Source organism: Yoonia sp. GPGPB17, assembly GCF_037892195.1.
GTDB lineage: Bacteria > Pseudomonadota > Alphaproteobacteria > Rhodobacterales > Rhodobacteraceae > Yoonia.
Genome location: NZ_JATACI010000001.1, coordinates 1 through 57,671, shown reverse-complemented (window position 1 = coordinate 57,671; position 57,671 = coordinate 1). Strand labels below are relative to the sequence as shown.

Here is a 57,671-nt window from a genome sequence, read left to right as displayed (position 1 = left end):
GGCGGTGCTGCGCGACGGCTCGCCCCTGTTAGCCAAGAGCGGCATTCGGGCGGAGGGAAAAGACCACGCCACCGGCTTAGATGCGGCGCGGGCAGGTGTTGCAGCGCTGATGGTGCTGTTTAGGGACGACCGGGATCCGAGTTGTGCCGAAGTTTTAACGGTCGTAGCCGAGCACCGGTTGTTCCCGATCCCCGACCAACTGCGTCCCTGTTTGCCTGACGACAGTCCCGCGGTCGAGGATATGGCCGATATTCTGACAGATCTTGGTTCATTCTCGGACGGGCTGGACCCGACCGGGCCAAAGGCTACACCACCCATCGATACCACTATCACCGAGGCTTGGACGCAGGCGCTTGGGGCCCCGTTTTCTCAGGTGGCACGCTACCTCGCCTATGTCGAAGACCGCAGCCCCTATGGTACCCACCAAGGGGTCAAGGGGCTTGAATTCCCTCGGGTTATGGTGATCGCTGATGATGCCCACACCCGCTTCAAAGGCCTTGCCTCGTACGACACGCTGTTTGAAGTGAAAAAATTGAGCGCTGCATCCCAGAAAATGGCAGATAAGGGCGAAGAAACCACGATCGAGCGCACCCGCCGCTTGCTGTACGTCACCTGCACTCGCGCAGAAGATAGCCTCGCGCTTGTGCTATATTCCGAGGCCCCCGACACGATCCGCCACTTTTTGGTTTCCAAGGGATGGGTGTCCGAGGACGAGGTCGTGATGGCTGGCCCTGCAGGGACCTAGAGGACGGTTGGATGCCTGTTTCCGCGGCAGAGCGAAATCTGGGTCGTCAGAACGGCACTACCTGAGACGCGAATTTGATCATAAAGCTTTTCTCTGAAGACTCAAGAAATTCAGCCAGATCAATATGGTAGAAGAGTTGGCTGCGCGATAGTGTATTTTTCGGAGTTACATTACTCTCATTGATTGCAACCGGAATTAATTCAAATATCATGAACATCGATTTCAAGGCCATAAGAACCATAGACGGGAAAGCCTCGACCGGATTCGAGGAACTTGTGTGCCAACTCGCAGCTTTGGAGCCAGTTCCGGGCGGCGCGCGATTTCATCGAAAGGGTACAGGAAAAGACGGTGGCCTTGAGTGTTTCACACGCTTTTCCGACGGAACAGAATGCGGTTGGCAGGCCAAATACTCTTGGCGGTTCGATCACAATTTGGAGCGTAGCTTGCACAGTTCAGTCAAGAGCGCTCTCAAAAAGCACCCTAATCTAACCAAGATCTTTGTTTGCCTCCCCTTTGACCGGTCGGATCCCTTTTCCACCAATGAGACGCAGCTGGAGGCGTTCGAGAGGTGGCGGAATAAAGAAGTCGCGGAAGCAGCCAAGCAGGACCGACAACTCGAAATCGATCTCTGGGACGCTTCCGCGCTTAAGACGAAGTTGACCAATCCAAGTGGCCATCATGCTGGCCGCATCCGTTACTGGTTCGAGAGTCAATTCCTCTCGCCTGGTTGGTTTCAGGATCAGTTCGAGCGTAGCAAAGCTGCTCTTGGCCATCGTTATACGCACGAAACCAGCGTGAAAATTCCCATCCGCCGCGCGCTCCTTGGAGCCACTCGGAACCCCGAGCTATTAACCTCGTTGCGCAATCATCGCAACGACCTGCGAGATGCCTGCAACGAGTTTCAGACTGCTTTCGTGCTTTCAGACGAAGACGCCGATACGATGTCTGCGCTCGGCGAATTATTGGATGATGTTGATGAACTTCCTCATCAAGCCTGGCCGGTTGACCACTGGCGCAATGTGCTGGATCAAGGGTTAGATATAGTTGAGCGCAAATATCACGATGAGATCCGTGAAACATATTCCACAAACAGTGATGAGAAAAAAACTAAGAAGAACCAGGTGTATGACGCACGCCACGCGCTCGAAAAGCTGGAGCGTGTCTCTGCAACGCTGCGGGCGAGAGCTTGGGAAATGGCCGTCATTCCTCATATGCTTATCACTGGCGAAGCTGGCAGTGGAAAGTCCCACCTTCTCGCCGATGCCTGCAGCCATCAGCTGAACAAGAAACGACCCGCTGTGTTGTTGCTTGGCGGCCAGTTGAACGACGCGGAAATCTGGCCCCAAATTTCGAACCAACTTGGTCTTCCCCTTCACTACACGCGAGATCAACTTCTTGGGGCGCTCGACGCCGCTGGCGAAGCTGCTGGCGTCAGAACCATGCTTTGTATCGACGCGATTAACGAGCGCAATGGGGGCGAGGTCTGGCCGAGCCGTTTCGCCGCCTTTCTCAAAGACGCAGAAGCTTATCCCAACGTCGTCGTCGTTCTATCCTGCCGGTCGACTTATCTGTCGCAGATTGTGCCGTCACATTTGGACGATGCTAAGCTGCCGCGTCTCGAGCACTCTGGGTTCTCGATGCGTGATGCGCGCAAATTTCTTTCTCTGCGCAATATCCTGCTGCCGGATCAACCATTTTTACCGAACGAACTCCGCAACCCGCTGTTTTTGAAAGTCTGCTGCGACGCTTTGGATCGCCAAGGAAAGAAGGGCTTTCCCAAGGGAATGCAAGGCGTAACAGAAATTTTTAAGATGTACCGAGTCGCGCTCTGCGACGCAGTGGAAGCTCGCTTAAAACTTGCTCCGCGCCGGAAATACCCTGTCAAAGCGATCGAAATCCTTGCCAAGGAGATCGCTACAACTACTGATCCTCTCATTGAGTATGATCGAGCAGCAGACCTTCTTGCACCCATCTGCGGTAACAATCCCAGCCTCGATAGCGATTTGCTCGAAGCGCTCAGCGACGAAGGCCTTCTCGCCATAGAGCCGATCCGCGAGAATGGCGAAGTTTGGGAATATGTCCGCTTCAGCTTTGAGCGGTTCGGCGACCATGTGGCGGCGCAAGCCATCCTTGACGCGACATTGATCGACGAGACTCTTCCATCGCCGCTTTCGCACGACATCGCACTTTTCAAAGCCTGCTCACGCCAAGGTGCTCCACAGGGCGTCCTCGACGCTCTCGCAATTCAATTGCCGGAACGGACTGGCGTGGAACTTCCGGACGCGGTCAAAGACGCAGACCGCTGGTTGATTTATTGTATCTCCCGCGAAAATATCGCTTTGCGTCGGCGCGAGAGTGTGACAGCGCGAAGTTTCGAATTGCTGGGAGAATGGGTTGACCCAGATGAGATCTGGAACACACGAATCCAGCTCGCGCTTAGGACAGACGGGCCTTTCGGACTGAATACATTCCATCATGACCTATTGCGCTTGCCTATGCCTAAGAGGGATGCGGAATGGTCGAGCTATGCTGGCGAGTCCGCGGACAACGGACGAGAAGGTGAGGAGGAACTCGACACTCCACTACACGACCTTATGGATTGGGCAATGGACGCGAGACCTGGTTCGTTGGATGACGAAGCCGCTACGAACGCTGCGGTCCTCCTTACTTGGTGTCTTTCGACGACATATCGGCGCGCGAGGGACCGCGCCACCAAAGCCCTGGTTGCTCTGTTTATCGCGTCTCCCAAATGTGGTCTGGAACTGCTTTGTCGCTTCGACGAGATCAATGATCCCTACATTGGCGAAAGACTTGCCGCCGCAATCTATGGTCCGGCCTTGCAATCTGCATGGACCGATGCGGAACTGACCAAAATCGCCCAGATGACCGCGAACCGCCACTTTGTGGAGAACAATCCGCCTATAGACCTGCTGTGGCGCGATCATCTCGTCGGACTTCTCGAGTACTCCAGGCATCGTTGCTGCGCACTTGACGTTCCAAAGGATACCCAGCTCCAGGCTCCTTTCGACAGTCCATGGCCTCTTGAATTTGCTCCAGAGATGGAGCGTGGCAAGGATCCCCGCAACTCCGAAACATCGTGGGACATTATCAGCTCGACGGACCTGCACGGTGATTTTGCATGTTACGTAATCAAGTATGCTGTCCAAAACTGGGCAGTAGGCGAAGAGGGCTCCGCCCTTCCAACACCAGAGGATCTTTACCAAACATGGCGAGCCGAGTTCGAAACGTCCTGCACCGAAAAGGAACGTGCTCTTGTCGATGAACTAATCGCGCTCCGATCGTCATCACATGATTGGTGCTACCCTGGGACGGAGCAGGGCATACTCCACAAAGAGATGGAACAAAAACTCCGCAAGCTCCTCGGCGACCAACGGTACGAGGCCTATCGCGTCCGGGCAGGGCATTGGGCAATGGACCGCTCGGATAGCTGGGCAACAGACCGTGCGGCACAGTTCGATCTAGGTTGGGCGCAGCGCTGGATCTGCCGCAGAGCTCATGACTTAGGCTGGAAAGCCAATTTGCATGCTGGCTTTGACCGCACCTGTAGCGGCGATAGAACAAACCACGCGAAGGAACGGATCGGCAAAAAATACCAGTGGATCGCGTTAAGGGAGTTGATGGCGCGAATTTCGGACCATTGCGGAGCCGTTGAAGGGGACCGGCCACAACACTTGCGGGAAACCGTTCGACGCCTGCGCGATATGGATCCGAGTCACCTAATGACGAAGAGTCACGATTGGGGCTGGGCGAAGTTTGATGAGCCCACCTTCTGGATGCCCAAAGCTCCCCTTCTATCACCACGCTCGGTAGAGGAAGCGTGGGAATGGCTTGATAGCGAACGAGACTTTTTGGATGGCGAGGAATTTCTCGATTTCCAAGTCGATGAACAAGGCCTGAAATGGTTGCCGCTTAGAGATTTTCAGAGCTTCAGCGGCATCGGGGCTTTCAGAGAAACAGCGCATATAAGAAAGAAGACATGGCGACGGTCGACGTGCTTTTTAGTTCGGAGAAACGATCTTGCAGGCGCACTCCAGCACCTGGACGGCCAAATGCTGACAGCCGATCATGACCTAGGCTTCACAAACGATGCATCCTCAGAGGACTTTCTTGGCGAGTTAGGATGGCGCACGGACACAGGCGAGCACTGGATAACCGAGTGGGCTCGAAAATGGATTGATAAGCCTACGCCAACTTGGACGATGGCCCCTGTGGAGGGCCTTTGTCCGACGATGGAGTTCTTACAGGAAGCGAGTGGCTACAACTATAGCCTAGAGCAGAATTTGCGCCTTATATTGCCCTGTCCATGGCTGACGCGAAACCTGAATATGTCGCTCAAAGATGGGCGCGATTTGATCTACACTGACACGAATGGCAGCGAGATATTCAAGGATCCTTCCGCTTCAAAGAATGGACCAAGTAACGCTCTCGTCAACAGCGACGCTTTTTTGCGTCTTTTGTCAGACAGGGAATTCGCGCCGATATGGGTCATCGGCGGAGGAAAGGAACTGTACTCCGACAAAAATGATGTATTCGGTCAAAGATGGTTCACCAGCACTTGGACCCTTGAGGACGGTACGTTTCGAAAATGCTCTCTTGAGACCGAGGAAGATCGCCGACGGGAGGGGGAAGGTTCTGGCTGAGTATCAAAAGATCGGCATTCAATCCGTGCGAACAAGGCATTTCTGCGAATGATATGGGTTCGAGCAGCGCAAGAATTCAACGGTGCGGCGAATGACCGGATTGGTGAAGCTGCAGCGCAGCGACTGACGGCGTCGCCTAGGTCCGCTATGGGCCGTCCTCAACGACGGCTATCATACGAGGGAAAGGGCCATCGCTGCGACGCCGCAAGTTGGCTCAGAGCCCAGATCTAAATTAAGGTTGCTTCGCAGCAAAAGTCGGCTTTTGTTGGAGTTATGAAATTTGCGAAACAAATCCAAACAGAGCGATTGTTGTTGCAGCCGTTGCGAAAGCGAAATCTTTGGTTCTTCTGCAGGCTCATTGGGAGCCAAAGCGTCAGGCGCTATCTAGGCGGACCCGTTGTCTGGAGCCAACGGCTTTCACGTTTCAGGCGATATATGTCTGCACCGGACTTCGTCGGGATTTGGGTGGTTAGCCTGACAGAGCGAAATCAGCCCATCGGGCTGGTTGAACTTGGTCCCCATAGAGATGGAAAAGACTACGAAATTTCGTACCAGTTTAGCCCAACCTTTTGGGGTAAGGGATTGGCTAATGAGGCTGTTCAGGCCGTCATCAGCCATGCTCTCGGCGAAACCGATTTAGAGCGGATCATCGCAGAAACACAAAGTGCCAATTCGGCTTCCTGTCGTTTGTTGAGAACACAAGGATTGGTGGAGGTTGAACGAGTAGAGAGATTTGGTGCGGAGCAGATCATCTTCGCTACAAGCTGACAGCGGATATCAGTGCGAGAGCAGCGATATGTCGCTTCGTCCGCAACTTGCACTTTGGCGATCGCGGCTAGTTTGCACTTGCAGCTAAAGTCCGGTTTGACGGGCCGCACCGCAACGACGAAGTGTGTCGGTCAACGGCAGCAATGGGCCGCTTGCGGAGCCATGCTCCCAGCAGACGGCAGGACATCTCGGTTAGCGACTAATATTCAAATTTTGGCTGACAGCATAGAAAGAAGGGTCAGATGGTCTCGTTCAAAGCCGCGTATTCCGTCTGCCAACTTTTCGGTCGCCATTGCATTCTGGTTCAGACCCCAGCGAAACTCGGTTTCAGCGAGGGCTCGATGACATGAAGGCGCTTCGTGCTCTCCACTCAAGGCACGAGCGACTGTACTGTCATCTCGAGCCAGTTCGTCCAAAAGACCGGGCGAAATCGTAAGACGATCACAGCCTGCCAATGCTTTGATTTGATCGGTGTTCCGGAAAGAAGCACCCATGACGATCGTGCGAATGTCGTGTTGCTTATAGTACCGGAATATCTCCTGAACGGACTTCACGCCAGGGTCATCATCCGCAACGTAGTCCGTGACCCCTTCAGCCTTTTTGAACCAGTCAGTGATGCGTCCGACGAAGGGTGAAATCAGGAACGCGCCTAAGCATCTGCACATGCTTTTGCCTGTTCTATGGAAAACAGCAGAGTCAGATTGCAATTAATGCCATCTCTTTCGAGCCTTTCGGCAGCTCTTATGCCTTCCCATGTTGACGCGAGCTTGATCAGGATTTTCTCCCTAGGAACTCCGCGACGGTCGTAGTCTTCAACTATACCCATAGCTTGGCGGTAGGACGCGTCAGAGTCGAACGACAAGCACGCGTCGACTTCGGTGGAAACACGCCCAGCCACCATTGGCGCCAGATTGGCACCTACTGCCACTGTCAGCGTGTCGCAAAGACCAGACGCCTCCATTCCAGCGGTTTTTGCTTTTGCGACTTCCTCATCAAGAAGAGGCGTCAGTGACGGGCTGCGAAGTGCGGCCAGAACAAGCGATGGATTGGTCGTGCAATCCATTGGCTTGTGTTTCTTAATCTCCGCCGGATCACCTGTATCCGCAACGATGACGGTCATTCTTTCAAGCTGCTCTAGCGCGGTGGCCATGTGACTGTACCTCTATTCTAATGGATGAGCTTAGTTGTCCGACCGGCCCAGCATTGCTTTCGCCTGCTTTAAGACGTTTGCAGCCGTAAGCCCGAACACTTCATAGAGTTCCTCGGCGCTAGCAGACGCGCCAAAGCGATCCACTCCGATGAACCGGCCGTCCGCTCCGGTGTATTTCTCCCAACCAAAGGAGCTTGCGGCCTCAAGTGCTAGTCTTGGTGCATGACCAAGTGTATCGGCCCGGTGGTTGTAGGGTTGTTGTTCGAAGAGACGCCAACACGGCATAGAAACGACCGCCGCATTAATGTTACTTTCAGAGAGGTGTTCCGCCGCTTCTAGCGCAATAGAAACCTCAGTCCCGGTCGCGATGAGGGTGATATCTCTCTCGCCCGCTGGTTCCCTGATCACATAAGCGCCCTTGGCCGAGAGGTTCTCTTCGATGCGCTGATCTCGCGCTTGTGGAACAGCCTGACGGGAGAACGCAAACAGGGATGGTCCATCAAATGCTAGGGCCGCTTCATAACACTCGAGCGTTTCGACAAGGTCAGCGGGACGGAACACGTTCAGGTCAGGGATCGACCGCAAGCTTGCCAGGTGTTCCACAGGTTGGTGGGTTGGTCCGTCTTCGCCCAGCCCGATAGAGTCATGCGTCATGACAAAGAGCGTTTTGGACTTCATGAGTGCAGCTAGCCGGATTGCGTTTCTCATATAGTCGGAAAAGACAAGGAACGTCCCGCCATAGGGTATGAAGCCACCGTGTAAGGCGATACCATTCATAGCTGCGCCCATTGCGAATTCCCGAACCCCATAGTTGACGTACCGACCAGACGAAGTTGCCGAGAAGGCGCGATCTGTTGCAGTGGTTTTGGTTAAGTTGGACCCTGTAAGGTCGGCCGAGCCTCCGATCATTTCAGGCAAGAGGTCAGTGAGTACCTCCAACCCCAATTGACTGGCTTTGCGTGTCGCAACCGAACTTGGGTTCTCGGCCCATTTGGCTTTGGCGTCTTGGAGCTTCGCAGCAAACCCTTCAGGGGCTTTCCAGTCCATTCTGCGGGCATAGGCTTCCGCGAAATCTGGCGACAGCTCGTCGCGGCATGTTCGCCATGCGTCGTGCTGAGCTTTTCCTTTGAGACCAACGGTGCTCCATACCTCCAGGATGTCCGGCTCGATCGCAAACGGTTCTGAAGGCAGATCAAGCGCGGCTTTCGCCGCCGCCGCCTCTTCGGTCCCAAGTTTTGAGCCGTGAATGCCAGAGGTACCGGACTTGGTTGGTGCCCCAAAGCCAATCGTTGTTCTAAAAATGATGAGCGTCGGCTTGCGCGTCTCGGCGACTGCGCTGGCCAGCGCATCGTCAATTTCGGAATACGTGTGCCCGCAAGCTTCCAGCACATGCCAGCCCATGGCCTGGAACTTCGCACTCGTATCTTCCGTGAACGACAAGTTTGTATCGCCATCAATGGTGATGCTGTTGCTGTCGTAAAGAACATTGAGATGGCCAAGCCCCAAATGCCCGGCCAAGGATGCCGCCTCTTGGCCGACGCCCTCCATGAGACATCCGTCTCCCGCAAAGACCCATGTGCGATGGTTACAAATATCTGCGGTGAACTCGTCTCTCAAACGCCGCTCGGCCAATGCAAGCCCAACAGCCATGCCGAGCCCCTGTCCGAGCGGACCGGTCGTAACCTCAATACCGGGGGTATGGCCAACCTCCGGGTGTCCAGGTGTGATGGAGCCAGCTTTGCGAAAGCTCTTGATCTGCTCAAGCGTCATCTCTGGAGCGCTAGTGAGATAGAGCAGCGCATAGTGAAGTATTGATGCGTGTCCGTTCGATAGCACGAGCCGGTCGCGGTCATCCCACCGAGGGGCCGAAGCGTCAAACCGCAGATGATTGCAAACCAGTGCGGTGGCAATATCTGCCATGCCCATAGCCGCTCCTGGGTGACCGTGGCCCGCGTTTTCGACGGCATCGATTGCCAAGCCACGGATGGCGTTAGCCATCCGCCGATAGTTCAGTTCTGTCATGTTTTGAAATCCGCCTTTGAGCTCAAAGCGCCTTGGCTATGGTCACGGGTTGCCGTTCAAGTTTGGGATAGTGTTTCGAGAAGCGTTCGTATCGTGTCTGCAGATTAGTCGAACGACGGGGGTTGGGCTTGATAAGGCGGGCAGGGGCATTGGCTGCAGTCCGATGGAACGTGCTGTTCTCCGCCGTCGCCTTGGCAGCCGCACATGCTGCACCCAACAACACCGGCTCTTCGCAAGCGGGTAGGAACAAATCACAACCGGTCGCATCTGCATAGAGCTGCACCAAGAGATCGGATTTAACGTGTCCGCCGCTCAGATCGATGGCTTTGATTGGCAAGCCTGCGGAACGCATCGCATCAATGATCTGGCGGGTACCAAACGCAATTCCGAGAGCCGTTGCCCCATAGAGTTTTGGCAGCATAGTTTCTAGGTTTTCTAGCGATAGTCCTAGTATAGCACCGCGCATCGATGGATCAGCGAAGGGGGAGCGATTTCCAAGAAAGTCAGGTAAGACGCAGATTTCAGAGCCATATTCCGGGTCCGCCTGTAAGCCGTCCAAAAAGGCCTGACCAAGAGTCTGATGTGGCTTGTCGATGGGCGCGCGAAACATTCCAAGAATCTGATCCAGGGCAGCACCCGTCGCACTCTGCCCGCCTTCCAGCGCGTACCAGCCCTCCAACACCGCCCCCGCGTAGGGCCCCCAAACCCCAGCCACTTCCGTGCGCCGCTTTGTCAAGGCGATATGGCAGTTCGACGTGCCAGCAATGAGAGCAAGACGCTGGTCAATACCTGTCTCGTGTAAACCAGATGTGCCAAGTGCCCCTGCGTGGGCGTCGATCAACCCCATGCCGACACTGCAAGAGGTTGTAAGCCCAAGATCGCGTGCGGCAGCCTCTGTCAGGGACCCCACGCCTGCGCCGATCGGCGTGGCATTGGGTGGCAGGGCTGCGCGTTCCAGCAGATCGTCCAGACCGGCAGCCCGTAGAAAGTCCGTATTCCAGCCACCGGCATCGGGATCAAAGGTCCATTTGCAGCCCAGCGTACAGGCGGAGCGCTCAAACGTGCCGGTCGACTTGAAACATAGGAAATCCGCCAGATCTCCAGCATAGCCCAGCTGGTCCCAAATCTCCGGTCGGTTTCGTTTCACCCACATCAACTTGGGGATTTCCATCTCAACTGAAATCGCACCGCCGAGGTTGCGCAGCACGGAGGAGCCCGTCGCATTGACCTCGTCCGTTTCGGCCGTCGCTCGATGGTCCATCCACATGATGATGTTCCAGGGCGTATCGGTTGTCGAAAGCGGCAGTGGGTTATGTTCTTTGTCTAAAAGGACGAGGGAGCAGGTCGCGCTATAGGACAGCGCGGTTACGTCCGCCCCGTCTACTTGCGCGGCGGCGAGGGCCTCTGCGACGGCAGTGCAGATCGCAGACCAGATGTTCTCGGACGATTGTTCGACATGATCCGTTTCCGGGCGATGTTGTGCGATGGGATGTTTGCCGACACCGATGAGGGTAGATTCGCCATCAAACACGCCGCAACGGGCAGAACCTGATCCGACGTCAATTCCGAGAACATAACGCATTGTGAACTCCTATCGTTTGGCCTGAAAGGGTGCGCGGAGGATCATCACGAGGATCAGGAAGCCGCCCCAAGCGGCCGTCGCCAAGTGCTGGCTCGCACCCATCAAGTTCATGCCGGAGGCGATGACCTGAAGGCTCATCAACCCAACGGCGAGGGGCAGGACACGCCCAAAGCCGCCGAAAGGATTTGCGCCTGCAAGGAAACACGCCAGGATCGTGATGAGGAGGTAGCTTTCGCCGTGTCCTACGCGGACCGAGTTGAACCGCGCCAGCATGATAATCCCGGCGAGACCGGCCAGCGCGCCGGATAGACCGTAAACCCAGACTAGGACGCGATTGACGTTGATGCCGGAGTAAAGCGAAGCCTGCGGGTTCGATCCTACCATGTGGATCGAGAAGCCAAGCTTCGTGAACTGCATGATGTAGAAGCAGACGGCGACAGCGGCCAAAAAGACTAACATGGGAACTGGGACGCCGAGGATGCTTTCGTGGCCCAAGGTCTTGAAGCTGTCGGGAAGACCGGAGATGTCACTGCCACGGGTCAGAAGCTCCCCTAAGCCACGCAGGAAGATCATTGCGCCCAATGTGACAAGGATCGGATGTGCGCCGACATAGGCCACCATTGCGCCGGTCACGAGGCCGATCAGCAACCCCGTGCCCATACCGATGATCAGGGCGACCGGTAGGGCGATTATGCCTGCCTCCATCAAGAAGGACTGTACAACAAAGGCCGCAGCCAACCCACATATATTCGCGGTGAATGTGACAGCCAGGTTGAGCCCGCCTGCGATAATCGGAATGAACATCGCAAGCGTGAGGAGCCCAAGCTCAGGCAGCTGGAACGCCATCGATTGGAAGATGCCCGGGGACAGAAACTGGGGTGCAAAGGTGCCGAACAGAGCGATGGAGGCGATAAGAAACAGCACCATCGCTGAGAGTTCGATCCGGTCGCCGGACCATGAGGTGAACGCATGTCGCATCTTAGGCCTCCTTACGGGATTTCAGGGATTCAGGCAGAAGGCGCTCAGCGTTGCTGGCTGTGATCGCGATTAGGATCACGGCGCCCACGATCATCTTGAATGCAAAGGGTGTGATGCCGAGTAGGTTCAGACCATTTTGAATGAGCGCCAACAGGACAACACCAAGGACAGCGCCCTGGACTGACCCTCGCCCGCCGCCCAAAACGGCTCCACCCAAGACGACTGCGGCGAGGATATCCAGCTCTCGACCGTAAAGGGCGTTTGGCACAACTTCGCGCACGATATGCGCCTGCATAAGGCCTGCGATGCCTGCACAGAGACCCAGCCAACCATAGGCAAAGGCTTGTATCCACGCGACGTTGATGCCGGATCGGCGGGCCGCATCCGGGTTGGACCCAAAGCCATAGATCTGGCGACCAAGACCCGTCCGCGCCAGAATGAACCACGTTGCGGACACCATCGCGACCATGGCCAGAACCGGCAGGTAGAGTGTGGCAGAGCCGCGTTCCAAAGGGATGCTCAGGATCGCCACACGGTCATAGAGCCAATCTGGGATATTATAGAGGGAGCGCCCCCGCGACAGGTACATCAGTAGTCCGAAGAACAGGTTGAACGTCCCGATGGTGACGATGATCGACACGATGCGAAAACGGTGGATGAAAAGTGCGTTGAAAAGGCCGAGGGCAATCCCAACCGCGCTCGCCAGCAGCAGACCTACAGCCCAATTGCCCCCGCCCATCTGCATCAAGAGCACTACGGTGATGTATTGAACCACCGAGGCCGCGACTGAGAAGGAAATGTCGATACCACCGGCAATCAGTACGACCACCAGACCGACTGCAAAAATGATGTTCACCGACTGATTGTTCAGCAGATCAAAGAGGTTTTGGAGTGATAGAAAACTGTCCGTTGCTACACTCAGGAACGCCGACAAGAGCACGATCAGGAGGGCTAGCACGCCTTCAGGACTCGCCATGAAACTACGCATTGATCATCGCCTCCAACGCTTCTTCTTTGATGTCGTGGGGCTTGAGTTCTTCGCGGATCGTGCCGTCGCGCAGGATAAGGACCCTGTCGGCATGGGTGTGAACTTCGCTGGCCTCATCGGTGATCAGTAGTATGGCCATGCCCTGATCGGCGAGCTCCCGCGCGATGCGGAAGATGCCAGCCTTTGCGCCTACGTCCACGCCCACCGTCGGCGCATCTAGGATCAGCAACTTAGGGTTCGTGGCCAGCCATTTGGCCAACACGATCCGTTGTTGGTTGCCGCCCGACAGCGAGTTGACGGGCAGGTCCGGGTTGCTGACTTTGGTCTTGAGCTGGTCGATCCAGTGATCACATAGCGCGCGGATACGGGCGGGGGACAGCCAATAGAACGGTTGCGCCAGATCATCGAGGACCGTCGCGGCCGTGTTTTTGACAATAGATTGGGTCTGGACCAGACCGAGGTTGAGCCGGTCTTCGGACACATAAGCGATGCCTGCGTCTATGGCGTCCTGGTTGCTCACAAACTGAACCGGCTTTCCGTCCAGTAGGATGTCGCCACGGCTTGGACGGGTCATCCCGAACAGGGACAGCGCAAGTTCTGTCCGGCCTGATCCCATCAAACCAGTTAGCCCAAGAATTTCACCTTTGTGAAGGGATAGGGAAATGTCCTGATACTCGCCCATTCTGGTCAGGTTTCGAAGCTCAAGCACTTTGTCTTCAAAGTCCTTCTTGGGCCTTTGCTGTTCGTTGAGTTCCATCCCGGTCATCAGCTCTGAAAGGCGCTTTTGGGTCATGCCCTTTGTCGGGTACGTGCCTACAAGTTTGCCATCTTTCAGGACGGTTACGCGTTGACAGACGTCCAGTACCTCGGCCAAGCGATGGCTCACAAAGACAATCGATATGCCCTCGGACGAGAGTTTACGGACGATCGACAACAGCGCCTGCGTTTCTTTGCGTGTGAGCGACGCGGTAGGTTCGTCCATGAAGACGATGCGCGCATCTGCTGCCAGTACACGGCAGATCGCCACAATTTGGCGTTTGGCGATGCTCAGGTCCCCCAGTCGCACGTCCGGATCGAGCGTGATGCCGATCCGGGCGATGACGTCTTCGGCGGTCTGACGAGACTTGGAAACTTTTCGAGCTCCGAGCGGCTTGGAGACAAAGCCATCGAAAGAGATATTCTCGGCGACTGTCAGGTCGGGAAACAGGGCCAGATCCTGCCAAATTACGTGTAGTCCATGCTTCTTGGCCTCATGGGGCAAAACGCGTGCTGCAGCAGGAGCGCCGTTGAACGAAATCTCTGCGCCTGGTTCAGGCACGTTAACGCCATTGATGACCTTGATCAGGGTGCTCTTGCCGCAGCCGTTTTCGCCGGCGAGGCAATGAACCTCTCCTTTCTCAAGCTCGAAGGACACATCGTGAAGCGCAGTGAACGCGCCGAATTTCTGGGTGACGCCCGAGGCGCGCAATGCTTGCTCAGCCATAACGATCCTTTGCCAGATGTTACTACATCTGACGTGACACTATATCATTTGGGGGAATTTTTGGGTGCGGCCACAAATTGCAGCCACACCCATGGGAGGTATCCAGATCAGAGACCCATTTCAGCGAGGCCGTTGATGGTCTCGGTGTTCAACGCCAGCGGCTTGTTTGCAAAGATGTTGTTCCCATCAAGTGCAATCGGACCAAGAAGCGGGAGGTCGTCGCCGTCGGCGATTTCGCCACCTTCGACCAACATGTTACCGAGTTCGACAAAGACCTTTCCTGCTTCAAGCGGGCTCCAGACAAATCCACCGGTGATCGCGCCATCATTGACAAGCTTCTGGCCCTGTCCGGCAGAGAAGAGGCCCACTACAGCAACCTCACCCGCAAGCCCACGTTCTTCGACCGCGCGGGCTGCACCAATCGGGCCTTGACTGCCAAAGGCAAGCACGCCCGCAAGATCTGGGTTGGCACGGATCAAGTCGAGTGTCGTGTTGCGGCTGTCATCGACACTTTCCGCGACGCCGAACCGGTCAGCGACTTGGCTCATGCCAGGGCAGTTTTCGTCAAGCCATGACACCGCCGCGTCAGCCCACGCGTTGTGTGCGGGAACTGTCAGGCCGCCGACATAGACTGCATACCCGCCTTCACAGCCGGTTGCCTCAGCAAAGAGTTCGGCATGTGCGATCCCGAGGTCGTCAGACGACACCATTTCAAAGTTGAAGTCGTTGTTCACGGTGTCGGGCGACTCGTGGGTGATCACAACAATGCCTTCGGCACGGGCACGTTCCAGCACAGGTTCCAGAACCGTCGCGTCATTGGGCACGACACCGATGACATCGACACCTCTTGCGATCAGGTCTTCAATGGCGCGGACCTGTAGGGCAGGGTCATCGCTGGTCGGACCAACCATGAATGCGTCCACGCCCAGGGCCTCTGCCTGCTCCTGGATGCCCTGTTCCATGGCGTTAAACCAAGGAATACCGCCAATTTTTACGACAACGCCAATCGTTGTTTCGGCCGAGGCAGTCCCCGCCGTGAGCAATGCAGCGACAGCGGCGCCGCCAAGAATTTTGGAAATGCCTTTCATGGCTTCCTCCCTTATTAAGCCCATCCTCCTGGGCAGTATAGCTGCGCAACTAATTTGCGCAACCGGTTGTGCATGGATTGCACAATCGGTTGCGCAGTGTCAACATGTCACGGATACGAAAAATCGGATTCCGCTAACTAATGCCAGAAAACACAAAGAAAACAACAATTTACGACTTAGCTGAGCTCGCGGGCACATCTGCGGGTACTGTCAGTGCGGTCATCAATGGCAACTGGAAAAAGCGCAGAATCAGCGAGAAGCTGGCTGAGCGAGTTTTGAAACTGGCCGAAGAAAACGGGTTTGCGCTCAACATGCAGGCGAGAGCGCTCAGCCGCGAAAAGTCTGGCATCATCGGGATGATTGTTCCGATGTATGACAACCGTTACTTTAGCTCGATCGCGCAAGATTTCGAAGTACGGGCGCGTGATGCGGGCTATTTTCCGATCGTCACTTGCACCCGACGCGACCCCGATCTGGAGGTCGCAGCCGCGCGGGCGATGTTGGGTTATCAGGTTGAAAGACTGATCTGTACCGGTGCCACAGATCCGGACCGGATCTACGATCTGTGCGCCGCGGCGGGGGTCCCGACGCTCAACCTCGACCTTCCGGGAACGAAAGCCAGCTCAGTGATCTCGGACAACTACCGCGGCGCCTTGGAGCTGACGGAAAGGCTCCTTACGGCGAGCACGTCTGACCGCCCGACTGTTCTGTTCATTGGTGGCAGGGCAACGGATCACAACACATCCGAACGGATCAGGGGCTTTCGTCAAGCATGCGCCGAAAGTGGCGTGCTTAAGCTTCTGCAATTCATGTTCTGCCCTGTGGCTACGCAGCAGAGAAGGCGAGATCGGCCTATTACGATTGGGCGAACGATCGTGGGGCAACTCCTGACGTCTTGTTTGTGAACTCGACGATTTCATTGGAAGGCTTATTGCCGCTCCTTGAGACAGACCCCGAGGAGAACAAGCAAATCATCGTTGGCTGCTTCGACTGGGATCCTTTCGCGGCGCAAACAAGCCCTAGCATGCTCATGGTCAAGCAGGACGTCAGCACCATGCTGGATTCTCTGTTCGAAATTGTTCAAAATCCTGATGATGACATTCGCCTGATACAGGTGCCAACAATCGTACAGGGGTAGCTCGCTCTAACCTTGCTTTAATAAGCTACCTGCTCGAACCCATAATTTCCGTGGTAGTCTCGCCAGTCGACAAAGACAGATCGGTGGTAGATGCTGGGGCAATTGTACCCCCAACGCTCTAATCCAACGTGGGCCTCTGGAAGGGCGAATGGCGTAGAACTAGCCCATGAGAACTCTCCCTGTGTTCCATAGGTCCCGAGGTAAACGGTTGCGGAACGATCGCAATCACCATCTCGGCCGGACTCGTTTTGGCGCGCATATCGGACGTCATAAACGCGGATGGAACGCACAAAATCGAACTCCGGGCCGCTAATGTCCATGTCAGCGCGGTCTTGAACCAACTGAAGCAAATTGCCGCTCAAGATCTGCTGCGGATCGAGCTCAGACACTTCCAGATCAGCGCTCTCGAAGCCACGAGCTTCGACAGCTAGTGTTGGCATCGGGGCTGAAGTTTCTCGTTCTTTGAACAGGATGTCGATCACGCGTCCAGGAGCATTCGTAGAACCCGAAGGATGATACGATGCCCCCATGGGACACCGCCAAATCTGCAGTGGCGGTTCGATGGGCCAAGGAGTAATCCTGCGGATGAATTCAGCTCGCGCCCGTGCGCAGGGAACCGATGCAGGCCAGCCTCCAGACAGGCAGAGTAATATTGCACAGTCGATTTGGTAAGTTTGAGCTTGCGCACGATTGGCGGTGCTAATGAACGAGCCGAGCAGTACAAACGCGATTAAGACGGAGTAGGTTCGAAGTGAGATAAGCATATGCAGCATCCAAGCAGGAAAGGTGCTGGCAGCGTATCTCAAAGACATAACACTGACACGATAGTATATTATTGTATATATATCGCGTAAGGTTTATTATGTTAAACTAATGTGGATCCATTATACACAAGCACATTCTCCACTTTCAGCAAAGTCTAATCGAAAGAACTGTACCGTGGGACACGGTAGTGCACTTGGCGTTGCTATCGTATTCTAAAGTACTAACTACCAATCCTCCGATCCTCAGTTGCAATGTTAGGAAGTAATAGCCCCAGGGCCAAACAGCCAATCACATAGATCGCGGTACAAGTAAGCAAAAGCGCGTCGACGTCTGAAAGCTCAAGCACACCCAGAAGCAGTGGAGTCCCTATCAAATTGCCAAGATTGCCGGTCTGAGCCATCAGACCATAGCAGAACGACTGATCCATCGAGGTTTGATTGAGTTCGGTGACTGATGCGAAAGTAGCGCCTTGAACGATACCTAGCACTGAGAGCAATACAACAGCTATGCAAGCAACCGGTAGAATTAAGCCTAAGAAGGTAGTCAAAGCGGCCATAGAAAACCCAGCCAAAACAACTGATGTTGCTTTGAAGCGCTTAAGAAGAATGGGCACCACCAATATACTTGCTGTTGTTGCCGCAAGTGGCATCGACGCAGTCAAACTTGACCGTAGGCTGTCATCAGTCAACGAAGGTAGAATTGTTACCAACGCCAAAAAAGTCAAAGTATAAAATAGCCAACTGAAACCAGGCCAGATCGCTCTAAGATCGAAGAGAGGCCGTAAGAATTTTGATTTTTTTGCTTAGGACGGCGGCGTGTCTTATTTGGGTGGTCATTGTTAGGAAAACCAATGCGAACCAGGCCAGCAAACAGAACAAGAAGTAAGCTGTGAAAATGAAATAGGCCACTAATGCCCAATTCTTCGATATTCGGAACCGCAATCCAGGCAAGGATTGCAAAGGAAACTCCGAAGAATGTGCTCCACAGAACCATTACAGTCCCGCGCCACTTTGCAGGTGTGGCCTCGGCCATCAAGACAGGAGCAGCGATCACAATTCCTAGATGCGTGAAACCTTCCAATACCCTGAGTAGTGCCATAACCTCAAACGGAGGAAAGTAGGCTTGGCAAAGCGAAAGGCACCCAGCTGTAACTAAGGAAAAGAAAAGTAGCCGCTTCAGCCCGACCCATTCCGCAACCTTCCCAGCAATTCCTCCAAACGAAGCGCCCACAATACTTACAAGTGTCAGCAACCAAACCACTTGTTCAGCATTGGAAGCATAAAGTATTGAAATCTCAGGCAGAAAAATAGATACTTTGGCAAACTGCATGCCTGCCAACAGACCCGCGACCCATAGTACAAGAATCCGAAAAAGCGAAATCAAGAAGCAACTCGAGTGACAGCCTGCAAAGCTCTGGTTGTGTACCAATCAGACTTCTCAGCTAACCGTGCAATCATCGCACCTGTGCTGCACCAACCGAGCCACAAATCACGGCAATTTCCAAAGCCGAAAGTTGTGGTCTCGCGAATTTCCATATCCGCCGTCAAGTGTTTCGGTGCGTTGCCCCCATTGCAGTCTGATGTATGGAATGAAACGAACATCGGCTAAAGCGACCAATCCAGGACCGGTTGCTCCGCTATGATGCCAAACGGATTATGGTGACCGTCATTGAGGTAATACCCACTCCGGATCGCACCAAAATCCACAGTCTTTCTTATGGAAGGCATTAGATAGATTTCTCGTGCGTAACGCCAGAGATTTGGAAAATCTACCAGTCGATGACGCGTGCAACGAAAATGCGTGGCATAAACAGAGTCAAATCGTACAAGCGTTGCAAACAGCCGGATATCAGGTTCAGTGAGGTTCCTAGTAACTAGGAACCTTTGAGATCGAAGCCGTTCGTCAAGCTCTTCCATCGTTGCAAAAACGAGGTCTACTGCTTCCTGATACTCATCCTGTCGTTGTGCTTTCCCAGCACGATAGACAGCATTCGATAAACCATCGTAGATCATTGCTAGCAGGTCATCAATTTCATCAAGGAATGACGACGGACGCAACTTCGAATGCGACCCTATCAGATCGAAAAAGCGCAAAATTGCTGTTGAGTCATTGCAAATGATCTTCTTTTCGGACCAATCCCATAACAATGGTACGGTTGCCCGGCCCGTAAAGGCGGAATCCGTCTCAGTATAGAGTTGATGGATATGGCGATAGTCATTTGTTAACGGGCCTTTGACAGCAACTTGGTAGCCCTCAATGCGCGGCCCGCAAGCAACTTGAATTGGTATCAAAGCATCAAGTTCATTAATTGCATGTGCGATGGCGGTTGCATGAGACCACGGACAACTCTTTGAGGCGACAAGAACCAACTGGTCTCTTCTTATATCTGACCCAAAGTTGCCCGATGGCGCCAAGAGTTGATGCAATGAGGAATCTTCTCGTACAAACCGTCCTTCCGTCATCGATCGATTTACGGCGCTCGACCACTTACCATTAAGCAGCATTCCCATTGGCTACCCCAAGACTATTCGCAGCACGGTGGCACCAAAAATGGTCAGACTGATAGGGTCTTTCTCCAGATTCTTTGCAGCTTCATCCACCAAAAGGGACTTCATGGTTGAGCTTCGCGATGCATCGCAAAAAACTCTTCGATGCTCTTTCGAGTTCGGTGGGCCATTCCGAAATGCTGGTCATGAGCCGGACGTCCAATTGCAATCGCGGTAACTGGGTCAACACCTGTTTCAAGCTTAAGCAATCGGCGACACTGCGCCGGAACAAAGCCTTGCATCTGATGCAGCTGAAGTCCAACGCTCAGCGCCGCAATGGATAAATGTGCAACGGCCTGACCTGTGTCATAGAACGCATAATCGTTCTTTTGCCCGTCTTTGCGTCGCTCACGTCGGGCAACGCTAAACACAAGAGCCGATGAATCTTTTGCCCAAGTCTGGTTGCTTTCGGATAAGACCTTTAGAAATTCTTCGAATGCTGCTTGATCTTGGCGCAAGGCCACATGAAAGCTCCAGGGCTGTTCGTTGTACGCGGACGGCGCCCATGACGCGGCGCGCACAATAGCTTCAATTTCGGCCTCTTCGACTGTACTTTTGTCGAATGCACTTGGGCTAAAACGAACACTCAAATCGATCATTCATTGACTCCATCTCTATTATGAAATTGTAGCCACTGCAGAATGTTTGTCTGGACTAACGTTTGCGCGTTATGGTCTAATTAAGTTACCATGTACAACATTCCGCTCAGCTTGCTCCGGGCATTTGCCGCGATTTATGAAACAGGTGGCGTGCGTTCAGCTTCCCGGATACTCGGCATCGCTCATTCTGCAGTAAGTCGATCGCTACGTGAGTTAGAGGCTTTTTTGGACGCTGATCTTGTCGAGCGATCTGAAGGGCGCCGAATTCTGACTTTTACCGTTGAAGGCGAGAAGGTTGGAAGGGCAGCGCTTAGAACTATGAAGGACTTGGATAGCACGCTCAACAGCGTGAAGCGCATCAAGGGCCGATCGTCAGTTGTTCTGGAAACGACACCGAGCTTTGCCACAAGATGGCTTTTCCCCCGACTGGGACAGTTTGAGCAAGAATTGCCATGGATCGAGCTCTCAATCTCGATTGACCAAAGATTAGCAGGCCCAGGACAACTTCAATCTGACTTAGCTGTGCGACTTGGGCATGGTCCTTGGGCGGGCCTTTCATGCGAGTCGCTTTCGGATGATCAACTCATTGCTGTTGCTTCACCGGATTATTTAAAGTCAGTAACTGGAAAGTTTGAACTTTCAAAGTGTCAGCTTCTCCACGACAGAGACCCTATTGCTGGATGGACAAGGTGGCAGGATAACTTTGGTGATTTGGCGCAAGCCTTTGACGCCGGTCCGCGTTATACTTCTGGCGATCTTGTCTTGAGAGCCGCCGAACGAGGTATGGGCGTGGCACTCTCTCGACAGTCACTCGCGTCAGAGAGTCTGGAACTAGGCACTTTGATTCAGGTCGAAAGCGAAAAGACTATCCAATTGAAAGGGTCTATATGGCTGGTAATGCCGGAGACCATTGATCTGCGCAAACCCGTCAGGAAAGTCGCCGAATGGTTAAGGCAGCAATTCAAGGTTTTGAACTAGAATATGAGTAAACTAGAAATTGAACTGAGAAAGGGGCAGCGCCATGCCTCCAAAGGATAAATTGTTTCTTTTGGCTCCTGATTTCGAGGACCCTGCCTATCCCAACACGGCCTTCTATTGTTGGCATTGCGCATTGATGGAAGGCCTTATTGCCTCCTTTCCGTATTTGAATGAGTTCATTGACGTGCAACGCGTTTCATGGCCCAAACCCAGACAGGAGCTTGTTAGTCTTTTGGGTGAAAACCACCAATCGACGCCTGTTCTAGTCTACGCAACGAACCCTCCATCGGGAGTAAATACAAGACAGCAGAATGGGATTCATTTTGTAGACGATAAAGATGAGTTGCTACGGGCTTTAAGTATAAGCTACGGAATTCCTTCGCCTCATCCTTAGTGCATACCGAAGCCTCGACCGATCAAGTTTTGGATGGGCTAATATTGTCAGGGACCAGGATCAATCCTGAATATTCAGCCCTTACATTTTATAGAAATTACTGGTGCGTCACTTCATTACTTGAGCTTGCAACATGCATTTGACCTTCCCCCTAATCCTTTAAAATCGCACGGCAGGCTTTGCTGAAATAGGTTCTCCGTCAAAGCAAACTACAACGTTTTTTGATCAACTGCTTTCATATCAAATCGTAGCCCCGTGAAGATGCCCGCGGCCCGCAAACTAGATTGCATCAATCGTACGGCCACGAGTGAAATTGGCAAAGCCGAATAATGACGGCGGCCGAAAAGCTCTTATTGATCACATAGCGTGCGGATAATGTGTTTTGTGAGCATCGTCGCTCGATGGACTATTCAAGAAGACGAAGTAAAGATCTCTTCGATCGATGATTTCAGATTAGACATATCGTCAATCAACAGATCAGGCTGCAAAATGGACAGTCGGTCTTTGAGTTTGGCAGGCTTGCTATGACTTGCACCGCAAAAACCGATCACTGGCATGCTTACCGCTTTCGCTGCTCGGATGCCCGCCGGACTGTCCTCAACAACGATACACGTGTTCGGTGTAGCATTCATCCGTTTCGCGGCGTAGAGGAAGACATCTGGATGCGGTTTACCGCGTTGAACAAAATCGGTGCTGAAGAGTTGTTCTCCAAAGTGATCGTCGAGACCTGTGAGTGTCAGCGACATTCGAATACGCGCCAAGTTGGAAGACGACGCAACGCACTTCGCCATATCTAAAGAAGACAGCGCCTCGGAAATACCGAAAACAGGTTTGAGCGACTTCCGGAATGCGTCGAAGATTTTCACCTGGAAGTCCAAAAGATCGACAGGCGCAATCTTCTGATCGAAGAGAGCTTTCGCATTTTTTGACGCTTCCACGACAGGCTTGCCGAGGAACGCCTCGTAGGCTTGTGCCTCGGTGATCTCAAATCCTGAATTTCGGCAATGCTCAACAAGCAGGTCAATCGAGATCGGTTCACTATCGACCAAGACACCATCGCAATCGAAAATGATAAGAGGAGTTCTCATGCCGCTGTGCTCTGTGTCAGGCGAGCCGAGGCCTGCAACGCTTCGAACGTTAGGTACCTTTGTCGGTGAAGTGCCTTTAGCTCGCCGTCGACCGGTTTAAACCGACAACCCAGCGTCGACATATTGACCATGGCGTTCTGGAGCGAGTCAAAATAGCCCGAAGCAACCGCGCCCAACATCGCCGAGCCTAACAGAACTGGCTCGGCCGAGCCTGATTCAGCGAAAGCGATATCCGCGGCGTCGGCAAGTAGTTGTTTGACGAGAGGATTCTCCCCTGCCCCGCCGCTTATCACGACTAGCTCAGGATTGACGCCATTGTCCCTTTGGACATTCAAGATCTGACGGAGCCCGTACCCTAGTCCTGTGATTCCAGCGACGTAGAGGCCGATCAAAGCAGCTTCACTTGTATCAAGATCAAGCCCGGAAATGATCGCCTTCGCCTCAGGATCGGCGAAAGGCGCGCGGTTCCCAAGAAATTCTGGAACAACAACAATGCTCTTGGCCAGATCAACAACATCCGAAGGCTTTGACACTTGGTCAGCGATTCTCTCCAGAAGATAATCGAGAAGATGTAATCCCGCGCTGTCAGCAGCGGCTTGAGCAGCAGGATAAGCTGAATGAAACCTCACCAGCTGCGCTATTGCTTCTCCAGCTGCGGACTGCCCACCTTCACTAAGCCAAAGGCCAGGAACCATCGCTGAATAGTACGGCCCCCAAACCCCAGGGACGAAGGCCTCATTGACTGAGGACGACATCGTACAAGCAGATGTTCCAAAGACATATGCCATCCTCGAAACGGCGCCTTCATTTGGACCTGCAGCCCCAACTGTTCCAATACCACCAGCATGCGCGTCGATGAGTCCTGCACCGACAGCTGTGCCGGACTTCAGTCCCAACTCGGAAGCGGCACTGGGAGTGAGTCCGCTTCCGAGAGGTGTGCCTGCATCGACAATGGATTTACCAATGCGCCGGAAGTCCTCGTCAGCCAATTCCTTCAAGCCAATGGCCTCAAAGTAGCTCCTGTCCCAGGAATTCTCATGGGCAAGATAGGTCCATTTGCAGGTCACGGTGCAAACTGACCGGGAAAAAGAGCCGGTTGCACGCCACGTCAGAAAATCTGTGAGGTCAAAGAATTGGCCTGCACCTTCAAAGGTCTCAGGCATGTTTTCTTTGAGCCAAAGAAGCTTAGGTGTTTCCATCTCTGGGGAAATGCGGCCTCCCACATAGTCCAACACTCGGTGCTTAGTTGCATTTATTCGCTCGGCTTGTTCGATCGCACGATGATCCATCCAGACAATTACGTTTTGGTTGTTGTAGCCGGAAGCGCTAACTGTGAGTGGTCTGTTCTCTTTATCCAACACAACCAAAGAACAGGTGGCGTCAAACCCAATGCCACGAACTTGATCTACCGCGACACCGGAAGTCTCGACGGCATCGTTCACGCTTTTGCAAACTTGCTGCCAAATGTTGTCGCTGGACTGTTCAGCGATATCCTCGGCGCAGCGAAACATCTCGATGTCGTTAACGGCACTAGCAATCAGCGTTCCGGTAGCATCGAATACACCAGCACGGGCACTCCCGGTTCCAACATCCACGCCAATGAAATAAGTCTCTTGGGGAATTTTCATTTTTCTTTTCAGTTTATCTTTTAGGGTCAGAAACGACCACTATGACGGTTCAAAGTTCAACGCTGTTAGGGAGCAATACCAGATCCCTAATCGTGACATTACGTGGGCGCGTGAGCATAAAGAGAACGCAATCTGCGACTTCATGAGGTTGCATTAAGCTGCCATTATTCAAAGCTTCATCTAACTTTTTCTTGGGCCAATCATCCAAAAGTGCTGTCACAACAGGCCCGGGCAATATCGCACCCACACGAATTCCATGTTCTGCGACTTGCCTCCGGACTGTGTGGGTAAACGCCTGAACTGCATGCTTGGAGGCCGTGTATATTGGTTCCCAAACCACTGGAATGACTCCGGCGATTGAGCTTGTCATGATTACATCCCCGCCACCGTTTTCTTTCATGATCGGCAAGACCGCATGAACGCTGCGAAAAGCTGCGTTGATGTTGAGGTTCAACATCCGATCCCATACATCAGGATCGCCCTCTAACACCGAGCCGCCAATGTACCCACCTGCATTTGCATGAAATATATCGAGCCTACCGGCAACGTCCAAGATGCGGGGCACCATTTGCGACACGCTGTCTGCATCCAAAAGGTTGGTTACGACCGGAAAGGCATTTTCCCCAAGCTCATCGCAGAGGCTCGTGACCTTCTCTTCGGCATAGTCCACCAAGGCGACCCTGGCTCCTGCATCAAGCAAGGTTCTTGCCACCTCCAGACCAATGCCTGATGCCGCACCGGTGATAGCAGCTACTTTTCCCTCAAGGCATGTAGATGTCATATGCCAATCCTCCCGTTTTTCTTGTTCAGTTGACCCGCTGCTTATCGGCATCGAAGAGATGACACCGCTCTGGGTCAAAACTCAGGAAGATTGTGTCCCCGCGATTGAAACTGCGTTCTCCAACGGCGCGCACGGTTATCTGGCCAAGCTCCGGAACATCCACGTATAGGAAGGCGTCGCTACCAAGTTGCTCTTCAACGGTCACCGTGCCTTGCCAGTCGCCGCCATCGTGAGAATAAGTGATGTGCTCTGGCCGTATCCCGAGCGTCATGCTCGAAGTCATCTTGTCTTCAGTCGTTCCGGGGATGCTTTTGGCGACCTTGTCTGCAACAATCACGGACCCATTGGCCCCTGGTTTTGCTGGGACGAAGTTCATCTTTGGTGATCCGATAAAGCCAGCAACGAAGACGTTGTCCGGCCGGTCATAGAGCTCAACAGGCGTATCAAACTGCTCAACGCGGCCGTCGCGCAGAACAACGATCCGTTCAGCCATTGTCATGGCTTCCACCTGGTCGTGGGTCACATAGATCATTGTTGCATCAAGCGATGCATGCAGCTTGATCAACTCGATACGCATTTGCACGCGCAGGGCCGCGTCCAAGTTCGACAGTGGCTCATCGAACAGGAACACAGCAGGTTCGCGCACAATAGCACGACCAATCGCAACACGTTGCTGCTGCCCACCCGAGAGTTCACGTGGTCTCCGGTCCAGGAGTTTTTCCAGTCCGAGGATCTCAGAGGCTTTTGCAACCTTAGCATCGATCTCTTCCTTCGGCAGGCCAGCGATTTTCAATCCGAACGCGACGTTGTCCCGCACGGAGATATGGGGGAAGAGCGCGTAGGATTGGAACACCATGGCAATCTGTCGATCCGATGGCTGAGCGTCCGTTACATCGCGACCCGCAATTCCAACGGTGCCGGAGCTCATAGTCTCTAGCCCTGAGATCATCCGCAAGAGCGTGGACTTGCCGCACCCCGATGGTCCGACAAAGACGACGAACTCTCCGTCTTTGATGTCCAAGGAAATGTCTTTGATGACGTCTACTGAGCCGAAGCTCTTCATGACGTTTTGGAGTTCTATTTGCCCCATTTTGGTGTTCCTTTAGTAATGCAGCGTGTGGATCGAGAGAGTTGGTCAGCCATTTTTGACGGCTCCCATTGTCAAACCCGACACGATGTGGCGTTGCATGATGAGTGTGAAGATGATGGGCGGCAGAACCTGAATGACGGTCGCCGCGGATACGAACTCCCAGTAGGTTCGCGTGATTGTCGAGAAGGTCGAAATCACAACCGGGAAGGTCTTGGCTTCATTGGAGGTCAAGAAGAGTGCAAGCAGCAACTCGTTCCATGCAAAGATGAAGACAAAGGTTGAGACCGTAGCAATCCCACTTTTGGTTAGCGGCAAAGCGACCTGCCAAAAAGTTTGGAACCAGGTGCATCCTTCAATGCGCGCTGCCTCGATGATCTCTTTGGGAAGATTGCGAAAGAACGACATCGCGACCCAGACCGCAAACGGCAGGTTGAACCCCGCATAAACGATGATCAAAGCGAAATGCGTATCAAGCATCCCCATGCCATTGAAGATCATGAACAATGGGACGGCCGCCGCGATCGGTGGCATCATGCGGGTCGAAAGGATCCAGTCAGCAAGAAAGTTGTTGCCCTTGAATTGAAAGTTCACCAACCCAAAGGCACAGGGCAGCGCAAAGATCATGCAAAGAACTGTCGCGCCCAATGTGATGATCACGGAGTTCAGTAAGAAGGACCAGTTCTCGGCCAGAAGTGTTTTGAAGTTCTCCAGATAGCTGAAATCAGGCCACCAAACCGGTGGAATGGAATAGATGTCGACCGGCGTTTTGAACGCCCCCATGAACATCCAGATGATCGGCAGGGTGAAAATCAACATCACGAAGATTGCAGCGACATACGCACCGATGAGGTTCGACTTAGGCATTTTGCATTCTCCGCAAGAAGCTCACCGTGATGGTGGTGACAATGATGCTGATGATGAGGATGATGACGGCTGCGGCGGACCCGTAACCCACGTTGAAGAAGGCGAAGTCCTGACGGTATGTGAAGAAAGTCAGAAGCTCCGTGCTGTCGCCCGGCCCCCCTCGCGTTGTGATGTAGACGAGATCGAATAGCTTAAGGTTGTCGATCACCCGCAGGATGAGACCGATCAGGATCACGTCTTTGATCGCAGGCAACTCGATCCACCGCGCCACATGCCACCAGCGTGCTTTTTCGAGCGAGGCGGCCTCATAGAGTGACGTTGGGATCGACACAAGACCTGCGAGCATCAAGAGCATCATGAACGGGGTCCATTGCCAGACGTTGATCGCGATGATGGACCAAAGCGCGAGGTTGGGATTACCGAACCAAGAGATCGGCTCGACACCAAATCCAGACAGGATGTAGTTAAAAATGCCGAGCGTCGGGTTGAGGATATAGCTAAAAATCAGCGCAACGCAGAGCGGCGTGATCATCATGGGCAAGATCGACATAGAGCGCAGGAAAAACCCGGCACGCTGTTCCCGCAGGGCGAGGAAGACTTTGGCGCATGCGAACGCAAGGATCACTTCCAAGATTATCGATGCCGTTGTTAGCACGAACGTATTCTTCATCGCGGCGAGGAAAACCTCATCCGAGAACAGTTGCTTGTAGTTGTCGAACCCAATGTAGAACTTTTTGTGCAGCCTGGTCAGTTTGGCTTGGAAGAAGCTCAAATAGACCGAGTAAACGAACGGGAAGATGCTCATAAACATCAAGTAGATAACGGCCGGAACAATAAAGGCCGCACGCACAAGACGTTCATCGCGCGTCAATGTGCCTTTCTTGGTTTTTTTCTCATTTTTTAGTGCGACATCTGCCACGGCTTTGACTCACATGATCTGATTCGACACGCGCTTCGAAGAAGAGGTCACGAAGCGAATGCCAGGTTTTTTGTTCAGTCGCTTTGGTCCCAAATCGAGAACCAACGACGGCTTGTTGTTTGGCTCAAAAGTTCGCACAAACGTTCTGGAGACCGTTGGCACCAGTCTCAAGGAGCCATTGGAAAACCAGTTTCCTGCGAACTTTCGAAATGTAACTCAATTGACGACCGAGAAATTTTCATTTTCAGTCTTGAGTTGAGCAAGCCTGCTCCGATTTTGTGATTTGCTGCAGGCCGGATCTGAGGAGCCCTGCTGTTTTGCAGGGCTCCCGCTTGCCTTAGCGTTCCAGCAGACCTTCAGACTGCAAGATGCGCGTGACATTTTCATTGGCTTTGTCCAGTGCTTCTTGCGCAGAGATTTCGCCAACGATGGCCCGGTTTACTTCGAGGCCGATCGCATCGATGACCTGGAAGGTGCCAGGATAGCGCGGACGCCCATCCGGCCATGCTGCCTTTGCGGACTCATACAGAGTTGGCGTCCAGAACTGCTCCTCGTTGATTTGTTCGTCCTGGAATGCCGAGTGACGCGAAGGTGGGCCGCCTGCCAGCACGAAGTCTTTGTGCACTTCGGGAGACGCGAACCATTTGATGAAGTCCCAAGCAGCGTCTTTGTTGTTGGAGTGCGCATTGATGCAGAGGATCCAACCACCCACAGGAGGAACCGACGACTGGCCTTCAGCATGCGGGAACATTGCAACGCCAAAATCATCCGTCACTTTGGAGATTTCTGGATCGGTAAAGAGTGGTGTCCGCACGGACCAGTTATTGATCATCGCGACTTTACCTTGCGTAAATGCATTGGCACGCTCATCCCAAGCGAAGTTCTCGACGCCCGGTGGGCCATATTGAGAGATTTCGTTAAAGAACTGGACCATCTTCACGCCTTCAGGCGAGTTGAGCGTCGGTGTCAGATCACCATAGACGTCATCCGAGCCGATGAAGTTGGTCTTCCAAGGGCTGCCGCCTGCGGAGTAGATCCACTCGAAATACTGCTGACCTGCTGCTGAACCACGCTGGAAGTTCATGGCCATGCCACCTTCCAGTTCCGGGAAATCCGGGTTGTCGTCGAAGAGTTCTGCAGCTGCAAGCATTTCCTCAAACGTTGTCGGAGCAGCAAGACCCGCTTGCTCGAAGAGGTCTTTGCGATAGTGCAGCATGTGCCAGTAACCCGCGATGGGCAAACACTGACGCTGACCATCCCAGCTCGCCTGTCCGGCAAAGCTTTCCATATAGTCGTCCCAAGCGATGATGCTTTCATCGGTTGCAGCGATGCGGTCCTCGACCGGATCTATACAGCCAGATTCAGCGAACTCGCCAACCCAAATGCCATCGATGAACAAAACGTCGTAGGTGTCATCACCCTGTGAGCAATTTAGGACCTGCTTTTCATACAGGCCGCCATAACCAAGATCGTCTTTTGCGACATTCGCGCCCGTAATCTCGCCAAACTCGGTCATGATTTCTCCGAGAGCGCCAGTGAATGGGTCGTTGATCAGCTGGATGCGCAGATCTACTCCGCTGTGATCGCCAAGCTCAGCCGACCAATCGGTCGCATGACCGTCGGCTAGCGCACCTCCTGCCATGGCGCTAGTCGCCAAAGCAAAGGCACAAGTGTTTTTGAGAAACTCTTTCATTGTCTCCTCCAAGTCCTCTCTGTTGCGGTTCTTCGAACCTATTATGGTGTAAGACACACCCCTCCCGTTCACTTCGGACAATGCCTCAGTGTTCGAAATCTTAATCATTTCAGCTCGGTCCGCTGTTACTCTCCGCAGCAACCGGACCTTTCATTTTGCACCCTTCGCCTACCCGCGAGAGTGCCCACCAAACATGTACCTCACGTCTGGATCCCCCCAATAATTCCCTTGTTCTTTGAGTTTTTGCACTGAATCGCGAACTACGAGTTCGCTTTCCAATACCGTGTTTTTGACGGCCCCACTTTGACCGTTGATCCTGCTGAGAAGTTGTGTCCAGACTGCGTCAGCGATCTGATCAACTGGCTGACGGATCGCGGTAACCTTTGTTCGCCGCGCCGACATCCACGCATAGTCATCAAATCCAACCACAGACATGCCAGACGGGATGTCGATCTTTTGGTCAGCAAGAAACCGTAGAATGGCCAAAGTCGTCATATCGTTCGTTGCACAAATTGCAGTTGGCGGATCGTTTGCCTCGAACCAATTACTCAGCAACTCTGCACCACGCTCTGGATCAGCGCCGAGTTCTGCAATCCGAATTGAACCCCCAAACACTTCCAAAGACTGCTGAACGCCAGCCGCGCGCTGACGGATTGGCTCGATCGACATATCCGAGGCGGCAATAAGTACGTTTCGGTGACCGAGTCCGCCGAGGCACTTCCCAGCCTGTTGGCCCGCTCCGACATTGTTGATAGTCACAGTGTCTACAACGTCAAAGCTAGCGACACGATCAACCAGTACACACGGTGGAACAGTGCCTTTCGTCAAGCGCTCGGGCAACTCGTCTGTACATGGGATTATGATTGCGCCCGCTGGGTCCCACGCCAGCATCGCATTCAGCCGACCATCTTCGACATCGCTGTTGTCGTCTGAATTGCCTACGATGATCTCGTAGCCATCGTCTCGAGCGAGGTGCTCAATATCTGTAATCAAAGACGTGAAGAAGGGGTCCGCAAGATCGGGCACGAGGATGCACACGACGGAGTTTCGGCCACTTCGCAACAAAGATGCCGCCTTATTCACAGTATAACCAAGTTCGTTAGCCGCCCGTCGTACTTTCGCTGCGAGATCATCGTTCACGGGCTTTCGACCACTGAAGACGTTGCTTACTGTAGCTGTCGAAACGCCCGCCGCCTTGGCGACGTCTTTGATTGATGTCTTTTTCATCTTTCCTCCCGGCAAATCGCCTGTTAAACGATTTACAGTAAAACGATTAACTATCTTACTTCACTTTGTCAACCGTACACAGTATCTCTTTTAATTACTTGATATTATTGGATAATATCTCTCTCTGAGTGTGAATAAAACAAATATCTACCGGTCAGAGACGACAAAGGGTCAAGAGGAATCGCGAAAGCGCATTAAATTCGATGAAGCTAGAAGCAAGACAAGTAGCCGTCTTATTGCACCAAGATTCCAAAGCCCCAGTTGGCAAACTTTACCTCTGGCAGAGCGGCGAGGCTGATCCGATGTGGTTCGACGAGGAGTTTTTGGACGCTATCGTCGAACCCCTACCGGAAGAGAGTTGCGAATGGGCGAAATGGAAACTTGGCGGGCAAAAAGAACGCGATGACTAACTCAACTAAGCTGGCAATGTCCGGATCCCTCACGATGCTCAAACCCAGCAAGAAACGATTGATGACACCTAAATGTTTAGAAAATCGGCTTGAGTAGTCCGTGCCTCCTATTCGGCTGCGCGAAGCTTCTCAGTTCCTGATTTTTTGTTTCTCTTTGTCACGTGTCAAATTGCTTCTTTGACTGGCCCAATTTGGAAACTAGATCTTCCGACGAAGCAGTTGGTTAGCCCAGCCAAAACAGTCCACATAATGAATGTTGAGGAAGCGCGATTTCTTTCGGGTGTACAAGGAAGCCTCCAATAAGAAGCATCTCCGTTTCCTACAAAGTTTCTACCCGTTCTGTTCAAATACAAAGCAAATACTCTTTCGCTCTTTTGAAGAGGGGATCGAAGCCGAAACGAACGTCACAACCAGAGGTTCACGAACCCTACAAAAACTTGAAAATTCCTACTGCTCGTGCCTATTGGATGTGTGACCACAGTGTAGCCGCACATGTTTAAATATATCTTGCGGACATTTATATATTATCGTAGCTTTGGGCTTCAAATCGAATTGCCCGTTGTTGCGCCCATTGAGAAAGCGTGAGCCGGGCCATGAACTGGGACATCGAAGCACCAAATGTGGTTACGGAAGCACGTTTCCGCGAACTCGTGGAAAGTGGCTACAGCGCTGAAATCCTGTGCCAGGAGTCGGCATACAAGAAGGGCCCGAGCTATTACGGCGTCTGGATTATGCGTGTCGTGTCCGACGAGGGCGTGGAAAAACTGCTGGTCACGGCCCGTACCCGGACGACCTATAACGACATCAAGATCCGCGAGTTCAAAACCATCACCGGCGTGGTCTCTTTCCTTATCGGGATCGGCTTCTCTCATGCCGATGTGCCGCTCGAAGAAGGCCAACGGACGACGCACAAACTTGCTGCGACCAACAAGGGCCGCAGCAAGTAGCCTTCTCCTTTGCTGGTTACTGGCGGGTCCTTCCGCTGCGCAAATAGTGTTGGTCATGGAGAGCGATGGCTCTCTTACCCCGTCCCGCTCCCAGGACAGCTTTGCCCGCAATTACAATGACGGCATCGGGCAGGGTTCGGCGGACGATGAGTTGGCAATCCTTGGTGAGACTGATGTTGAGTCTGACGAAATTCAGATGGCATCGTTAGCGCGGCCTGCGCCCCTGCCCCGCGCCGAAGTTCTCACGGCCATCGAGACCACCGCGCTACGCTACGCCGGGCATCCCGGGCTGCGCCGCACGGAGCTCTCGGTTCGCGATTGGCTGACCCTCTATCGCGCCAATATCGAGGTCGAGAGCGCCTACCGGCAGGATGCGATCTCAAGCGCAGGCGCCATTGGCCTTGGTCAATTGATGCCCGCGACGGCGCGCGATCTCGGTGTCGACCCGCGTGACCCGCTGCAAAACCTCGACGGTTCCGCCCGCTACCTTGCGATGATGCTGGACACGTTCGGCGATCCGCGCCTCGCGCTCGCGGCCTACAACGCCGGGCCCGACGCTGTGCGCCAGTACGGCGGCATTCCCCCCTACCGAGAAACCCAGAACCACGTAGCCCGTGTCATGGCCGTCGTGGCCCGATTGGAAAGATCAAATTCATGAAACACATATCTCACTTGTTTATTGCGTCGCTCGCTCTCTTCCTGCTCATTGCCGAGCCCGCCCTTGCCCAAAGCATCGATCTCTCCCCAATCCAGAGCCTGTTGCAGGGCATCGTCGATGCGCTGACCGGGCCGCTCGGTGTGGTGATCGCCACACTCGCGGTCCTCGGCGTTTTCCTGAGCTGGTTCTTCAACATCATCGATCTGCGCCAAGCCCTCTGGGTGCTTGTCGGCATCGCCGGTGTTGCTGCCGCTCCCACCATTGTTGCCGCGGTCTTTGCCGGTGGCTGAGCGCTCGCCCTTTTTCTGGGCCTCGTGCGCCCGCCGAAGCTTTTGGGCCTGCCCATCATGTATGCGATGGTCTGGCTCTTCGGTTCGGTGCTGCTCTTCGTCTGGGTCCAGCACATTGCAATGCTGGGCGTGGCCGCCCTGCTCTATCCCGTGCTTTGGAAAGCCGCAGACTGGGACCCGCGCTTCATCGACGTGATGATGACGGCGTTGCAGGAGACGCCACCAACGCGGAACCGCTCCATCCATGGCGGGGACAGCTATGCGCCCTAATACAGCCTTGGACGAAAAGCTCGATCTCCGCACGATGACGCCCGACTGGTATGCCCGCGAAACCCGCCTCGCGCATATGCTGCCTTATGTCAGCCTGGTCGATGACCGCACCGTTCGGACACGGGTGAACGAGCTCTTCCAGTGCATTCGGCTCGACGGGGTCAATAGCTACACAACGGATGATGCCTATCTCGACAAGGTGACGGCGCTTTTTGCCCGGATCATCGCGCAGCTGGGACCTGAGTTCAGCTACTACGTCCATAAGGTCTCCAAGGCGATCGCGCCAGACCTCGAACCCGTGCGCGAGGACAGCTTTGCGGGCGAGGTAGACCGGCTCTGGCGCGCCAAACTCGAAACCAGCGGGTTGCGCGACAAAACCCTGACGCTCACCGTCATTCACCGCCCGCCTCCCAAGAGCGTTCTGCCCTTCCTCAATCGCAGCGCCCCGGACCGGCTAAAGGAGGCAACCGAGAAACGCCTTCGCCGATTGGGCGAGGCCGTGAGCGTGTTCCTGTCTGGCCTAGCGGAGTTGAACCCGCGCGTCCTGCCCGCCAAGAGCGGCGAATTAATAGGCTTTCTCGGGGCGCTCAACACCGGCCAGGAATTGCCACTCTATCCGGCGAACACCTACGGCTTTCTGTCTTTCAACGTCGCCAATACTCGCGTGACGTTTCAGGGGGATCACTTCGAGCTCTCTGAAGGCGCCGTCGGCCATCGCTACGGCAAGAGTTTCACCATCGGGGAATATTCCGAGGCCACCTCCTGCACCATGTTCGACATGCTGAGCCTGCCGGTCGACATGATCGTCACGCACTCCTTCACGCCGATCAATTCGAACCTCATGGCGGGCCGCATCAAGCGTCAAAAGCGCCAGATGCAGGCTAGTCAGGACGCCGCCCTGTCGCTCATGGAGGCGCTCGACATCGCCGCCGACGATCTGGAGGCCAAACGTCAGAGCTTCGGCGAGCACCACATGGTGGTGACGATCTTTTGTGACACGCTGGACGAGTTGCAGACACTGAGCGCCGAGATCGTCAACGCCGCCGCCGCCGAAGGCGTGAAGATGATCGGCGAGCGGGTCGCCGCCAAAGCCCATTACCTCAGCCAACATCCCGGCAACCAGCCCAAGCGCGTGCGCGCCAGTGCGATCACCAATCGCAACTTCGCGGATTTCGCGGCGTTTCATCGGACGCAGCTCGGCAAACCTGCCGAGAAAACACCCTGGGGGAAGGTCATCACCTACCTGCCCACGCCCGAGCAGAGCGCCTACCGATTTTCCTATCACGAGCAAGGCAGCCCCGACAAAGAACCAACCAGCGGGCATACGCTGATCATGGGGCGGCCCGGATCGGGCAAGTCGGTGCTCTCGGCATTCCTTATGACGCAAGCCCGTCGAGCAGGGGCGCGGATCTTCGTCTTCGACTACCGTCTTGGTATGGAGATGGCGGTCCGCGCCAATGGCGGGCGCTACGCTTCTTTGAAAGCCGGCCAACCTACAGGCCTCAACCCGCTCTGGACAGAAACCGATGCACGCGGCACGGCCTGGCTCTCGGACTGGCTCGCCAGCCTGCTCTATCGCGCCGACAAGCCGCTGGCACCGGCTCAAACCAACCGCATCCAAGAAGTCGTGCGCCAGAACGCGCAAGCCACAAACCCAGCCTTGCGGAACTGGCGGGATTTCGCATCGCTGTTTGTGTCCACCGACGACGGCGGCGATCTGCACCAGCGCCTGTTTGAGTGGACCGAAGACGGCCGCTACGGCTGGATATTTGGACAGACGCTGGAAGACACCTTCTCGCTCGAAGGCAATGTCGTCGGGTTCGATCTCACCGGCATTCTCGACAGTGAGGCCGAGAAAGAGCGAATGGCGGTCCTGTCCTATCTCTTCCGCCGGGTGGAGCGCGAGATCGAGGACCGCTTACCCACGATCATCATCATCGACGAAGCCTGGAAGGCACTCAACAACGCGTATTTCGCAGAGCGACTGTCGAACTGGCTGGTGACCGCGCGCAAGCAAAACACCGTCGCGGTGATGATGACGCAATATGCGAGCCAACTTGAACGCACCCGGACGGGCAAGACCATCGTCGAGGCGGTGCCAACGCAGATCTTGCTGCCCAATATCCGCGCCCATGCTGCCGACTACGCAATGCTGAATCTCTATGAGAAGGAACTCGACGTTCTTCTCAACACCGGCAGCGACAGCCGCCTCGCGCTTATCCGCGATGACCAAGGCTCCATCGTTGTCGATGCCGATCTCAGCGCCCTCGGGCCCAATCTCACCATCCTCGGCGGCATGGAGAAAGGCGAGGCCCTCGTCGGCGCCGATTACCGCGACCGCTCAGACTTCTGGAGGCTTTCATGACACGCATTCTGATGCTTTTCGCCGCACTCGGCGCTTTGGCCTCCTGCGTGCAGTACCATGAACCGCAGGCCAATTGCTTCACGTTCCTGGCCGCGACAGCCCCCGTCGCGCCGGATTGCACCTTCACGCCCCTCGGCACACAGGAGGGTGACGTTGAGGTCTAAGCTGCCCCATATCCTGGCGCTTTGCCTGCTGCCCGGTCTCGCCCTGTCCCAAGGTGTGCCGACCAATGACAGCGGGTTGACCGCGCGCGATATCGTCGAGACCGTCGATCGCGAGGCAGACTTGGCCCTTCAGGCCGACAAGCTTGCCGTGCGTGAACTCATTGCCGAAATCGAACGGGAGCAACTCGAAACCCTCCAACGTATCCTCGACGCCCAGACAAGCTTCGGCGGTCAGGGCTTGCTTACCATGGTCTCTGGTCTGGAAAGTGGCAGTGGCGATCCCGACCGTTCCGTCGAGGCGGTCTATGGCACGGGTGAGATTGATCCCAATTCCGGCGGCGCACAGATGTTCGGGGATGCGACAGAAAATATCGAGCAGCTCATTATCCGCGTGGCCCAGGAGACCAGCGGCTTTGCGGGAGTAGGTCGCGCGGGTCTCTCCCCGGTTCAATGGCGGGCTCTGCTGCAGGCGCTCATCTGGCAGGAAAGCCGGTTCACCATCGGCGCGCGCTCGCCTGTCGGCGCCTTCGGCCTTACCCAGATTATGCCGGGCACCGCCAGCGATCTCGGCATCAACCCGGAATACTATGACAGCCCCTATCTGCAGGTGCATGGCGGCGCGCGCTATCTCGCGACCCAGCTCAACACCTTCGACGGCAATATCATCAACGCCCTCGCGGCTTATAACGCCGGACCCGGTCGCGTCTTCGAATATGGTGGTGTGCCGCCCTTCGCCGAGACCCAGCACTACGTCCAGGTCATTCCCGAACGCTACAATCTCTACCTGAGCCGCATCGGCGGGATCGAAGCGCTCGGCACGATCGACCCCGCTCTGTTGGCCAATGCCAACCTCTCGATCACCGGGCATGGTGCGGCCTTCTATGGCAACAACGCGCCTGCCGCGATCCGGCAGGCCGCCCTGCGCATCGCGGACATCGTCCAGCGGATTTCTGAGACCGAAGACGTTCAGGAGAGCATCGCGCTCAACACCTATGCGCGCGCCGAACTCGTGCGTCTCGTCGCCGCGCGTATTCGGCTTCAGGCGGCGCGGACCCGCGTTCTCTCCGCCGAAGAGCTGGCCCAGGCCAGCGCCCGTATGGCCGAGGGCGCATTCATGGAATTCACAATCAGGGAGATTGATTGATGGGACATCTACTCATGAGAATGGCCTTGGCCACGACGCTTGGGATAGGTCTGCATTTCAGCACCCTCACCCCCGTCATGGCGCAAGGCGTGCCCGTCGTCGATACCCAGAACATCGCACAAAACATCCAGCAGCTCCGGCAAATGATCGAAGACGAGATTTTGCAGAACGAGCAGCTGACGCAGCTCCGCGAACAGCTTGCGACACTCACGGACCAGCTCGCGGAGCTGCAACGAACCTACGACGCCCTCACCCGCCTCGCAGAGCTTCCAGAAATCATCCGCACCGAGATGGAAGACGAGTTGAACGGCCTGCTCGACCAGGAATTCGGAGACATCCTCGCCACCATCGAAGCGATCAAGCGGGGGGACTTCTCTGGCCTCTCCGGTTCTGGCGCGGGCGAGATCGAAACCCAGATGGATCGGGTGCTGGCCGATCTCGGCTTTGACGATGACACGCTCTCCGAGATGGCCACCAGCGGCAATTCCGGGGCCAACCGTGTGGCGACACAAGCCACGACCGGCGCGCTCGTCTCGGCCGCGGCCCAGAACAGCTACGAGGATGCAGGCCAGTCGCTCGAACGCGTCGACCGGCTCGTCGGACTGATCGATGACATGGACGAGCTCAAGGAAAGCATCGACCTCAATACTCGCGTGACGGCGGAACTCGCCATTGCGCTCGTCGCCATGTGGCAGCTTGAAGCGGTGCAGACCGTGGGCGACGGCACCGGCGGTGTGATCGATGCCGCCATAATCGCCGAAGAGCAGCGGTTCATGGATTTCACCTTGCCCGAGTTACGCGCAGATTGATTTGAGGTGTGACGCGTGGCGAGTGAACAGGAAATCATCGAAGAAGAGCTGGTCTATGGTGCCCTGCGCCGTGAACGGCTCTGGCAGCGCCTTGGGCTCATCGGGCTCGTCTTCGGCATTCTAGGATGCCTGAGCGCCGCAGCTGTCGCGATCCTCGATGTCGATCCGCCCCCCGTCGTTGTCCCCTATGATCCCGCCACCGGCTTTGCACTCCCCGAGGCCTCGGTCGGCGCCTCCTCGGTGACCGCCAACCAGGCGATCATCGAGGCGGAGGTGTTCCGCTATGTGACCGATCGAGAGGTCTACAACCAGCTCGACAACGATCTGCGGATCCGCAGCGTACTGCGTCGCTCGGACGGTGCGGCCGAGAGCGGATTGCGCCAAATCTGGAACAGCTCCAACGAGAACTACCCGCCGACAGTTTATGGCCCTAATGCCCGGCTCGATGTGGAAATCCACAGCATCAATCGCATCGGCACCAACCGCGCCACGGTTCGCCTGCGCAAGCGCCTGACATCCATCAACGGGGTCCAGACCGGGCTCTTCACCGCCACACTTCTCTTCGAGTTCCGCCCCGAGACCCGTCGCTCCATCGACGAGGTCTGGACCAACCCCTTCGGCTTCACGGTCCTCGAATATTCCATCCGCTCCGACAGATTGGAGAATTAATGCGTTTCTGGAATTCACTTCAAAATATCTTGTCGCCAATGTCCCGAGAGCGCGCAGCGCGGCAGGGTATTGGCGACGCAACTCATTCCGGAAACGCATGTTTTTTCCCAGTTCGACTTGTCATGCTCTTGATTGCCCTGTTGCCCGGCCTTGCCTTCGCGGAAGCCATCCCGCGTGGCGGCCCCAATGACAGCCGCGTACGCCTGGCCACCTACCAGGAAGGCCAAGTCTATCGTCTCAATGTCTCGCTGACCCATGTGACCACCATCGAGTTCGGCGAGGGAGAAAGCATCCGCTCAATCATCGCCGGCGACACGGAGGGCTTCGAGATCGACGGTGTGCCTGGCGGCCAGGCCTTCGCGATCAAGCCCGTCGCACGCGGTGTCCATACCAATGTCACGGTCTATACCAACCGCCGCAGTTATTATTTTAACGTCCAGGAGACCCGCAGCCCAACCTTTTACGTGGTCCAGTTCCGATATCCGGACGACGCTGCGCGCCCGACCCGGGCCATCGCCGCCCAAGCGCCAAACTACAATTACGGAGCCAGCGCGCGCGCCGAGTTCACCCCAACCCGCGTCTGGAATGACGGGACGTTTACGTATTTCGAATTCCCGCGGAACGCGCCGGTGCCCGCGATCTTCCGTTACGCCAATGGCCGAGAACGGACGGTCAACACTCAAGCCACCGAAGACGGCGTGATCCGGGTCTCCGGGGTAAACAGGCAATGGGTTCTGCGGATCGGGGACGAGGTGGTCTGTATCGAGGCCACACCGCCTGCGGGAGTGGGATCATGAGCGACACCGGAAACGGGGACCTCGAGAAACGTCTCGCTGCCCTCGAACAAGGCAAGGGCGCGAGCTCACACCCTGCCCCACGGCGCTCACCTCTTCTCGCATTCGTCGTCGTCCTCGTGATCGGCGCGGGCGGTGCATTGCTCTATCCCATGTCCCAACCCGAGGAAGAGGAAACTCTGCCTACGGCCACGCCGGACGTGTTCCAGAACGAAGGCGACGGGTTTGGCGCCATCGAAACCCTTCCTCCACCGGAGCCCCAGGTGGTGCTGGTCGCAACAGAGCCGATGGAACCGAACGCAGAGCTTTTGGCGCAACTTGCCGCCCTTCAGGCCCAGATCGAAGAATTGCGCAATGCGCCCGAGCCGGTGGTCGAAGAAGACACGGCTGCCGCCGAAGCCATCGATGCGCTGACAGCCCAGATCGCGGCGCTGCAAACAGCGTCAGAAGCCGCGCAACAGCAGTTTCGAGATGAGCTTACCGCGCGCGATCGCGAGCTGGAGCAACTCCGCATGGACCTCGAACTTGCGCAACTCGAAGCCAATCGCCCCCTTCCGGCACCCATCGGTCCCACCGAAGACGAGTTGCGTGCGCGGGAAGAAGAACGGCTCCGCCGCGATGAGGAAGCAAGACGTCTCGCGGAACTTGAGCGGCGCGCCGCCGAGGAACGCGCGTTTCAGGAGCGCCGCATCACCTCGCCCACCATCGCCTTTGGTGGGACCTCCGGCGCGAATGAGACGGCCTTGACCGAACGTACCTTCGGCGAAGTGACGAATTTCGTGCTGAACGGCGCGCTACCCACGTCCGTTACGCAAGCGGAAGTCATTGCCAATCCGTCTAACACTATTGTTCAGGGAACGATGATCCAGGCCGTCATGGAAACCGCTCTCGACAGCTCCCTGCCCGGCCAGACCCGCGCCGTCGTTTCCGAAGATGTCTTCAGCTTCGACGGCTCCCGCCTCCTGATCCCGCGCGGCTCCCGCCTCATCGGGCGCTATCGCTCTGGCGTCGAAATCGCGCAGCGTCGGGTCACCATCGCCTGGGACAGGATCATCCTGCCCGACAATCAGACCATCCAGATCAGCTCCTTCGGCGGTGATGAGTTGGGTCGCTCCGGCGTGACCGGCTTTGTCGATACACGGTTTGATGAGCGCTTTGGCTCGGCAGCGCTGATTTCGCTGATCTCCGCCGCACCAAGCGCCGCCGCCGGAAATGTCCAGGACGAAACCGCCGCCGACGTGCTCGAAGACTTAGGCGATGATCTTGCCGATGCCACGGACAGCGTGATTGGCGATTACCTCTCCATCGGACCCGTCATCTATATCGACCAAGGGGCGCGCGTTACGGTGATGGTCGACCGCGATCTGGAGATCTTTTGAGGCCATGTCGCTGAGCTATCTCCAGACCTCCCTCGACCGGATCAACGCCGCCGCTCGCGACGATGTCATCGAGATCTGCATCAACCCCGACGGGACCTGCTGGGGAGAATTCCAGGGCGATCACTTCATGAGAAAGCTGGACCAGAAGCTGACCGCGACAGAAGTGAAGGACCTCGGCAACCAGATCGCCTCCTCTGCCAATACAACGATGAGCAAGGACCGCCCGATCGTCTCGGTCTCGATCACCTACAAGGGCCGCCCTATCCGGGCACAGGTCATCAACCCGCCCGCCGTGCTCTCGGCGATGTCGATCAGCCTGCGATTCTTTTCAAGCCTGCCACTTGATGGGATCGCGCTTGATTTCCTATATGGCAAAGAACGCAAGCTTGAAGAACTCCGCCTCGAGAAAACCCGCGAACTCCGCGAGGTGGTGGCCGCAGGCGTGATCGACGATGCCCTGGCCTTCTGCGTCGAGAACAAGCTCAACATGATCGTCTCAGGCGGCACCTCCACCGGCAAGACCGTCGCCGCGCGGAAGATCCTCTCTCATGTGCCGTCTGTCGAACGCATTGTTACCATCGAGGAAGCCGCCGAACTTCTACCGACCCAGCCAAATGCCGTGACGCTCATCGCCAGTCGCGACGCGGAGTTCCTGACCGCCGATGTGCTGCTCACCGCGACGCTGCGCATGCGCCCGGACCGGATCATCCTGGGCGAGGTGCGTGGGAAAGAGGCCATGACGTTCCTCGAGGCGATCAACACCGGCCATGGCGGGTCCATGACCACCCTGCACGCCGAGACCCCGCAACTCGCCGTGCAGCGCCTCGCCATCGCTGCGCTCAAGACCGAATTCCCAATGACCTATGCCGACATGATCCAGTACATCGAAAACTCCATCGACGTGATCATCCAGGCCGGTCGCCACGACGGCCGACGTGGCATCACAGAATTCTACCTCCCCGGAATAACAGAGATCGGAGTTTCCCGATGAAGACCTTCGAATATGAAATCCTCTCCTTTCCAATGGATCACAAAACAGCGCTCATCGAGATGAAAGCCGCACTCAACAACAAAGGCGCAGATGGCTGGGAAGTTGTTTCGATCAGCAGTTCTGAGTTCGCCAATGTCGGACATTCCGCGTTTTTGAAGCGTGAGATCACAAGCGAACAGCCTTCAAAGACCGCCTCATGATGCGTTTCAGGCCACAAACGATCGTCACTGCACTGTTGCTGGGTTTGATTGCCCAACAGTCTCTTGCGGAGAACGATATCATCCCGAGCTTGGAACACGACCATGACGTCTGCCCGGATCACCCGCCTGAACCAGAGTGGATGCAGCAGATCCCACTCCGCGAGGCCTATCAACGCGTTCTGGTACAAGACATTTATCGTGCACAAAACATGGAAAGGATCGTGGCGACGGGCAAGTGCGACTGCGCCATTCGCTTTCCGGCTTGGGACGAAGCCTTAGCCACGTTCCATGACAATTATGAAGATGCCGAACGGTGGGGCATGTTGGAAGCGTCAGACACCTACAACCGACGCGCCAACGACCTACGCCCAGAGGCCAAGGCAATCTGTGAAACTGCTGGAAATTGGTGAGGCATTTGAAAGATGAGCGTTGTCACCTATTTCGTTGAAACCTCCCAAGGCTACCTCGACACCGCTGCTGAAACCCAGTTCGGCTCGGTCGCAGCGACTGTCGGCACCCTGCTCGTGCTTGGAACGACGCTGGTCGTGATCTTCGTCTTTCTGAACATGATCTACCAGTACAAGGCAATGGACGGGCGCACCGCCTTCTGGCTCGCGGTCAAGATCGGGCTCATCGGAGTATTCGCGACCAACTGGGTGCAGTTCAACGCGCTTTCCGCCGCTATCCTGGCGGGCATCGACAGCATTGCGGGCGCGCTTGTCGCCTCGGTCGGTGGCGGTACCCCGGGTCCCTCTGGAACTTTTGCCGAAGAGTTTGACAGGCTGATCGCGGAGTTGGGGGACTACTTGAACGCCGCTGGTTCCGAGTTGAACTGGATGGCCGGGGCCATGCTCGACATTGTCGGGGTGCTGTTGCTTTCGATCCTCGGAGGGCTGGCTGCCTTTATCCTCGTGGCATCCCGTCTGATGATCGCACTTCTAATCGGGATTGCCCCAGTGATGATATTCCTGACCCTCTTCGAAGTGACCAAAGACTACTTCGCACGCTGGCTGTCCGCGCTGGTTTCCTTCGCGCTTTACCCCATCGTCGTGGTAAGCGTGTTCGCGACGATCACCGGCGTTTCCTCCGCTCTGATAGGCGAGCTAGGAGATCCGGAAGGGGCATCAAATATCGGTGCGCTCATCCCCTTCTTCATGATGGTGCTCATGGCCAAGGGCTTCATCATCGCCACGCCGTTTATCGTCCGCGCGATCTCGGGAAACATCATGATGCCCGCCCTCTCCGGCGGTCTTGGCGGCGGCTACAACTTCGCCCGCGCCGCGATGGGCAGCCAGCAAGCCTACAACCGCTACCTAATCGGTGGGGCAAGCGGCGCGGAATATGCCGCCCTTAGAGCGCGGCAATTCTTCGGAGTGCAGCAGATGCCGGTGCGGCAGGGGATGGGACAGACGGGTCAGGCAAGCGCCACTGGGTCACCGGGGGCCGGGTCCCAGATGCTGGCCCAACTGGCACGTTTGGGACGGCTTGGACGAAGGTAATCAGACAGAGTGACAGCGGTCGTCGGTCGGTCTTGGATCACGGGCCACATTGCGGACTTCATAGTCAATCGCGGCGATCCGCATGAAAGTCTGCTATGAGTTTCTGACCTTCTCGCGGATCGTAGTGTCGCCAGAAATCTCTCCCTCAAACCGCTCAAGATCTCCAAGCGCATCTTCAACCAGCGCAACATCATCCGCACCTGCTGTCACCACACTCAACTCGTTCTGGGCCTCGAAATTCATCTCAAACTGGCGCTGATCATCGGCAAGGATAACCGCGCGATCCCGTAGCGCATCCAGTATTGTATCGTCATCTCGGGACGTGCCTGTATTGTGCTCACTTGTCCCCATTCTCGCTTCCAGGTCTTGCTCGGTCAGACCGGGCCCACGCGGCGCGGTCGGCATTGCCCGAACGCTCAACGGCAACTCGCCCATTGGCGGAACTGAGAGGTCCGGAAACGGAAGCTCCCCCTTCTGCGACGCATGTATCTTCTTGAAGAACGGGTCCTCAAAATACACCACCCGCTTCGCCCTTACAGGCATTTGGGCATCGACAACCACGACGATCTCATCAAGTGGCAACCGACGAGCCTCATCCTCGGGCAGGAGCGAGACCTCTTCGGTTCGCTCCGACTGACTTCGCCCCTCAAAGGGGTTCTTACCAACTGCTCGAGAGCGCGTCACCACAGTCTTTGTGGTCTTGCCTACGGCCTTGCTTAACTCCTCTACGGTCTTCTCGTCGGAGGGCGTGAGGTACAGCTTAATGCCCGCATTGCCCTGCAGCGCTCGCCGCGTGTTCTCGCCGTAAATCTCATCGATGGCAGGGATTGTCTGTGTGACGACCGCCAAGTGCCCTCGATAAGCCCGCAAGACCTCTATGCTCTCGGCGACAATCGGCATCTTCCCGAGCCGGTTGAACTCGTCGAGCATGATCATGACAGGCCAGGGCTCATCTGATCCTGGCTCCTTGTCCTGCAAGGCCGACAACAGGTCTGAAAAGAAGAGCCGGATGAGCGGCGCGAGCGGTTTTACCATGAGCGGTTGAACCACCAAGTAGACACTGAACGGCTTCTTACGGATGGTGCGGAAGTCGAAATCCGAAACCGCTGTCGCATCATCGATGGCCGGGTTCTGCCATTGATCGAGTCCCGACGTCATGAGGAGAGAGACATAAGACGTAAGGGTGTCGTTGTTGGTCGAGGCCAGCCGCGTGAATATCAATCTCGCCGCGTCATTCTCCACCTCGTGCGACCGTGCCAGATATTCTTTCTGCTTATTTCCGCCCGAGGCTGCGATGCGGTAGATTTCGCCGAGGGTCGGGCGCCTGCGCTGGAATGCCAAGAGCCCCGCGGCGGCGAAGAGGTCGATGCCGCCTTTGAGAAGCCCCTGCACACGGTCATTGTCGTTTTGCAGGAAGAGGGTCGCTAGCAGCTGCAACTCCATCTGTTGACGCGCCGGGTCAGCTAGCTCGTAAATCCGCAAAAGTGGATTGTAGCGATGTGTGCGCTTGTCGTCCCAATCGGTCGGTGCGAAACGAAACACCTCATCTCCCTGCGCCGCGCGGTGACGGGCAGACGCCTCAAAACACTCACCCTTCACATCAAGTACGACCGTCGAGCCCTGCCACGTCAGAAGGTTCGGGATCACGAAGCCGGTGGTCTTACCGCGACCGGTCGGTGCAACGATCAACGCGTGTGGATAGGTCTTCGAGCATAGGAACGACGCGCGTGAGGATGGCTTTCCGAGCTTACCGATCACGAACCCGGTGCCGGGCTTTCCGAAGAACCCATTGCGCTTCATTTCGCGGCGGGTCTGCCAGTGGGTGTATCCAAAGCGGGTCAATGCCGAGCCGGACATGGCGAGACTCATCAAAAGACCCACGACCCCTGCCCCACCCATGATCAGGTTAATGAGTCGGAAGTCGTCTGGTCGAACCTCCCTCAAAGCGAAGTAGTTCTCGGCGATGTAGAAGAAGTCGATATCGGCCTGTAAGCCCAGATCACGGAAGGTCAGGACAGCGGAGGCGATCACATAGCCCATGGCGATGGCCACGAGCGTGACCAGCATCACGCCGATGGCAAGACGACCTCTTCCCATGCCAGCCATCAGTGAGTTTCCCCACGCTCGCTTTCACCGTCCACAAGGTCGGCCCGGTGTAGCTCGTATTCGCGGTCACCAATCTCTTCGACGACGACGCGCGCGGCTTCGCTATTGGCCGTCGCAGCATCGGATTTCAGGTAGGCTTTTGCCGCGTAGAGGCGGTCAAGGCGGTCGTCGATCTGGTCTTTCAGAACATCGACATCCCCCTCGCGCAATTGGTCGATCTGCTCTTCGGCGAGCTCACGTTCGACGGCTTCGCGATAGCTCAGCCCCTGAGCCTCATCCTGGAACGGTGAAGTCAGATTGCCAGCGCGCTCATGGTCGATGACCCGCTGTACCTCTCCGTCCAAGCGAGGGGTCTCAGACGCCTCTCGGTCGGTATCAGTCTGAGTTTTGGCCTCGGTCAGCCTTTCACCTCGATCTGTGAACAGCTCTTCCTGCTGCTCCTCAATGACGCCGTCGTCACGCAAAACCTCATTTCGCTCTAGCGTGATCCCAAGCTGCACATGGGCACGATTGAGCGTCTCGCGGGCGGTCTCCAGATCGGAACGACGCTCCAGATTCAGCCCGTCGGATTCTGCCACCCGCTGCAGATCATCCGCAATCCACTGCCGTTCGAGCGCCGCGTTTTGTGCCCCCGTCTCCATCCGAGCGATGACCACCGAAGAGCTAATCCCTGTTCCCCTGAGAGCAGTGTCGACCTGCGCCCGGACGTCCGGCTCCCGCAGCCGCTCCAACTGATCGCGGTCAATATTGGCTTCCGAGTAGACCCCGCCTTCTGATGGCTTCTCAGTGAGCGTCACCGATCGCAACCCAAGCGGCTGCATGTGTGCCAGACGCGACTGGATATCGTTGAGGCGACGCTCCAGGGCCGGGCGCTCTGCCTCAGGCTTGTCAGCAATCACGTTCTGCACGCGCTCGACCTGTTCTGCGTAGCGGATCTTTAGATCATCGAAGCTCTGCTCCTCGGCCATATAGACACCTCCGTCCAAATTCAGTTTTCCGCCTCGCGCCAAAAGCTCTCCGGCTCGGAAAAGCGCATCGGATATATCCTCGCGGGCTTCTCGCGAGGCCTCCGCGGCGAGCGAATGGAACACCTTCCTCGTGTTCGCGATCTCGGCCAGCGCGCGCTCCGAGTCAGCCCCAACCCGTGGCCGAGGCTCAGGAGCCCTGCCCTCTTCCTTGGCGGCATAAACCTCGCGGGTGCGTGCCGGATAATGTACAATACCCCGATCAACCCGTCGGGTGGCTTCGAGACGCACGCCGAACGTCTCCGCCTCCTCGACCATCGCCAAGCGGAAGTCATCGTAGTTGAACCTGTGGTCCCGCCCGAGGAAAAAGAACTCCCCCTCTTGGGAGCGCCGGTTCAGAACAATGTGGGCATGGGGATGATCCCGGTCCTCATGGACCGCAATGATGTAATCGAAGTGTCCTTCGTCAGTCTGAAAGAACCTCTCGGCGACAGCTGCTGTGATGTCTCGAACATCCTCGCCGCGCGTTCCGATAGGGTAGGAGAGGAGCATGTGTGTTGTCTGCCCAAGCTTCGGCTTGAACCCCGCGCTCCAGCGTTTCGCGAAACGCTCCGCCAGGTTCTTGATCTCCTTCGGTTCCAGTTTCGCCTTGCCATCGAGGAAGCCCGAACTGTCGACGATGTGGGTGGACTTCGTGGTCAGATATCCAAGCTGGTTAGAGAGCTCAGATTTGGAGTTCGTGCCTCCGCCACGGATCGCTTTGAACACCGCTGCACGATGACCTGCTGCCGCTCGGATTAGCTGCTTCTGCTTGGCAACATGAAGCCCCTGCATCGAGCCCCGGATGCGGCTCCAGCCATCCTGGAACACCTCCCCAGTGACGGCATCTACGGCGTCATTCTGCGGCATGGGCAAACTCCCTCAAGGCGGCGTTGACCTCCAGCTGCATCGCGTCGCGACGCTGGCGTACGAGCAGGTCGATCTCATCCGCAGAGTCCAATACAAACCGCGCCAGTCCGCGCAACTGGGCGAGCTGCAGCTCGGAGAAAGGCGCTATCCCCTGCCCCGCTTGATTGGCTTCCACCATCCGTTTCGTGAGCTGCGCGACCCCGTTCCCCAGGTCATTCAAAGACGCACGATAGCGCACCATTTCGGCGGCCAGTTGGACGTCCGGAACGAAGGTGCCGCCTGCCGCCTGCATGAGCCGTCTGAGCCCTTCTGTGCGCGTCTCAATCCCCGCAGTAGCAAACACGCCATCGAGAGCCTCTAGCTCCACGGGCGTCAGCTTTACGGTCACGGCTGCCGTCGCCACGGCAGTATTCTTTTGCCTATCTTCGTCGGCCTTCAGGACATACCGAACCGCCCGCGACGTCACCCCGAAGCGCTCGCCAAGCTTCGACGTCGAGACACCTTCCGCGGCCTCGCGAACGATCTCCATCTTCTCATGCTCGCTCAGTCGTTTCGATCGGGACATGCGGAAGAAAGCCCCCCTATTTCCTGCCAACTTCATTCAAGGCTGCACTCAGCATACGATGCTATATTGGTATGTCAATAATATACTTATGTAGATTGGATATCCGGCAGCCTTGAATTCCGTTTCAGGCCGAGCGCGGAAGGCGCGAGGCCACGACCTTACTGGCCACTTCGGAAACGCTTCGTGGCTGGTCCCAAATCGAGAAGTAAACCTGCAGCTGACACGGAATACTCTGTTCGGTTGGCAAATGAATCCAAAACTCATGCTGTGCAGCACTTTTGCAGGCTCAAACGTCAGGCCGCTACTGCAATGCTACTGTGTCCAAAGCGTGAGAAGCTCTGCTCTCTGTTCATCGTGTTTAGCGGGGTTATTTTCGATCAGCTTTCGGAGATTCAGCAGCTTCCATTTGACCGCTGGCAAGTCAGCGGCCTGAGGAAGTCCAATCGCATCAAAGTTGGGTTCGGCATTGTGCAAGCCGAGCAAGAAGGCCTGCGCGTCATCATCAAGACGTGCCCGGATTTCATCAACCAATCGCGCCCGAACGGCGACAAGCTCGTCTAGGCTGACTGGGTCTTTTGTCATACCTAGGAATTCTTGCGCGTAGTGTTGCTCGAGGTCAGCGAAGTTCGGATTTAGGAGCTCATGCGCGGGCCGAGGGGAGCTGGCAACATAGATCAAGAGCGCTCGAAACAACGCGTCAGTCAGAGCCTCGTTTTCATAGAGGAGCTTGACGTCGAAGAGGTCTCTCGGGTGCTGTCGGTCAAGAGCCGCATGAAGCTTGCCACCGTACAGGTCTTCAAAGGAAACAACTTGCGTTTCTGCAAATCCAAATTCCGCCTGAACCGCATCCGAAACCGTCATCAGTTTTGGAGAGTGGATGACGCCGCGTGTCACTGGAGATGTTTCGATTTTGATCTCGGCTGCGCCAAGCCGTGCGGCCAACCGTGTGGCCCCTCCCCCACCACCCTCAATGCGCCGCGCCCTAGCACCTGCAATGCCTTCCTCAATCGAATTCACCAACCGGTCCATCGCCGCATTGATCTCGGCAAGGCTCTCAGTGCGGTCCTTAATCGGCAAATAGGTCAGATCGATATCAACAGAGAGGCGTGGCAAGTCTCGATAGAACAGATTGATCGCGGTTCCGCCCTTAAGCGCGAAGATTTCCTCTTTCGCTACGAGCGGCAGAATCCGGACCAAGAGCGCGACCTGTGCCGCATAGGGGTCACGCGCCATCAGCATCCTCCCCTGGCACAAAATCCGTCGGAACCATGATCCTGTAACGTGGATGCATCTTCCCGCCTTTGACAAAGGCGCGATCCCCTTTTCCAAGATCAAAATTTGCCGCATCGAGTTGCTTGTTCCAGGCGTGGTTGTGCTTGTCGGCGAAGACAAAGAACAAGCGCTTGGTCTTAATCTTGCGGCAGGTCTTCAGAAGCTCAGTCAGCAGGCGGGGTCGCAGCGTAGTGAGGCCTTCAAAGGTCATATCAAGGTTGTGAAAGCTCTCGTCGTCAGGCAGTTCATCTATGGCTTCCAGTATTGCGCGCTCTAGCGTAGACGTGGTGAGCCGCCAGCCATTTGACGTCATGACATTATTGCCAGCGGTGCCCTCCATGAGCCCTAGAGACGTATCCTCAAAGAGTGTGGGCTTGCGGGTTATGACGTTGCGGTTGAGTGGCAGCTTTGCAAGCCAGTTTGGGATATCTGATCCATAGACCCACAGTGCGGGCGTCTGTCCGAAAGGCAGGTAGTGGCTGTAGCCTTGTTCAGCCAAAGCGGCTGTGCCGCCCACATGAAGGTTTCGCTTCATGATATGCTGCAAGGAAAGCAGACAGGCGCGCCAATCTATGGGGTCTTCAGAGATGGCGGTTCCATCTGGGCGTTGGAAAACACCTTGCGCAACACGGTTCAACCATCCTCGGTTCACGTAGTCTCGGAAGGTTTCATAGGCGATACCGTTCTGTGTCAACCACTTGGCATCCACCATGTAGCCATTTGGAACCGCATTGAGAACCCTCTGTAGTTTTCCTGTCGTTTCAGTGCTCATAACGCTGTAATTATCAAATTTTCAAAGAGAAGAGCAAGAACTCTTTAGGAATATTCTGCTTTCAGCGCTTAAAGCACTGAAATATGCCGATCTTTCAAGAGCCACATTCAATTCGATCTTGGCCTCTTCAGAAGCGTGCGCCAATCAAGGCTCTTGTTGGTCAAGTCTTGGACGAGTCTGAATGCATATCCACGATGATTGCTGATCGTTTCTGTACGTTCCAGCAAATAGCCCAATATCATGAAGCTAAGCGCTGGACCAAGGTCCTTGATCGCAAACCACGTGTTCCCAAGATCTAGAAAGCCAGCTAGATCGTCCATCAGGCGACGGCAGTCGTCTTGGTTCTTTGCAAACCTGAGTTCCAGGCACAGCTTTGGGTAGGCGCGTTCCATCTGATCTTGGTCAACTTCAACTTTCAAAGAAGTATCTTCTTTTACTGACTGACTCTTGGATGTCTCTTTGTGCCCCTCAATTTCGGGGGCAGTGTCCCTCAAATCTTCCGGTTCTTCGAAGCTTATCTTCGAGATTTCCACGGTGATTTCACTCAGAAGATCGCTCAAAGCCTGTTTGTCTGGTCGCCGCCTTAGAAGGTTGCGGGCCTTGGTGAGAAGGCTTTCGTCCCAATTTGAGAGCGACAGGCGCGATTTGAGGTCACCCAGGGCCGCTGAGCACATATCTCTGAGCCTTGCCAGTTCGCTTTTGAGGTCTTGGTGTTCTTGTGCCATGCGCAGGAACTCATGGTAGCGTTTTGCGAGAGGCAACAGTGAAAGACCTGTAGCCAACACAATGTTACCGTGCCGGTCTCTACGAGCCCAACGTTTCCCATTCCCGCTTGATCTACGGCTTAACAGGCCCAAGGAAACCAGTTTCGTGATGTGGCGCTCAACGGTCTGAACACTGACATGCGCACGTTTCGCCAATGAGGCATTCGACGCAAAGCAGATATGTCCATCGTCTCTGGCAGCGTCGATGCTATCTACGCGCAAGAATGAGATCATCGCTCTTAGAAGGGAGATTGATGTTCCCTTCAGCCCGAGTGGCTCTCGGATGTCTTCGATTGTTTTGAGGAGTTGCCATTTGCTTTCGGCAATACCTCCCTGCCCCGTCGACATGCGCGACGAGTGTGCTCCGGTGGGAGCCGTCCCTTGTAATGTTCTCATGATTTGCCGGTAGGCAAAGACCACCCGTCCGCCCAAGAGCGTTTTTTATTGCTTCGCGATTCGGTGGCTGCTACGATTCAGGTGTCTAATCTGAGAAGCGTAGAAATACGTTCAGCCCTCGAAGCTCCGGTTTCGGGGGTTTCTCTTTGCTTACATCCTCCTTTGTTGCTCTAGCCTCTGGTGTCATCCTCAGGGTTTACAGCTGTAAACTTCTGGTAGGATTTCTTGATGATGTCTTCGAGTTCCTGGTCGAGCCACTCCGCAAAGGCAGCGCTCTCCCCTGCCCTTTTGATGGACAGTGCGATTGATCCACGGCCAGATTTGATCGTGACGCCTGGAACGGGCGTGACCTCCCTGCCCTCGCTCGGGCGCGCGCCCCGACGCGTGATCTCTTTGAGGAGTTGATCAAGCTGGTCGTCCGACGTCAGCTCAGTGCTCAGTTTTGCCAAGATCGCAAAACACGATGATGCGTTTACTTTCTTTGAGAGGAACGCTTCAGCTAGCGCGGTCCATTTAGGCCGTCCCGACTTAGGCGCGGCTCCGATTTGGTCGCCCACATCGTCTGGGATGTTGTCCGTAACTTTAGTCAGATGCGATAGCCCCGACTTAGACAGGCTGAGGACTTGCCGCACGGTTTTGGTGTCGTGTCCTGCGGCTTGAATGACTGCGGCAAACCTTGCTTTCTCATAAAAGGACAGATTGCGCCGCGCAGCATTCTCAAGGCCTTTGGCTAGAAGTGCAGTCGCGTCGTCGAGATCTTGAACATTGGCGCGGACTTTTAGGCCGAGTTCATGGCAGGCACGTAGTCTTCTGCGTCCGTAGATGATTTCAAACCGTCCATCTGTCTCTGCTTTGCGGACCAAGATAGGGACTTGCTGGCCATTCTCCTCGATGCTGGCCTTGAGGACTTCAAAGCCGTCGGCATCCTCGTCGGAGTTTACAGCTGTAAACCCGTCGAGGCGGTCCTTAGGACCCCAGTCGTCGATCAGGGCCGGGTCCAGCTCGCGAATAGCTGAGAGCGAACCCTGAAGGGCCCCCAGAGCCGGTGCGGCTGGTTTTGAAGTGCGGCCTTTAGGCTGTGGGCGGGACTCCGCAATTGTCTTGGCAATGCCGCTGAGGTCTTGAAGTGATTTACGCGCCATCAGATACGCCCCCATGCTTGGTGGATCATAGCTTCAACCTCGCTTCCCACGGCATCCATTGAATCCTTGGCGCGATCATACGTTGAACGCGTCATCTCAGAGCGGACGACTTCGTAAATTGATTGCTTAAGCATAGTTGCATCGCTAATCGCCGTGCTCTTGAGCGCGGTGGCGGTCATGACGCGATCCATGAAGAGCGCGCGCATAAACGAGGTCAACTGCTGGGATGGCACGTCCGTCGGCTCATCTCGGGTGATCAGAAACTTGAAGTGATCATATTGCAGCTGAGCGCCTAAGCATCTTCGATAACGCCCATATAGGCGCCTGCGAGTTCCAGGAACTGAGCGGTTGAGGATACGTCGAGCATCGACGGAGTGAGCGGAACTATCAACGATGTCGCCGCGGCCATGCCGGAGATCGTGAGGAAGCTGAGTTGTGGTGGGCTGTCCATCAAAACGATGTCGAACTGATCCTCGACTTGCTCCAAAGCATTGCGGATGCGTAGGAAGAAGGGCTGGTCTGGATTGGAGTTTACCGCGGATTCAGTCTCGAATTCCGACAAGAGAAGGCGGGCAGGGGCAAGCGATAGACCTGGGAAGTAGGTTGGTATGATTACGTCTGCAAACGGAACCGGATCGTCATAGCGAATGGCATCATAGACAGTCAGACCATCAAACTCGATCTCTGGATTGATGCCGCACATCGAGGTCAGTGATCCTTGAGGGTCCAGATCAACCACAAGAATTCTGTAGCCGTGCAGGGCAAGATAGTGGGCCAGATGGATAGTCGACGTGCTCTTGCTGGACCCACCTTTGAAATTCATCAATTGCCAGACTTGCAAACGTTCGCCGTCCTTGCGTCCGGGGACGTATCTTCCTTTTGTTCGAGACGTTTTCTCAAGGATTTGGCGGGCGTCCCAAAGCTCTTGGGCCCTGTAATAGCGTCGACCTGCGCGCACGTCTTCCGGTTCGGGTATCGTGCCTTCACCGTGGACCTTGCGCATGAATTGGCCCGATACGCCAAGCAGTTCTGCAGCCTCTGGGGCTGAGAACGCTCGCAATGATTTGGTGTTATCGGGCGCAAAAGCGGTCAGGAGATGCTCGCTGATTGCTCGGTTCAGCCGCTCGGAAATGTCCGTTGCCAACTCGGAGGGTCTGTCGGTAATATTTGGTGTCGCGAGAATCATATGGTTGCCCCAATTTGCTCAATGTGGCTTTTTTCGCGCCACTTGGGGATAAAAGGGTCGATTCACCACCCTAAGTCAATGATTTTCTCATATTTAGTGTCTAGCTCAATGGTTTGCGCAAGATAAGACACTAAGCACTACGGAGTGATAGACGGTAAGTTTACAGCTGTAAACTCCGTTTAGCCCATCATCTCGGTGCTAGAATAAGGGATTTCGCGATAGCGAAGCCGCGCGAATAGCGCCGGGCCTGAAGGGGCAGGGGGTCACTCCCTGCGATATCAGGTCACCCTTACTGGGTTGCAGCTCAAAACGAGATGCGGGTATGGCCATCTCTCACGCACAAAAAAGGCTCCGCTTTCGCAAAGCCAGTTGATCCTCACCACAAGGATTGAACACGGTAGGGCAGGGCGCTAGAACGCGCCCCGCCTCGTGATCATGCCATAACTTCTGGAAGCCATGCATTAATGCGTTTGATTTGGGCGTCTGTGACGCCTTGAGCGCTCCACATGTCTGGATCGCAAAACAGAGCCTCTAACTTCTCGGCCTTTTCGCTTTTCTTCAGCTTGGCAAAGGTGGTTGCCGTCGGGTGATCCTCTGAGAGGTCGAGCAACTCGCACCACAGATCATTGAGGTATGGTCCACCAATGCGACCAAAGAAATTTGCGGCCGTTGGTGTGAAGTTTTCACGGATGTCAGTATCGACCAGTTTATCAATGACCTCCCCCAGTCCTTCATCAACGCTCAGCAGGGCAGCGAGATGACGGGTAACCTCCCCCATGACAAATTCGGGGCCTTTGGCTTTGTAGGCTCGAAACACACGGGGCATGTCACTGCCGAATTTTGCGGGTTTGGTTGCTTTGGTCAGCCGTACGTCGAGAACGTAGCCTGCCATCTCAGTTGTTGGCACGTTTGGCACTTCGGTTTCCTGCAAGCCAAGGACGCGTGTGTAGCCTGACTTGCCTGACAGCTGGAACGCTAGGAGTGCCAAGTGAAGCTCTGGATCGCTCAGGGCGGCGTTCTGCCGAGCGCCAGTCGCGATGCGGTCTAAATCTATCCGCAGCTTGTTTGTGATCGGTGATTTGGTGCCTGAACTGCCAGCATTATTAAATTTGGCCAACACGCCTGCTTCAATGGCGGCCTTTTTGTCTCTTCCGCGAATGAGACCTGTTTCGTATTGCAGAGTTCCGGCACGGTCCACATAGACGAGAACGCCCGCATGGGCCCTTTGCGTTTCGGTAAATGTCCCATCGAGAATAAGCTGAAGTGCCGCCAGTTTTGCGTGACCATCGTCGTCCAGCGCGTCACCTTCGGCCAATTCCGCCAAGGCATCGTATTCGTCGCTTTGGTCCTCGTTCAGCTCACCATTGTCGGCATAGATGCGTGCCAGTTTCATCTCCTCGATCTGATACCAGCCGACATAGCTTTCGTTGATGGGTTCTGCCCACTTCCAGCCCTCTGCAATCAGTTCCACGGATGCATCGGCGAGCTTCTTGCTGAACAGATCATCGAGAATTGCAGGATCGTCGATCAGAATTTCATCTGCGAAGAGGTCGGTGCTCGTGCGGCCACAGGCCTCCTTATAGGCATCAAGCCCGACATATACGGCCTTGCGATCACTGTCTCTAACGGCTTCGGGTTTGAGCATTTTCTTGATGCGATGGTCGCTTTCACCGGTGCCACGCACATTCTCAAGAACCTCGAAGGTGCGTTTTTCATCATCGCTGATGGTGAAGGCTGCAGCATTGGAGAGGCCGATTTCACCGCTGCGCAGAGCGTCAATGACGGGGCAGGGGAGGTTGGCCAAGGCGAGGCGGCGATACACATGAGCTTCGGTGACGCCGTAGGCTGTTGCAATGTCAGCGACAGTGGCCCCACGCCTTTCCATTGCGCCATAGTCCAGAATTTCATCGGCGGGGTGGAGGGCTTCACGTTGCGCATTCTCTGACGTTGCCCAGTATTCTGCCGTGGCCTGATCTGGGGCCATCTTAACTGTAACCATCTGAAATCGTGCATCATCTTGTAAAAGTTTGAGAGCGCGATAGCGACGCCCGCCGACCACCACGCCTACTCCTTTCACATCGCGAAAACCTGCGAGGTCTTGGATAAGACCGTAGGCTTTGATGTTTTCGGCCAAGGCGGCAATGCTCGCTTCGTGGATTTCCTTGCGCGGGTTGAGGTCGGAGATGTGGAGGTCAGTGAAGGGAATTTCTTCGAGAGGAGCAGAGATTTTCGATTGATCGTTCATTGGATTTGTCCTTGTTCAGTTTTGAAGGGTTGAAACAGCGCCTGCCATCGATGGTCGGGGCACGCAGATGCGTTGATTGGATGCGCCCATAACGCGGGCGCATCTCACTCAGTATTCGGAGGCGTGTAGGATGGTGAGAACGCGCCGCGTGACTTTCACATTGTTGGGGTCATTGCTGCCCATGCTGTAGTCTTGATCGTAAAGATCGATTTTCCAGAAGATGTGGTAGCTGTTGTCTGCGATCTCGAACTCAAAGGCTCCGAAGGAGTGGTCGCCGTAGGGGTCATTGTCTTCGGTAAACTCTGAGAAATTCTGTACCCGCTGCATGATGATGGCTTTGGCTGCTGGCGAGAGGTCTGCCACGCTGCGTGTCAGAACGATTTGGCCGGGAACGGTAAAGTCGGCGCCCCAAGTGGTGCGGAACCTGTCGTTTTGTTCTGCAATGATTGCGTTGGTCTCAGCTTCGTCATCGGGCTCACTTCGTTGGGTCATACCGCTTACTCCTTTGTGGTGTGGTTGGGGTCTTTGCCCCATAGGTTGTCTGGTTTTGAGAAAAGCCCCTTGAGGGCGTCGTCTCCAAAACCTGACCCACTGGCGAAGTGCCGGAGTGAGCAAAGGCACACCCCAAAAGTGCAGAAGTGGTGCGGCCCGCAGGCAAAGTCCGAGGACACGGTTTTGCTCTTTTGGGGTTGCCTGCGCGAGAACCCAGCGGGTTCTAAAGCAAACGTCCCGTAGCGGCGTATCGCGCTTGCGCGAACCCCTAGGGACCATGAAGTCAGGATCGGGCGAGATCCGTTGCACCAGCTGATCGTTACCCGAATGGGCAGATCACCTCGCCCCGAACCCAATACGAGAAGCAGAAGACATACCGGCTCAATTCCATCAGTGATAAGTGTCTGTATGAGGAAGAGGGCAGGGGAGAGGTGTTCTGGGCGCAATACGGCTTGCAGGACGCAGCCTAGAGCGGCGTTGACGCGCCCATAGGGCGGGGCAGGGGCCCAATCAACCTAATTGGCGGTGCATACAGCTAAGATATTCATGTTTACGTTTCAGACGCTCTTGTGGTTCCTCGTAAGTCCGGACAGAATCCTGCGGTATCCCGCGCACCACTTTCGGCCCGCGGATCGCATCGCGCATAGACAGACCTTAAGGTCGTTCACCGCTTTGACGGTCATTTGATCGCCAGGGTAGCCCGACCAACAAACCGTTGCGCCCGCAATCCGTGTTATTGTCCAGGTCCTTGAAGTGAGGTTCAAGCCTTAGTGTAGGGGTGTGATGTGGTGCCAGCCTTGTCCCGTTTCGACTTGAATATCTCAATCTGGAAGCCAAAGAAGAACCCAAAGACTACATAATTGAATCAATAGTTTTGCGTTTCATGCGTTAAGAAAGCACAAGCATCGTCCACATTTGGATTATAGCAGGCGGATTGGGAGCTTAGCGGCAAACTTGGGATTTTGATGAAACTATGCACGCACATAAGGGAAAGGCGCGGGCAAAGCCCGCGCCAGACGTCTTAGTTTGAGTAAGGGATGAAGCGATATTCGCCGTCAGTATCGTTCCTTACTGCATTGGCGCGGATTTCACC

At 55.4% G+C, this 57,671-nt stretch carries 53 protein-coding genes and 1 pseudogene (1 of these 54 running past the window's edge); 23 read left to right on the top strand and 31 right to left on the bottom strand.

All coding sequences use genetic code 11. From position 1 onward, the window contains the following. From QTO30_RS00270 to QTO30_RS00260, 3 genes are all read left to right on the top strand, one after another. On the top strand, window positions 1-745 hold the end of the coding sequence (locus QTO30_RS00270) for a UvrD-helicase domain-containing protein (protein ID WP_340421684.1). 1,205 nt of this gene lie to the left of the window's left edge; the window shows 745 of its 1,950 coding nt (coding positions 1,206-1,950); the start codon falls outside the window, past its left edge; it ends in the stop codon at window positions 743-745. A gap of 209 nt (window positions 746-954) precedes the next feature. Further along, window positions 955-5,406 carry an ATP-binding protein gene (locus tag QTO30_RS00265; protein WP_340421682.1) on the top strand — a complete coding sequence of 1,484 codons (4,452 nt, stop codon included), beginning with the start codon at window positions 955-957 and terminating at the stop codon, window positions 5,404-5,406. Window positions 5,407-5,679: 273 nt separating this feature from the next. Then, window positions 5,680-6,174: a GNAT family N-acetyltransferase gene (locus QTO30_RS00260; protein WP_340421681.1), complete on the top strand. Its 495-nt coding sequence runs from the start codon at window positions 5,680-5,682 to the stop codon at window positions 6,172-6,174. A gap of 206 nt (window positions 6,175-6,380) precedes the next feature. On the opposite strand, the gene QTO30_RS00255 is transcribed toward QTO30_RS00260, so the two are convergent. From QTO30_RS00255 to QTO30_RS00220, 8 genes are all read right to left on the bottom strand, one after another. After that, complete coding sequence (locus QTO30_RS00255; protein ID WP_340421679.1) at window positions 6,381-6,839, bottom strand: transaldolase family protein; 459 nt, start codon at window positions 6,837-6,839, stop codon at window positions 6,381-6,383. Further along, the gene (locus QTO30_RS00250) at window positions 6,824-7,324 is read right to left on the bottom strand and encodes a transaldolase family protein (protein ID WP_340421678.1); all 501 of its coding nucleotides are present in this window, start codon (window positions 7,322-7,324) and stop codon (window positions 6,824-6,826) included. The genes QTO30_RS00255 and QTO30_RS00250 overlap by 16 nt, the downstream gene beginning before the upstream one ends. A 30-nt stretch (window positions 7,325-7,354) precedes the next feature. After that, window positions 7,355-9,346: a transketolase gene (gene tkt / locus QTO30_RS00245; protein ID WP_340421676.1), complete on the bottom strand. Its 1,992-nt coding sequence runs from the start codon at window positions 9,344-9,346 to the stop codon at window positions 7,355-7,357. 22 nt (window positions 9,347-9,368) lie between these two features. Then, window positions 9,369-10,928 (bottom strand): FGGY family pentulose kinase, encoded by a 1,560-nt coding sequence (locus QTO30_RS00240; RefSeq protein WP_340421674.1) that lies wholly within the window; start codon window positions 10,926-10,928, stop codon window positions 9,369-9,371. Window positions 10,929-10,937: 9 nt separating this feature from the next. After that, a complete protein-coding gene (locus QTO30_RS00235; protein WP_340421672.1) occupies window positions 10,938-11,906 on the bottom strand; it encodes an ABC transporter permease in 969 nt (322 codons plus the stop codon). 1 nt (window position 11,907) lies between these two features. Beyond that, window positions 11,908-12,882 carry an ABC transporter permease gene (locus tag QTO30_RS00230; protein ID WP_340421671.1) on the bottom strand — a complete coding sequence of 325 codons (975 nt, stop codon included), beginning with the start codon at window positions 12,880-12,882 and terminating at the stop codon, window positions 11,908-11,910. Window positions 12,883-12,886: 4 nt separating this feature from the next. Next, window positions 12,887-14,377: a sugar ABC transporter ATP-binding protein gene (locus QTO30_RS00225; protein WP_340421669.1), complete on the bottom strand. Its 1,491-nt coding sequence runs from the start codon at window positions 14,375-14,377 to the stop codon at window positions 12,887-12,889. A 107-nt stretch (window positions 14,378-14,484) separates the two neighbouring features. Continuing rightward, window positions 14,485-15,465, bottom strand: a complete 981-nt coding sequence (locus tag QTO30_RS00220; protein ID WP_340421667.1) for a substrate-binding domain-containing protein — start codon at window positions 15,463-15,465, stop codon at window positions 14,485-14,487. Window positions 15,466-15,605: 140 nt separating this feature from the next. On the opposite strand from QTO30_RS00220, the gene QTO30_RS00215 reads away from it, so the two are divergent. Further along, window positions 15,606-16,370, top strand: coding sequence for a LacI family DNA-binding transcriptional regulator (locus QTO30_RS00215; protein WP_340421665.1), 765 nt, complete (start codon window positions 15,606-15,608; stop codon window positions 16,368-16,370). After that, window positions 16,367-16,603 carry a hypothetical protein gene (locus tag QTO30_RS00210; RefSeq protein ID WP_340421663.1) on the top strand — a complete coding sequence of 79 codons (237 nt, stop codon included), beginning with the start codon at window positions 16,367-16,369 and terminating at the stop codon, window positions 16,601-16,603. Before QTO30_RS00215 ends, QTO30_RS00210 begins: the two co-directional genes overlap by 4 nt. A gap of 17 nt (window positions 16,604-16,620) precedes the next feature. Here QTO30_RS00210 and QTO30_RS21990 read toward each other — a convergent pair whose 3' ends face one another. The 5 genes from QTO30_RS21990 to QTO30_RS00185 form a co-directional block, all read right to left on the bottom strand. Further along, entirely contained in the window at window positions 16,621-17,376 is a 756-nt protein-coding gene (locus tag QTO30_RS21990; RefSeq protein WP_445327117.1) for a hypothetical protein, read from the bottom strand. A 212-nt stretch (window positions 17,377-17,588) separates the two neighbouring features. Beyond that, on the bottom strand, window positions 17,589-18,017 hold the full coding sequence (locus QTO30_RS00200) for a hypothetical protein (RefSeq protein ID WP_340421659.1): 429 nt from the start codon (window positions 18,015-18,017) through the stop codon (window positions 17,589-17,591). A 71-nt stretch (window positions 18,018-18,088) separates the two neighbouring features. Further along, window positions 18,089-18,751, bottom strand: a complete 663-nt coding sequence (locus tag QTO30_RS00195) for an MFS transporter (protein WP_340421657.1) — start codon at window positions 18,749-18,751, stop codon at window positions 18,089-18,091. Between the two features lie 221 nt (window positions 18,752-18,972). Then, entirely contained in the window at window positions 18,973-19,878 is a 906-nt protein-coding gene (locus QTO30_RS00190; protein WP_340421655.1) for a glutathione S-transferase C-terminal domain-containing protein, read from the bottom strand. 101 nt (window positions 19,879-19,979) lie between these two features. After that, window positions 19,980-20,513, bottom strand: coding sequence for a nitroreductase family protein (locus tag QTO30_RS00185; RefSeq protein WP_340421653.1), 534 nt, complete (start codon window positions 20,511-20,513; stop codon window positions 19,980-19,982). A gap of 90 nt (window positions 20,514-20,603) precedes the next feature. On the opposite strand from QTO30_RS00185, the gene QTO30_RS00180 reads away from it, so the two are divergent. Beyond that, window positions 20,604-21,491 carry a LysR substrate-binding domain-containing protein gene (locus tag QTO30_RS00180; protein WP_340421651.1) on the top strand — a complete coding sequence of 296 codons (888 nt, stop codon included), beginning with the start codon at window positions 20,604-20,606 and terminating at the stop codon, window positions 21,489-21,491. A 43-nt stretch (window positions 21,492-21,534) separates the two neighbouring features. Next, window positions 21,535-21,885 carry a DUF3088 domain-containing protein gene (locus QTO30_RS21985; protein WP_445327116.1) on the top strand — a complete coding sequence of 117 codons (351 nt, stop codon included), beginning with the start codon at window positions 21,535-21,537 and terminating at the stop codon, window positions 21,883-21,885. Window positions 21,886-22,295: 410 nt separating this feature from the next. On the opposite strand, the gene QTO30_RS00175 is transcribed toward QTO30_RS21985, so the two are convergent. From QTO30_RS00175 to QTO30_RS00140, 8 genes are all read right to left on the bottom strand, one after another. After that, window positions 22,296-22,973: an HAD family hydrolase gene (locus QTO30_RS00175; RefSeq protein WP_340421649.1), complete on the bottom strand. Its 678-nt coding sequence runs from the start codon at window positions 22,971-22,973 to the stop codon at window positions 22,296-22,298. Next, window positions 22,970-24,601 carry an FGGY-family carbohydrate kinase gene (locus QTO30_RS00170; RefSeq protein ID WP_340421648.1) on the bottom strand — a complete coding sequence of 544 codons (1,632 nt, stop codon included), beginning with the start codon at window positions 24,599-24,601 and terminating at the stop codon, window positions 22,970-22,972. Before QTO30_RS00170 ends, QTO30_RS00175 begins: the two co-directional genes overlap by 4 nt. Window positions 24,602-24,650: 49 nt before the next feature. Continuing rightward, window positions 24,651-25,382 carry an SDR family oxidoreductase gene (locus QTO30_RS00165; protein ID WP_340421697.1) on the bottom strand — a complete coding sequence of 244 codons (732 nt, stop codon included), beginning with the start codon at window positions 25,380-25,382 and terminating at the stop codon, window positions 24,651-24,653. A 25-nt stretch (window positions 25,383-25,407) separates the two neighbouring features. Further along, a complete protein-coding gene (locus QTO30_RS00160; protein ID WP_340421647.1) occupies window positions 25,408-26,472 on the bottom strand; it encodes an ABC transporter ATP-binding protein in 1,065 nt (354 codons plus the stop codon). 45 nt (window positions 26,473-26,517) lie between these two features. Beyond that, a complete protein-coding gene (locus QTO30_RS00155; protein ID WP_340421646.1) occupies window positions 26,518-27,336 on the bottom strand; it encodes a carbohydrate ABC transporter permease in 819 nt (272 codons plus the stop codon). Beyond that, a complete protein-coding gene (locus QTO30_RS00150) occupies window positions 27,329-28,207 on the bottom strand; it encodes a carbohydrate ABC transporter permease (protein ID WP_340421645.1) in 879 nt (292 codons plus the stop codon). The genes QTO30_RS00155 and QTO30_RS00150 overlap by 8 nt, the downstream gene beginning before the upstream one ends. 385 nt (window positions 28,208-28,592) lie before the next feature. Next, the gene (locus tag QTO30_RS00145) at window positions 28,593-29,948 is read right to left on the bottom strand and encodes an extracellular solute-binding protein (protein WP_340421644.1); all 1,356 of its coding nucleotides are present in this window, start codon (window positions 29,946-29,948) and stop codon (window positions 28,593-28,595) included. A 168-nt stretch (window positions 29,949-30,116) separates the two neighbouring features. Continuing rightward, window positions 30,117-31,175, bottom strand: coding sequence for a LacI family DNA-binding transcriptional regulator (locus QTO30_RS00140; protein WP_340421643.1), 1,059 nt, complete (start codon window positions 31,173-31,175; stop codon window positions 30,117-30,119). A gap of 203 nt (window positions 31,176-31,378) precedes the next feature. Here QTO30_RS00140 and QTO30_RS00135 point away from each other — a divergent pair, with 203 nt between their 5' ends. From QTO30_RS00135 to QTO30_RS00060, 16 genes are all read left to right on the top strand, one after another. After that, on the top strand, window positions 31,379-31,585 hold the full coding sequence (locus tag QTO30_RS00135; protein WP_340421642.1) for a hypothetical protein: 207 nt from the start codon (window positions 31,379-31,381) through the stop codon (window positions 31,583-31,585). A gap of 593 nt (window positions 31,586-32,178) precedes the next feature. Then, window positions 32,179-32,532 (top strand): hypothetical protein, encoded by a 354-nt coding sequence (locus tag QTO30_RS00130; RefSeq protein WP_340421641.1) that lies wholly within the window; start codon window positions 32,179-32,181, stop codon window positions 32,530-32,532. A 43-nt stretch (window positions 32,533-32,575) separates the two neighbouring features. Continuing rightward, on the top strand, window positions 32,576-33,190 hold the full coding sequence (locus QTO30_RS00125) for a lytic transglycosylase domain-containing protein (protein ID WP_340421695.1): 615 nt from the start codon (window positions 32,576-32,578) through the stop codon (window positions 33,188-33,190). Then, a complete protein-coding gene (locus tag QTO30_RS00120; protein WP_340421640.1) occupies window positions 33,187-33,480 on the top strand; it encodes a TrbC/VirB2 family protein in 294 nt (97 codons plus the stop codon). The genes QTO30_RS00125 and QTO30_RS00120 overlap by 4 nt, the downstream gene beginning before the upstream one ends. Before the next feature lie 24 nt (window positions 33,481-33,504). Further along, window positions 33,505-33,750, top strand: a complete 246-nt coding sequence (locus QTO30_RS00115) for a type IV secretion system protein VirB3 (RefSeq protein ID WP_445327115.1) — start codon at window positions 33,505-33,507, stop codon at window positions 33,748-33,750. Next, window positions 33,740-36,115 carry a VirB4 family type IV secretion/conjugal transfer ATPase gene (locus QTO30_RS00110; RefSeq protein WP_340421639.1) on the top strand — a complete coding sequence of 792 codons (2,376 nt, stop codon included), beginning with the start codon at window positions 33,740-33,742 and terminating at the stop codon, window positions 36,113-36,115. Before QTO30_RS00115 ends, QTO30_RS00110 begins: the two co-directional genes overlap by 11 nt. Then, on the top strand, window positions 36,112-36,279 hold the full coding sequence (locus tag QTO30_RS00105; protein ID WP_340421638.1) for a hypothetical protein: 168 nt from the start codon (window positions 36,112-36,114) through the stop codon (window positions 36,277-36,279). The genes QTO30_RS00110 and QTO30_RS00105 overlap by 4 nt, the downstream gene beginning before the upstream one ends. A 55-nt stretch (window positions 36,280-36,334) precedes the next feature. Then, window positions 36,335-37,423 carry a lytic transglycosylase domain-containing protein gene (locus QTO30_RS00100; RefSeq protein ID WP_445327118.1) on the top strand — a complete coding sequence of 363 codons (1,089 nt, stop codon included), beginning with the start codon at window positions 36,335-36,337 and terminating at the stop codon, window positions 37,421-37,423. Next, window positions 37,423-38,232, top strand: coding sequence for a type IV secretion system protein (locus tag QTO30_RS00095; RefSeq protein ID WP_340421636.1), 810 nt, complete (start codon window positions 37,423-37,425; stop codon window positions 38,230-38,232). Before QTO30_RS00100 ends, QTO30_RS00095 begins: the two co-directional genes overlap by 1 nt. Window positions 38,233-38,247: 15 nt before the next feature. After that, entirely contained in the window at window positions 38,248-38,901 is a 654-nt protein-coding gene (locus QTO30_RS00090; protein WP_340421635.1) for a virB8 family protein, read from the top strand. Window positions 38,902-39,023: 122 nt separating this feature from the next. Then, a complete protein-coding gene (locus tag QTO30_RS00085) occupies window positions 39,024-39,698 on the top strand; it encodes a TrbG/VirB9 family P-type conjugative transfer protein (protein ID WP_340421692.1) in 675 nt (224 codons plus the stop codon). Further along, complete coding sequence (locus tag QTO30_RS00080; protein ID WP_340421634.1) at window positions 39,695-41,074, top strand: TrbI/VirB10 family protein; 1,380 nt, start codon at window positions 39,695-39,697, stop codon at window positions 41,072-41,074. Before QTO30_RS00085 ends, QTO30_RS00080 begins: the two co-directional genes overlap by 4 nt. Before the next feature lie 4 nt (window positions 41,075-41,078). After that, on the top strand, window positions 41,079-42,065 hold the full coding sequence (locus QTO30_RS00075; RefSeq protein ID WP_340421633.1) for an ATPase, T2SS/T4P/T4SS family: 987 nt from the start codon (window positions 41,079-41,081) through the stop codon (window positions 42,063-42,065). Next, complete coding sequence (locus QTO30_RS00070) at window positions 42,062-42,265, top strand: hypothetical protein (RefSeq protein WP_340421632.1); 204 nt, start codon at window positions 42,062-42,064, stop codon at window positions 42,263-42,265. Before QTO30_RS00075 ends, QTO30_RS00070 begins: the two co-directional genes overlap by 4 nt. Continuing rightward, complete coding sequence (locus QTO30_RS00065) at window positions 42,262-42,675, top strand: hypothetical protein (RefSeq protein WP_340421631.1); 414 nt, start codon at window positions 42,262-42,264, stop codon at window positions 42,673-42,675. The genes QTO30_RS00070 and QTO30_RS00065 overlap by 4 nt, the downstream gene beginning before the upstream one ends. A gap of 12 nt (window positions 42,676-42,687) precedes the next feature. After that, window positions 42,688-43,764, top strand: coding sequence for a type IV secretion system protein (locus tag QTO30_RS00060; protein WP_340421630.1), 1,077 nt, complete (start codon window positions 42,688-42,690; stop codon window positions 43,762-43,764). 93 nt (window positions 43,765-43,857) lie between these two features. Here QTO30_RS00060 and QTO30_RS00055 read toward each other — a convergent pair whose 3' ends face one another. The 10 genes and pseudogenes from QTO30_RS00055 to QTO30_RS00005 all read right to left on the bottom strand — a co-directional run bounded on the left by QTO30_RS00055 (window position 43,858) and on the right by QTO30_RS00005 (window position 56,578). Further along, window positions 43,858-45,861 (bottom strand): type IV secretory system conjugative DNA transfer family protein, encoded by a 2,004-nt coding sequence (locus tag QTO30_RS00055; protein ID WP_340421629.1) that lies wholly within the window; start codon window positions 45,859-45,861, stop codon window positions 43,858-43,860. A gap of 8 nt (window positions 45,862-45,869) precedes the next feature. Further along, the gene (locus tag QTO30_RS00050; protein ID WP_340421628.1) at window positions 45,870-47,744 is read right to left on the bottom strand and encodes a relaxase/mobilization nuclease domain-containing protein; all 1,875 of its coding nucleotides are present in this window, start codon (window positions 47,742-47,744) and stop codon (window positions 45,870-45,872) included. Then, window positions 47,731-48,309, bottom strand: coding sequence for a transposase (locus tag QTO30_RS00045; RefSeq protein WP_340421690.1), 579 nt, complete (start codon window positions 48,307-48,309; stop codon window positions 47,731-47,733). Before QTO30_RS00045 ends, QTO30_RS00050 begins: the two co-directional genes overlap by 14 nt. Window positions 48,310-48,621: 312 nt before the next feature. Beyond that, entirely contained in the window at window positions 48,622-49,542 is a 921-nt protein-coding gene (locus tag QTO30_RS00040) for a nucleotidyl transferase AbiEii/AbiGii toxin family protein (RefSeq protein ID WP_340421627.1), read from the bottom strand. Continuing rightward, the gene (locus QTO30_RS00035) at window positions 49,532-50,353 is read right to left on the bottom strand and encodes a type IV toxin-antitoxin system AbiEi family antitoxin domain-containing protein (protein WP_340421626.1); all 822 of its coding nucleotides are present in this window, start codon (window positions 50,351-50,353) and stop codon (window positions 49,532-49,534) included. The genes QTO30_RS00040 and QTO30_RS00035 overlap by 11 nt, the downstream gene beginning before the upstream one ends. Before the next feature lie 107 nt (window positions 50,354-50,460). Then, window positions 50,461-51,465 (bottom strand): helix-turn-helix domain-containing protein, encoded by a 1,005-nt coding sequence (locus tag QTO30_RS00030; RefSeq protein ID WP_340421625.1) that lies wholly within the window; start codon window positions 51,463-51,465, stop codon window positions 50,461-50,463. Between the two features lie 218 nt (window positions 51,466-51,683). Beyond that, window positions 51,684-52,655: a plasmid partitioning protein RepB gene (repB, locus tag QTO30_RS00025; protein ID WP_340421624.1), complete on the bottom strand. Its 972-nt coding sequence runs from the start codon at window positions 52,653-52,655 to the stop codon at window positions 51,684-51,686. Next, a pseudogene (repA, locus tag QTO30_RS00015) lies at window positions 52,655-53,841 on the bottom strand (plasmid partitioning protein RepA). Before repA ends, repB begins: the two are co-directional and overlap by 1 nt. A 433-nt stretch (window positions 53,842-54,274) precedes the next feature. Beyond that, window positions 54,275-56,086, bottom strand: coding sequence for a ParB/RepB/Spo0J family partition protein (locus QTO30_RS00010; RefSeq protein ID WP_340421621.1), 1,812 nt, complete (start codon window positions 56,084-56,086; stop codon window positions 54,275-54,277). A gap of 108 nt (window positions 56,087-56,194) precedes the next feature. Continuing rightward, entirely contained in the window at window positions 56,195-56,578 is a 384-nt protein-coding gene (locus tag QTO30_RS00005; protein ID WP_340421620.1) for a DUF3768 domain-containing protein, read from the bottom strand. Window positions 56,579-57,671 lie beyond the last annotated feature (1,093 nt).

Excerpts from the sequence above, each read along its gene's own strand:
- QTO30_RS00265 (WP_340421682.1), top strand. The coding sequence starts at position 955 with ATGAACATCGATTTCAAGGCCATAAGAACCATAGACGGGAAAGCCTCG.
- QTO30_RS00260 (WP_340421681.1), top strand. The coding sequence starts at position 5,680 with ATGAAATTTGCGAAACAAATCCAAACAGAGCGATTGTTGTTGCAGCCG.
- QTO30_RS00255 (WP_340421679.1), bottom strand. The coding sequence starts at position 6,839 with ATGTGCAGATGCTTAGGCGCGTTCCTGATTTCACCCTTCGTCGGACGC.
- QTO30_RS00250 (WP_340421678.1), bottom strand. The coding sequence starts at position 7,324 with ATGGCCACCGCGCTAGAGCAGCTTGAAAGAATGACCGTCATCGTTGCG.
- tkt (WP_340421676.1), bottom strand. The coding sequence starts at position 9,346 with ATGACAGAACTGAACTATCGGCGGATGGCTAACGCCATCCGTGGCTTG.
- QTO30_RS00240 (WP_340421674.1), bottom strand. The coding sequence starts at position 10,928 with ATGCGTTATGTTCTCGGAATTGACGTCGGATCAGGTTCTGCCCGTTGC.
- QTO30_RS00235 (WP_340421672.1), bottom strand. The coding sequence starts at position 11,906 with ATGCGACATGCGTTCACCTCATGGTCCGGCGACCGGATCGAACTCTCA.
- QTO30_RS00230 (WP_340421671.1), bottom strand. The coding sequence starts at position 12,882 with ATGGCGAGTCCTGAAGGCGTGCTAGCCCTCCTGATCGTGCTCTTGTCG.
- QTO30_RS00225 (WP_340421669.1), bottom strand. The coding sequence starts at position 14,377 with ATGGCTGAGCAAGCATTGCGCGCCTCGGGCGTCACCCAGAAATTCGGC.
- QTO30_RS00220 (WP_340421667.1), bottom strand. The coding sequence starts at position 15,465 with ATGAAAGGCATTTCCAAAATTCTTGGCGGCGCCGCTGTCGCTGCATTG.
- QTO30_RS00215 (WP_340421665.1), top strand. The coding sequence starts at position 15,606 with ATGCCAGAAAACACAAAGAAAACAACAATTTACGACTTAGCTGAGCTC.
- QTO30_RS21990 (WP_445327117.1), bottom strand. The coding sequence starts at position 17,376 with ATGCTGCATATGCTTATCTCACTTCGAACCTACTCCGTCTTAATCGCG.
- QTO30_RS00200 (WP_340421659.1), bottom strand. The coding sequence starts at position 18,017 with ATGCCACTTGCGGCAACAACAGCAAGTATATTGGTGGTGCCCATTCTT.
- QTO30_RS00190 (WP_340421655.1), bottom strand. The coding sequence starts at position 19,878 with ATGGGAATGCTGCTTAATGGTAAGTGGTCGAGCGCCGTAAATCGATCG.
- QTO30_RS00185 (WP_340421653.1), bottom strand. The coding sequence starts at position 20,513 with ATGATCGATTTGAGTGTTCGTTTTAGCCCAAGTGCATTCGACAAAAGT.
- QTO30_RS00180 (WP_340421651.1), top strand. The coding sequence starts at position 20,604 with ATGTACAACATTCCGCTCAGCTTGCTCCGGGCATTTGCCGCGATTTAT.
- QTO30_RS21985 (WP_445327116.1), top strand. The coding sequence starts at position 21,535 with ATGCCTCCAAAGGATAAATTGTTTCTTTTGGCTCCTGATTTCGAGGAC.
- QTO30_RS00175 (WP_340421649.1), bottom strand. The coding sequence starts at position 22,973 with ATGAGAACTCCTCTTATCATTTTCGATTGCGATGGTGTCTTGGTCGAT.
- QTO30_RS00170 (WP_340421648.1), bottom strand. The coding sequence starts at position 24,601 with ATGAAAATTCCCCAAGAGACTTATTTCATTGGCGTGGATGTTGGAACC.
- QTO30_RS00165 (WP_340421697.1), bottom strand. The coding sequence starts at position 25,382 with ATGACATCTACATGCCTTGAGGGAAAAGTAGCTGCTATCACCGGTGCG.
- QTO30_RS00160 (WP_340421647.1), bottom strand. The coding sequence starts at position 26,472 with ATGGGGCAAATAGAACTCCAAAACGTCATGAAGAGCTTCGGCTCAGTA.
- QTO30_RS00155 (WP_340421646.1), bottom strand. The coding sequence starts at position 27,336 with ATGCCTAAGTCGAACCTCATCGGTGCGTATGTCGCTGCAATCTTCGTG.
- QTO30_RS00145 (WP_340421644.1), bottom strand. The coding sequence starts at position 29,948 with ATGAAAGAGTTTCTCAAAAACACTTGTGCCTTTGCTTTGGCGACTAGC.
- QTO30_RS00140 (WP_340421643.1), bottom strand. The coding sequence starts at position 31,175 with ATGAAAAAGACATCAATCAAAGACGTCGCCAAGGCGGCGGGCGTTTCG.
- QTO30_RS00135 (WP_340421642.1), top strand. The coding sequence starts at position 31,379 with ATGAAGCTAGAAGCAAGACAAGTAGCCGTCTTATTGCACCAAGATTCC.
- QTO30_RS00130 (WP_340421641.1), top strand. The coding sequence starts at position 32,179 with ATGAACTGGGACATCGAAGCACCAAATGTGGTTACGGAAGCACGTTTC.
- QTO30_RS00120 (WP_340421640.1), top strand. The coding sequence starts at position 33,187 with ATGAAACACATATCTCACTTGTTTATTGCGTCGCTCGCTCTCTTCCTG.
- QTO30_RS00110 (WP_340421639.1), top strand. The coding sequence starts at position 33,740 with ATGCGCCCTAATACAGCCTTGGACGAAAAGCTCGATCTCCGCACGATG.
- QTO30_RS00105 (WP_340421638.1), top strand. The coding sequence starts at position 36,112 with ATGACACGCATTCTGATGCTTTTCGCCGCACTCGGCGCTTTGGCCTCC.
- QTO30_RS00095 (WP_340421636.1), top strand. The coding sequence starts at position 37,423 with ATGGGACATCTACTCATGAGAATGGCCTTGGCCACGACGCTTGGGATA.
- QTO30_RS00085 (WP_340421692.1), top strand. The coding sequence starts at position 39,024 with ATGCTCTTGATTGCCCTGTTGCCCGGCCTTGCCTTCGCGGAAGCCATC.
- QTO30_RS00080 (WP_340421634.1), top strand. The coding sequence starts at position 39,695 with ATGAGCGACACCGGAAACGGGGACCTCGAGAAACGTCTCGCTGCCCTC.
- QTO30_RS00075 (WP_340421633.1), top strand. The coding sequence starts at position 41,079 with ATGTCGCTGAGCTATCTCCAGACCTCCCTCGACCGGATCAACGCCGCC.
- QTO30_RS00070 (WP_340421632.1), top strand. The coding sequence starts at position 42,062 with ATGAAGACCTTCGAATATGAAATCCTCTCCTTTCCAATGGATCACAAA.
- QTO30_RS00065 (WP_340421631.1), top strand. The coding sequence starts at position 42,262 with ATGATGCGTTTCAGGCCACAAACGATCGTCACTGCACTGTTGCTGGGT.
- QTO30_RS00060 (WP_340421630.1), top strand. The coding sequence starts at position 42,688 with ATGAGCGTTGTCACCTATTTCGTTGAAACCTCCCAAGGCTACCTCGAC.
- QTO30_RS00055 (WP_340421629.1), bottom strand. The coding sequence starts at position 45,861 with ATGGGAAGAGGTCGTCTTGCCATCGGCGTGATGCTGGTCACGCTCGTG.
- QTO30_RS00050 (WP_340421628.1), bottom strand. The coding sequence starts at position 47,744 with ATGCCGCAGAATGACGCCGTAGATGCCGTCACTGGGGAGGTGTTCCAG.
- QTO30_RS00045 (WP_340421690.1), bottom strand. The coding sequence starts at position 48,309 with ATGTCCCGATCGAAACGACTGAGCGAGCATGAGAAGATGGAGATCGTT.
- QTO30_RS00040 (WP_340421627.1), bottom strand. The coding sequence starts at position 49,542 with ATGGCGCGTGACCCCTATGCGGCACAGGTCGCGCTCTTGGTCCGGATT.
- QTO30_RS00035 (WP_340421626.1), bottom strand. The coding sequence starts at position 50,353 with ATGAGCACTGAAACGACAGGAAAACTACAGAGGGTTCTCAATGCGGTT.
- QTO30_RS00030 (WP_340421625.1), bottom strand. The coding sequence starts at position 51,465 with ATGTCGACGGGGCAGGGAGGTATTGCCGAAAGCAAATGGCAACTCCTC.
- repB (WP_340421624.1), bottom strand. The coding sequence starts at position 52,655 with ATGGCGCGTAAATCACTTCAAGACCTCAGCGGCATTGCCAAGACAATT.
- QTO30_RS00010 (WP_340421621.1), bottom strand. The coding sequence starts at position 56,086 with ATGAACGATCAATCGAAAATCTCTGCTCCTCTCGAAGAAATTCCCTTC.
- QTO30_RS00005 (WP_340421620.1), bottom strand. The coding sequence starts at position 56,578 with ATGACCCAACGAAGTGAGCCCGATGACGAAGCTGAGACCAACGCAATC.